The organism is Mesorhizobium sp. M6A.T.Ce.TU.016.01.1.1 (genome assembly GCF_003997065.1).
Taxonomy (GTDB): domain Bacteria; phylum Pseudomonadota; class Alphaproteobacteria; order Rhizobiales; family Rhizobiaceae; genus Mesorhizobium; species Mesorhizobium mediterraneum.
This window is the reverse complement of record NZ_RZTJ01000013.1, coordinates 42,779-97,667: the sequence shown is the minus strand read 5'-3', so window position 1 is coordinate 97,667 and position 54,889 is coordinate 42,779. Positions and strand designations below refer to the sequence as shown.

At 63.7% G+C, this 54,889-nt stretch carries 60 protein-coding genes (1 of these 60 only partly in view); 19 read left to right on the top strand and 41 right to left on the bottom strand.

The window, feature by feature from the left end; all coding sequences use genetic code 11:
- Positions 1-228: the 5' portion of a sugar-binding protein gene (locus EOC94_RS22215; RefSeq protein WP_095482939.1), read on the bottom strand. Its footprint begins 762 nt before the window's first position; the window shows 228 of its 990 coding nt (coding positions 1-228); the start codon lies at positions 226-228; the stop codon falls past the left edge of the window.
- A gap of 430 nt (positions 229-658) precedes the next feature.
- Between EOC94_RS22215 and EOC94_RS22210 the strand changes: the two genes are divergently transcribed.
- The 12 genes from EOC94_RS22210 to EOC94_RS22155 all read left to right on the top strand — a co-directional run bounded on the left by EOC94_RS22210 (position 659) and on the right by EOC94_RS22155 (position 11,673).
- Positions 659-1,399: an ATP-binding cassette domain-containing protein gene (locus tag EOC94_RS22210; protein WP_095482940.1), complete on the top strand. Its 741-nt coding sequence runs from the start codon at positions 659-661 to the stop codon at positions 1,397-1,399.
- Positions 1,400-1,439: 40 nt separating this feature from the next.
- Positions 1,440-2,438, top strand: coding sequence for an ABC transporter permease (locus EOC94_RS22205; RefSeq protein WP_126105818.1), 999 nt, complete (start codon positions 1,440-1,442; stop codon positions 2,436-2,438).
- Positions 2,439-2,543: 105 nt separating this feature from the next.
- Complete coding sequence (locus tag EOC94_RS22200) at positions 2,544-3,311, top strand: SDR family oxidoreductase (RefSeq protein ID WP_127293476.1); 768 nt, start codon at positions 2,544-2,546, stop codon at positions 3,309-3,311.
- A gap of 326 nt (positions 3,312-3,637) precedes the next feature.
- Positions 3,638-4,465 (top strand): AraC family transcriptional regulator, encoded by an 828-nt coding sequence (locus EOC94_RS22195; protein WP_127293474.1) that lies wholly within the window; start codon positions 3,638-3,640, stop codon positions 4,463-4,465.
- A 103-nt stretch (positions 4,466-4,568) separates the two neighbouring features.
- Entirely contained in the window at positions 4,569-5,012 is a 444-nt protein-coding gene (locus EOC94_RS22190; RefSeq protein ID WP_127293472.1) for an SRPBCC family protein, read from the top strand.
- Positions 5,013-5,043: 31 nt separating this feature from the next.
- Positions 5,044-5,838, top strand: a complete 795-nt coding sequence (locus EOC94_RS22185; protein ID WP_127293470.1) for an FAD binding domain-containing protein — start codon at positions 5,044-5,046, stop codon at positions 5,836-5,838.
- Positions 5,839-5,888: 50 nt separating this feature from the next.
- On the top strand, positions 5,889-6,371 hold the full coding sequence (locus EOC94_RS22180) for a (2Fe-2S)-binding protein (protein ID WP_127293468.1): 483 nt from the start codon (positions 5,889-5,891) through the stop codon (positions 6,369-6,371).
- 14 nt (positions 6,372-6,385) lie between these two features.
- Complete coding sequence (locus tag EOC94_RS35105; RefSeq protein WP_127293466.1) at positions 6,386-7,753, top strand: xanthine dehydrogenase family protein molybdopterin-binding subunit; 1,368 nt, start codon at positions 6,386-6,388, stop codon at positions 7,751-7,753.
- Position 7,754: 1 nt separating this feature from the next.
- Positions 7,755-8,765, top strand: a complete 1,011-nt coding sequence (locus EOC94_RS35100; protein ID WP_127293464.1) for a molybdopterin cofactor-binding domain-containing protein — start codon at positions 7,755-7,757, stop codon at positions 8,763-8,765.
- Between the two features lie 9 nt (positions 8,766-8,774).
- The gene (locus EOC94_RS22165) at positions 8,775-9,656 is read left to right on the top strand and encodes a MoxR family ATPase (protein WP_095482628.1); all 882 of its coding nucleotides are present in this window, start codon (positions 8,775-8,777) and stop codon (positions 9,654-9,656) included.
- A gap of 53 nt (positions 9,657-9,709) precedes the next feature.
- Positions 9,710-10,786, top strand: coding sequence for a VWA domain-containing protein (locus tag EOC94_RS22160; protein WP_185928307.1), 1,077 nt, complete (start codon positions 9,710-9,712; stop codon positions 10,784-10,786).
- Complete coding sequence (locus tag EOC94_RS22155; RefSeq protein ID WP_185928306.1) at positions 10,786-11,673, top strand: amidohydrolase; 888 nt, start codon at positions 10,786-10,788, stop codon at positions 11,671-11,673. Before EOC94_RS22160 ends, EOC94_RS22155 begins: the two co-directional genes overlap by 1 nt.
- A gap of 249 nt (positions 11,674-11,922) precedes the next feature.
- On the opposite strand, the gene EOC94_RS22150 is transcribed toward EOC94_RS22155, so the two are convergent.
- Positions 11,923-13,356: a DHA2 family efflux MFS transporter permease subunit gene (locus tag EOC94_RS22150; RefSeq protein ID WP_127293458.1), complete on the bottom strand. Its 1,434-nt coding sequence runs from the start codon at positions 13,354-13,356 to the stop codon at positions 11,923-11,925.
- Positions 13,357-13,556: 200 nt separating this feature from the next.
- Between EOC94_RS22150 and EOC94_RS22145 the strand changes: the two genes are divergently transcribed.
- Both EOC94_RS22145 and hutH read left to right on the top strand, forming a co-directional pair.
- The gene (locus tag EOC94_RS22145; RefSeq protein ID WP_127293456.1) at positions 13,557-14,558 is read left to right on the top strand and encodes an ornithine cyclodeaminase family protein; all 1,002 of its coding nucleotides are present in this window, start codon (positions 13,557-13,559) and stop codon (positions 14,556-14,558) included.
- On the top strand, positions 14,555-16,036 hold the full coding sequence (gene hutH / locus EOC94_RS22140; RefSeq protein ID WP_127293454.1) for a histidine ammonia-lyase: 1,482 nt from the start codon (positions 14,555-14,557) through the stop codon (positions 16,034-16,036). The genes EOC94_RS22145 and hutH overlap by 4 nt, the downstream gene beginning before the upstream one ends.
- Positions 16,037-16,053: 17 nt before the next feature.
- On the opposite strand, the gene purU is transcribed toward hutH, so the two are convergent.
- The 15 genes from purU to EOC94_RS22065 all read right to left on the bottom strand — a co-directional run bounded on the left by purU (position 16,054) and on the right by EOC94_RS22065 (position 31,112).
- Positions 16,054-16,902: a formyltetrahydrofolate deformylase gene (gene purU, locus EOC94_RS22135; protein ID WP_127293554.1), complete on the bottom strand. Its 849-nt coding sequence runs from the start codon at positions 16,900-16,902 to the stop codon at positions 16,054-16,056.
- A gap of 29 nt (positions 16,903-16,931) precedes the next feature.
- Positions 16,932-17,732: a 3-methyl-2-oxobutanoate hydroxymethyltransferase gene (locus tag EOC94_RS22130; protein ID WP_095482635.1), complete on the bottom strand. Its 801-nt coding sequence runs from the start codon at positions 17,730-17,732 to the stop codon at positions 16,932-16,934.
- A 37-nt stretch (positions 17,733-17,769) separates the two neighbouring features.
- Complete coding sequence (locus EOC94_RS22125; RefSeq protein ID WP_095482636.1) at positions 17,770-18,084, bottom strand: MocE family 2Fe-2S type ferredoxin; 315 nt, start codon at positions 18,082-18,084, stop codon at positions 17,770-17,772.
- A 45-nt stretch (positions 18,085-18,129) separates the two neighbouring features.
- On the bottom strand, positions 18,130-19,218 hold the full coding sequence (locus EOC94_RS22120) for a fatty acid desaturase family protein (protein WP_127293452.1): 1,089 nt from the start codon (positions 19,216-19,218) through the stop codon (positions 18,130-18,132).
- 91 nt (positions 19,219-19,309) lie between these two features.
- A complete protein-coding gene (locus EOC94_RS22115; protein ID WP_127293450.1) occupies positions 19,310-20,491 on the bottom strand; it encodes an aldose 1-epimerase family protein in 1,182 nt (393 codons plus the stop codon).
- A gap of 16 nt (positions 20,492-20,507) precedes the next feature.
- Positions 20,508-21,290 carry an ATP-binding cassette domain-containing protein gene (locus EOC94_RS22110; RefSeq protein WP_164547311.1) on the bottom strand — a complete coding sequence of 261 codons (783 nt, stop codon included), beginning with the start codon at positions 21,288-21,290 and terminating at the stop codon, positions 20,508-20,510.
- Complete coding sequence (locus EOC94_RS22105) at positions 21,287-22,291, bottom strand: ABC transporter permease (protein ID WP_245457993.1); 1,005 nt, start codon at positions 22,289-22,291, stop codon at positions 21,287-21,289. Before EOC94_RS22105 ends, EOC94_RS22110 begins: the two co-directional genes overlap by 4 nt.
- Positions 22,292-22,352: 61 nt before the next feature.
- Positions 22,353-23,294, bottom strand: a complete 942-nt coding sequence (locus tag EOC94_RS22100; protein ID WP_095482641.1) for a substrate-binding domain-containing protein — start codon at positions 23,292-23,294, stop codon at positions 22,353-22,355.
- Between the two features lie 67 nt (positions 23,295-23,361).
- Complete coding sequence (locus EOC94_RS22095) at positions 23,362-24,276, bottom strand: sugar phosphate isomerase/epimerase (RefSeq protein WP_127293448.1); 915 nt, start codon at positions 24,274-24,276, stop codon at positions 23,362-23,364.
- A 26-nt stretch (positions 24,277-24,302) separates the two neighbouring features.
- The gene (locus EOC94_RS22090; RefSeq protein ID WP_127293446.1) at positions 24,303-25,400 is read right to left on the bottom strand and encodes a Gfo/Idh/MocA family oxidoreductase; all 1,098 of its coding nucleotides are present in this window, start codon (positions 25,398-25,400) and stop codon (positions 24,303-24,305) included.
- Between the two features lie 35 nt (positions 25,401-25,435).
- Complete coding sequence (locus EOC94_RS22085) at positions 25,436-26,512, bottom strand: ABC transporter ATP-binding protein (protein ID WP_127293444.1); 1,077 nt, start codon at positions 26,510-26,512, stop codon at positions 25,436-25,438.
- Positions 26,513-26,516: 4 nt separating this feature from the next.
- Positions 26,517-27,608, bottom strand: a complete 1,092-nt coding sequence (locus tag EOC94_RS22080) for an ABC transporter ATP-binding protein (protein ID WP_127293442.1) — start codon at positions 27,606-27,608, stop codon at positions 26,517-26,519.
- Positions 27,605-28,564 carry a sugar ABC transporter permease gene (locus EOC94_RS22075; RefSeq protein ID WP_127293440.1) on the bottom strand — a complete coding sequence of 320 codons (960 nt, stop codon included), beginning with the start codon at positions 28,562-28,564 and terminating at the stop codon, positions 27,605-27,607. The genes EOC94_RS22080 and EOC94_RS22075 overlap by 4 nt, the downstream gene beginning before the upstream one ends.
- Complete coding sequence (locus EOC94_RS22070; protein WP_127293438.1) at positions 28,561-29,421, bottom strand: carbohydrate ABC transporter permease; 861 nt, start codon at positions 29,419-29,421, stop codon at positions 28,561-28,563. The genes EOC94_RS22075 and EOC94_RS22070 overlap by 4 nt, the downstream gene beginning before the upstream one ends.
- 77 nt (positions 29,422-29,498) lie before the next feature.
- Positions 29,499-31,112 (bottom strand): extracellular solute-binding protein, encoded by a 1,614-nt coding sequence (locus EOC94_RS22065; RefSeq protein WP_127293436.1) that lies wholly within the window; start codon positions 31,110-31,112, stop codon positions 29,499-29,501.
- Between the two features lie 370 nt (positions 31,113-31,482).
- On the opposite strand from EOC94_RS22065, the gene EOC94_RS22060 reads away from it, so the two are divergent.
- Positions 31,483-32,514, top strand: coding sequence for a LacI family DNA-binding transcriptional regulator (locus EOC94_RS22060; protein WP_095482648.1), 1,032 nt, complete (start codon positions 31,483-31,485; stop codon positions 32,512-32,514).
- A gap of 67 nt (positions 32,515-32,581) precedes the next feature.
- Here EOC94_RS22060 and EOC94_RS22055 read toward each other — a convergent pair whose 3' ends face one another.
- The 7 genes from EOC94_RS22055 to EOC94_RS22025 all read right to left on the bottom strand — a co-directional run bounded on the left by EOC94_RS22055 (position 32,582) and on the right by EOC94_RS22025 (position 39,262).
- Entirely contained in the window at positions 32,582-33,616 is a 1,035-nt protein-coding gene (locus EOC94_RS22055; RefSeq protein WP_127293434.1) for an aliphatic sulfonate ABC transporter substrate-binding protein, read from the bottom strand.
- A gap of 40 nt (positions 33,617-33,656) precedes the next feature.
- The gene (locus tag EOC94_RS22050; RefSeq protein ID WP_127293432.1) at positions 33,657-34,565 is read right to left on the bottom strand and encodes an ABC transporter permease; all 909 of its coding nucleotides are present in this window, start codon (positions 34,563-34,565) and stop codon (positions 33,657-33,659) included.
- A gap of 10 nt (positions 34,566-34,575) precedes the next feature.
- Positions 34,576-35,412: an ABC transporter ATP-binding protein gene (locus EOC94_RS22045; RefSeq protein WP_127293430.1), complete on the bottom strand. Its 837-nt coding sequence runs from the start codon at positions 35,410-35,412 to the stop codon at positions 34,576-34,578.
- 17 nt (positions 35,413-35,429) lie between these two features.
- Positions 35,430-35,753: a ferredoxin family protein gene (locus tag EOC94_RS22040; protein ID WP_126105794.1), complete on the bottom strand. Its 324-nt coding sequence runs from the start codon at positions 35,751-35,753 to the stop codon at positions 35,430-35,432.
- The gene (locus EOC94_RS22035; RefSeq protein WP_127293428.1) at positions 35,750-37,384 is read right to left on the bottom strand and encodes an FAD-binding protein; all 1,635 of its coding nucleotides are present in this window, start codon (positions 37,382-37,384) and stop codon (positions 35,750-35,752) included. The genes EOC94_RS22040 and EOC94_RS22035 overlap by 4 nt, the downstream gene beginning before the upstream one ends.
- Before the next feature lie 51 nt (positions 37,385-37,435).
- Positions 37,436-38,023 (bottom strand): thioredoxin family protein, encoded by a 588-nt coding sequence (locus EOC94_RS22030; RefSeq protein ID WP_127205019.1) that lies wholly within the window; start codon positions 38,021-38,023, stop codon positions 37,436-37,438.
- Positions 38,024-38,311: 288 nt separating this feature from the next.
- Positions 38,312-39,262, bottom strand: a complete 951-nt coding sequence (locus EOC94_RS22025) for an ABC transporter substrate-binding protein (RefSeq protein ID WP_127293426.1) — start codon at positions 39,260-39,262, stop codon at positions 38,312-38,314.
- A gap of 183 nt (positions 39,263-39,445) precedes the next feature.
- Between EOC94_RS22025 and EOC94_RS22020 the strand changes: the two genes are divergently transcribed.
- Complete coding sequence (locus tag EOC94_RS22020; RefSeq protein WP_127293424.1) at positions 39,446-41,575, top strand: TonB-dependent hemoglobin/transferrin/lactoferrin family receptor; 2,130 nt, start codon at positions 39,446-39,448, stop codon at positions 41,573-41,575.
- A 2-nt stretch (positions 41,576-41,577) separates the two neighbouring features.
- Positions 41,578-42,663: a siderophore-interacting protein gene (locus EOC94_RS22015; RefSeq protein WP_127293422.1), complete on the top strand. Its 1,086-nt coding sequence runs from the start codon at positions 41,578-41,580 to the stop codon at positions 42,661-42,663.
- Here EOC94_RS22015 and EOC94_RS22010 read toward each other — a convergent pair.
- The 9 genes from EOC94_RS22010 to EOC94_RS21970 form a co-directional block, all read right to left on the bottom strand.
- Complete coding sequence (locus EOC94_RS22010; RefSeq protein WP_127205015.1) at positions 42,660-43,097, bottom strand: DUF126 domain-containing protein; 438 nt, start codon at positions 43,095-43,097, stop codon at positions 42,660-42,662. The genes EOC94_RS22015 and EOC94_RS22010 overlap by 4 nt on opposite strands.
- Entirely contained in the window at positions 43,090-44,343 is a 1,254-nt protein-coding gene (locus tag EOC94_RS22005; protein ID WP_127293420.1) for an aconitase X, read from the bottom strand. The genes EOC94_RS22010 and EOC94_RS22005 overlap by 8 nt, the downstream gene beginning before the upstream one ends.
- Positions 44,344-44,409: 66 nt before the next feature.
- Positions 44,410-45,474 (bottom strand): ABC transporter ATP-binding protein, encoded by a 1,065-nt coding sequence (locus tag EOC94_RS22000; RefSeq protein ID WP_127293418.1) that lies wholly within the window; start codon positions 45,472-45,474, stop codon positions 44,410-44,412.
- Positions 45,474-46,262, bottom strand: a complete 789-nt coding sequence (locus tag EOC94_RS21995; protein WP_095482660.1) for an ABC transporter permease — start codon at positions 46,260-46,262, stop codon at positions 45,474-45,476. The genes EOC94_RS22000 and EOC94_RS21995 overlap by 1 nt, the downstream gene beginning before the upstream one ends.
- The gene (locus EOC94_RS21990; RefSeq protein WP_127206686.1) at positions 46,262-47,131 is read right to left on the bottom strand and encodes an ABC transporter permease; all 870 of its coding nucleotides are present in this window, start codon (positions 47,129-47,131) and stop codon (positions 46,262-46,264) included. The genes EOC94_RS21995 and EOC94_RS21990 overlap by 1 nt, the downstream gene beginning before the upstream one ends.
- 27 nt (positions 47,132-47,158) lie before the next feature.
- Positions 47,159-48,220: an ABC transporter substrate-binding protein gene (locus EOC94_RS21985; protein WP_127206687.1), complete on the bottom strand. Its 1,062-nt coding sequence runs from the start codon at positions 48,218-48,220 to the stop codon at positions 47,159-47,161.
- Between the two features lie 55 nt (positions 48,221-48,275).
- Positions 48,276-49,244 carry a PfkB family carbohydrate kinase gene (locus EOC94_RS21980; RefSeq protein WP_126107421.1) on the bottom strand — a complete coding sequence of 323 codons (969 nt, stop codon included), beginning with the start codon at positions 49,242-49,244 and terminating at the stop codon, positions 48,276-48,278.
- The gene (locus tag EOC94_RS21975) at positions 49,241-50,275 is read right to left on the bottom strand and encodes an ADP-ribosylglycohydrolase family protein (RefSeq protein ID WP_164547167.1); all 1,035 of its coding nucleotides are present in this window, start codon (positions 50,273-50,275) and stop codon (positions 49,241-49,243) included. The genes EOC94_RS21980 and EOC94_RS21975 overlap by 4 nt, the downstream gene beginning before the upstream one ends.
- 2 nt (positions 50,276-50,277) lie before the next feature.
- The gene (locus EOC94_RS21970; protein WP_095482664.1) at positions 50,278-51,003 is read right to left on the bottom strand and encodes a GntR family transcriptional regulator; all 726 of its coding nucleotides are present in this window, start codon (positions 51,001-51,003) and stop codon (positions 50,278-50,280) included.
- 106 nt (positions 51,004-51,109) lie between these two features.
- Here EOC94_RS21970 and EOC94_RS21965 point away from each other — a divergent pair, with 106 nt between their 5' ends.
- Positions 51,110-51,583: a hypothetical protein gene (locus EOC94_RS21965; protein ID WP_245465626.1), complete on the top strand. Its 474-nt coding sequence runs from the start codon at positions 51,110-51,112 to the stop codon at positions 51,581-51,583.
- An 80-nt stretch (positions 51,584-51,663) separates the two neighbouring features.
- Here the strand turns inward: EOC94_RS21965 and EOC94_RS21960 are convergent, their stop codons facing one another.
- From EOC94_RS21960 to EOC94_RS21945, 4 genes are all read right to left on the bottom strand, one after another.
- A complete protein-coding gene (locus EOC94_RS21960) occupies positions 51,664-51,924 on the bottom strand; it encodes a DUF2934 domain-containing protein (protein WP_127293416.1) in 261 nt (86 codons plus the stop codon).
- Between the two features lie 80 nt (positions 51,925-52,004).
- Complete coding sequence (locus EOC94_RS21955) at positions 52,005-52,211, bottom strand: hypothetical protein (RefSeq protein ID WP_095482666.1); 207 nt, start codon at positions 52,209-52,211, stop codon at positions 52,005-52,007.
- A gap of 100 nt (positions 52,212-52,311) precedes the next feature.
- A complete protein-coding gene (locus tag EOC94_RS21950) occupies positions 52,312-52,617 on the bottom strand; it encodes a DUF1236 domain-containing protein (RefSeq protein WP_095482667.1) in 306 nt (101 codons plus the stop codon).
- Positions 52,618-52,941: 324 nt separating this feature from the next.
- A complete protein-coding gene (locus tag EOC94_RS21945) occupies positions 52,942-53,256 on the bottom strand; it encodes a hypothetical protein (protein ID WP_095482668.1) in 315 nt (104 codons plus the stop codon).
- Positions 53,257-53,520: 264 nt separating this feature from the next.
- On the opposite strand from EOC94_RS21945, the gene EOC94_RS34155 reads away from it, so the two are divergent.
- Positions 53,521-53,667: a hypothetical protein gene (locus tag EOC94_RS34155; RefSeq protein ID WP_164547166.1), complete on the top strand. Its 147-nt coding sequence runs from the start codon at positions 53,521-53,523 to the stop codon at positions 53,665-53,667.
- Positions 53,668-53,723: 56 nt separating this feature from the next.
- On the opposite strand, the gene EOC94_RS21940 is transcribed toward EOC94_RS34155, so the two are convergent.
- The 4 genes from EOC94_RS21940 to EOC94_RS21925 all read right to left on the bottom strand — a co-directional run.
- Entirely contained in the window at positions 53,724-54,017 is a 294-nt protein-coding gene (locus EOC94_RS21940) for a hypothetical protein (RefSeq protein WP_095482670.1), read from the bottom strand.
- Positions 54,018-54,137: 120 nt separating this feature from the next.
- Positions 54,138-54,464 (bottom strand): hypothetical protein, encoded by a 327-nt coding sequence (locus EOC94_RS21935; RefSeq protein WP_245329720.1) that lies wholly within the window; start codon positions 54,462-54,464, stop codon positions 54,138-54,140.
- A complete protein-coding gene (locus tag EOC94_RS21930) occupies positions 54,461-54,658 on the bottom strand; it encodes a hypothetical protein (RefSeq protein ID WP_126105781.1) in 198 nt (65 codons plus the stop codon). Before EOC94_RS21930 ends, EOC94_RS21935 begins: the two co-directional genes overlap by 4 nt.
- Positions 54,643-54,889, bottom strand: a 247-nt coding sequence (locus tag EOC94_RS21925; protein WP_127293552.1) for a hypothetical protein, incomplete at its 5' end; no start/stop codon positions are given. The genes EOC94_RS21925 and EOC94_RS21930, both read right to left, overlap by 16 nt.

Below are 54,889 nucleotides of genomic sequence, written 5' to 3'. Positions count from 1 at the left end.
GATCTGGGCTTCGCCGGCCTCGTCCGAGGTCGATGCCGGGCCGGTGTAGAAGCACTCATACTCCGAGCTGGCATTTTCCTTGTTCCATTTCTGGCAACCCTGGTTGATGGCCTCGAAGAACGGATTGTCGAGCCCCTTCACCACGATGACGAGCTGTTTCTTGGCCAAAGCCGGCCCGGCACCCAACGCCATGACGGCGACGGCGGCGAGCAATAGTGATTTCCTCATGTCAGTCCTCCCTTGAAACAGACGGACACGGCGTGCCCGCCACACAGACCAGCCCGGATCAAGCGATGACAGAGGTTCGTTTCGCGAGCGCTCGTGTCGCCAAGCCGGGCCGATAAGCATTTCCAGATGCGGTAGCAGACCAGCGCGATACGGACGCTGCCAGATCCTCGACCGATAAACCTCCGCCTACTCCGCCCGGCGAGCCGGAACAGGAGATCGGCATAATCTCCTCCGACGCTTAGCTAATATCGGCTTGCGACGAACGTCAATTGCTATTTGTCCTACAAAACGGATTTTTCGAAAGAAGCCACTGTTGACGCCAAGGGGGCATGTGCGTAAATGGGCGAAAGCGCTGTTTCCGGGAGGGGCCGGGAAAGAGCGAGGGCCGCGGCAGAACCGCTGGCCGAAAGCACGGGGAGGAAGCAGTCTGGTGTCGGTTCTCGAACTCACCAATATCTCGAAACATTTCGGCGCCATCCAGGCTGTCAACGACGTTTCGCTCTCGATCGAGGCCGGACAGGTGGTCGGCCTGATGGGCGACAACGGCGCCGGCAAGTCGACGCTGGTCAAGATGATCGCCGGCAATTTCCCCCCGAGCCATGGCACGATGCAGATGGACGGCAAGGATCTGATCCTGCACAAGCCGGTGGAGGCGCGCCAGCACGGCATCGAGATCGTCCATCAGGATCTCGCGCTGTGCAACAATCTGACGGCCGCCGCCAATGTTTATCTCGGACGCGAGCTGCGCCGCGGCATCGGCCCGTTTCGCATCCTCGACTACGCCGCGATGTACAAGCGCGCCGGCCAGATCTTTGCCGAGCTGAAATCCGAGACCCGCCCGCGCGACCTGGTCAAGCAGATGTCGGGCGGCCAGCGGCAAGCGGTGGCGATCGCCCGCACCATGCTTTCGCAAGCCAAGATCGTGCTGATGGACGAGCCGACGGCGGCGATCTCGGTCCGGCAGGTCGCCGAGGTGCTGAACCTGATCCGCCATCTGCGCGACCAGGGCATTGCGGTCGTGCTGATCAGTCACCGCATGCCAGACGTCTTTGATGTTGCCGATCGCGTCATCGTCATGCGGCGCGGCCGCAAGGTCGCCGACAAGACGATCGCGTCGAGTTCGCCCGAGGAAGTCACCGGGCTCATTACCGGCGCCATCGAACAGGTTTGATGTCAGCGGGTTCCACCACGCAAGCAAATAAAGGTCGACGATGGCAGTAACTCTTGACCAGACGATCGCGCAGAAACAGCACACTTTGCTGAGCAGGGTGTTTGCCAGCCAGACTTTCTGGGTGGTGATCGCGGTCATCCTCGCCTGTCTGTTCCTGTCCGTGGCCACGGATTCCTTCGCCACGACCAAGAACCTGTACAACATCACCCGCAACGTCACCTTCGTCGCCATTGTTGCGCTCGGCATGACATTCGTCATCATCACCGGCGGCATCGACCTGTCGGTCGGCTCGGTGCTTTGCCTGTGCTCGATGGTGCTGGCCGTCACCATGCATGCCGGCTACGGCATCGAGGTCGGCATCGCCGCTGCGATCGCGACAGCGCTGATTATCGGCGCCTTCAACGGCATTTTGATCGCCTATCTCGGCTTTCCGCCCTTCGTGGTGACGCTCGGAATGCTGTCGATCGCCCGCAGCCTGGCCATGGTCGCCTCCAACAACACCGTCGTCTTCCAGTTCGGGCCCGATCACGACAAGCTTCTGGCGTTGGGCGGCGGCGCCTGGGTGTTCGGCATCGCCAATCCGGTGCTCTACACCATCTTGCTGGCGCTGATCACCGGCTTCGTGCTGCGCTGGACGAAATTCGGCCGGCACATCTTCGCCATCGGTGGCAACGAGCATGCGGCGACGCTGACCGGCGTTCCGGTGCGCCAGATCAAGGTCGCGGTCTACATGATCTCGGCGCTGGCAGCGGGCGTTGCCGGCATCATCCAGACCGGCTGGCTGGGCGCCGTCACCACCAATCTCGGCAACGGCATGGAGCTTCAGGTTATCGCCGCCACCGTCATCGGCGGCGCCAATTTGGCGGGCGGCATGGGTACTGCCTTTGGCGCCGTCGTCGGCGCAGCGCTGATCGAGGTGATCCGCAACAGTCTCGGCCTGCTCGGCATCAATGCGTTCTGGCAAGGTACCTTTATTGGCGGCGCTATTCTGATGGCGGTCCTGTTCGACCGGTTACGCAATTTCAGGCGCAACGAATAGGACCATGATCCCGAACCGAAGGTCCGCGCCAGCGAAAGCAAAAGTCGGTTTTGCGGCGCTGACCTTCGGTTCGGATAAGACCATGGTCAAACAAAAGACAGTCTGATGGTGAAATCCCTCTTCAGCCTCGACGGGCGGCTGGTGCTGATCACCGGTTCCGGCCAAGGAATCGGCTTTGCCCTGGCGCGGGGCCTTGCCGAGCATGGCGCGAGCGTGGTGCTGAACGGCCGCGATCCGGGCAAGGTCGCTGGTGCGGTGGCAAGGCTGGACGGCGCCGGATTCAAGGCGCATGCCTCGATCTTCGACGTGACCGATTTTCATGCAGTCGATGAGGATATTGCCCGGATCGAGGCCCAGATCGGTGCCATCGACATCCTCGTCAACAATGCCGGCGTGCAGTTCCGCGCCCCGCTCGAGGATTTTCCCGAGGAGCAGTGGGAGCGCCTGTTCAAGACCAATGTCTCGGGCGCCTTCCACGCCGGCAAGGCGGTGGCCCGGCACATGATCCCGCGCGGCAAAGGCAAGATCATCAACATCGGTTCGGTGCAAAGCGAGCTCGCCAGAACCGGCATCGCCCCCTACACGGCGACCAAGGGCGCGATCAGGAACCTGACCAGGGGCATGTGCGCCGACTGGGCGAAACACGGCCTGCAGATCAATGCCATCGCGCCCGGTTATTTCCGCACCGAGATGAACCAGGCGCTGGTCGACAACCCGGAATTTTCTGCCTGGCTGGAGAAGCGCACGCCGGCCGGACGCTGGGGCAATGTCGATGAACTGATCGGCGCCGCGGTCTTCCTGGCGTCGGATGCATCGTCCTTCGTCAACGGCCATACGCTTTATGTCGACGGCGGCCTGACCGCGTCGGTTTGAGAGGTGGCGCCTTCACCTTCTCCCCTTGTGGGAGAAGGTGGCTTCGCGAAGCGAGGTCGGATGAGGGGTGTTCCAGCTTGGCAATAGCAACGATCCACCGCCTCATTTCTTCCAACACCCCTCATCCGTCTCGGTGCTAACGCGCCGATCCACCTTCTCCCACAAGGGGAGAAGGGGCGCTAAGCTATCGCTCAGTCTGAAAATCCGCTGCTATAGCTTATCGCAGGCGCCAGGCGTGCGCATGCGCCTTGACGCGGACATGAAGCGCGCCGCACTATCCCCATTGCAGGCGAAGGGAGGCCAGTCGCCTGCGGGAGGATATACCCATGACGGAAGCGATCAGGCTCTACTGGGGCCGGTTCGGACATGTTTCTGTCCTGAACGTCGCCAGCGACTTCGTCACCCATGCCCATGTCGAGGCGCACATCATCATCTGGCTGGAAGGTACGGCCGGCGAGATGACAATCGGCCGCGAGACGGTGCGGCTTGGGCCGGGCACCGCCGCCGGCATCAATTCCTTTCAGCCGCACAGCCACGCTCTGTCTCGCGACGGCCGGCCCGGCCTATTCCTCGCCTTCTACATCGATCCGGACTGGGCGCGCCGCCGCCGCGATTTGCCGTCCGCCGCGCCGCTGTTCTCGACGCCGGCGATCACACTGGAGCCCTGGCTGCACAAGGCGGCAGCCAACCTTCTCGACCATCTCAGCGACAATGAGAGCATCGACGACATCGCCAATTACGAGATCGAACGCTTCATCGACAGCGTGCTCGATGCTGCCGACGCTTCGGCTCCGCCGGTGACGCGCGCCCGCGTCCATACCATGCAGGACTTCCGCGTCCGCAAGGCGATCCAGCTGATGAAGGCCAATGTCTGCGAGCGCATCTGCTTCGATGACGTGGCGCGCAGCGTCGGCCTGTCGCGGCCACATTTCTTCGCGCTGTTCAAGGAGCAGACCAATCTGACGCCCAACGTCTATTGGAACACGCTGCGCATGGAAGAAGCGGTGCGGCAGTTGCAGTGGTCGCAGGAGCCGCTGATCTCAGTGGCCTGCAATCTAGGCTTCACCACGCAGGGCAATTTCTCGCGCTTCTTCCGCGACCATGTCGGCGTTCCGCCGACACTCTATCGCGAGGCGGCGCGGGCCATTTCCTGAACCATTTTCAGACTATTTGATAGGCGTTCAAGACGCATTGATAAGCGCCGCCGGGCTCGCCGCCCTACCCTCGCGACATACATATTCGCAAGGGAACGATCATATGGCGAAAGTCACCATCTCCAGCGTCATCGACGCACCGGTCGAAAAGGTCTGGGCGCGCATACGCGACTTCAACGGCCTGCCGAGCTGGCACCCGCGCATGGTCGAGAGCCATATCGAGGACGGCAAGGATGCCGGCACGATCGGCTGCGTGCGCAATTTCGAGCTCGCCAGCGGCGCCCGTATCCGCGAAAAGCTGCTCGACTTCTCCGACGACAATTTCCTTGTCAGCTATTCCATCCTGGAGACGCCGCAGCCGCTCACCAATCACAAGGCGACACTGCAATTGCGGCGGGTGACCGACGGCGACCGCACCTATGCCGAATGGACCGCCAGCTTCGACGCTGCTCCGGAAGAGGCCGACAAATTGGCCGAGGGCATGGGCGCCAACGTTTTCCAGGGCGGCTTCAACGCCCTGAAGAATCATTTCACCGGTCAAGGTTGAACTGAATTGGGCTGACAAACAGGAGCGTTCCATGGCGCTTGCATTGCAGACTTTTTCGACGGTCAAGGACGCGAATGCGGCGCTGAAAGCCGCCGGCACCCGCTATCTCGGCGGCGGCACGCTGGTCGTGCGCGCCGCCAATGAAGGCGATGTCTCGGTCTCCAGCCTTATCAGGTCGACCGAACCGGTGCTGTCGGCCATCACCGTTTCCGGCAGCGAGGTCCGCATCGGCGCTTCGGTGACCATGGCGGCGATCGCCCGTCACCCGGATCTCGCTGCGCTTAGCGGCGCGGCGCGCGCCGTCGGCGGCCCGGCGATCCGCAACATGGCGACAGTCGGCGGCAATCTCTTCGCCCCGGCGCCCTATGGCGATTTCACCGTCGCGCTGCTGGCACTGGATGCCACCGTCAGCACCGATGGGGGCGACCTACCGATCGAAACCTTCCTGGCAAAACGCGAAAGCAACCACGCCATCATCACCGCGGTCGGCTTCACCCTTCCGGCAGATGGCGGCCTTCGTTTCCTGAAAGTGTCGAGGGTCAAGCCGAAGGGCGTCTCGGTGCTGAGCATCGCCGCCGTGCTGGAGCAGGCTCCGGACGGCACCGTGTCTTCGGCGCGGATCGCGCTTGGCTGCATGGCCGACCGTCCGATGCGTGCGAAGGCGGCGGAGAAGGCATTGGTAGGCCGGACGCTGACCAGCGACGGCATCGCGCCGGCACTGACTGTCGCGAGCGATGGCACCTCGCCCGTCACCGATCCGATCGCCAGTGCCTGGTATCGCAATGAAGTCCTGCCAGTCCATCTCGGCCGGCTGCTGCTCGGCTGAAATTGCTCATTGGGGCGCGCGCTTGCTTGGCTGAGCGCAAGGAGGAAAACATGGCAAAGGTCCCGGTTCAGTTCACGCTCAACGGCGCGGAAAAGGCCGAATTCATCGACAGCGGAACGACGCTGCTCAACGCATTGCGCGACAAGATCAACGACACCTCGCCGAAAGGCGGCTGCCACCAAGGCACATGCGGCGCCTGCTCGGTCATCATCGACGGCGAACTCAGGCTATCCTGCCTGACGCTGGCCGAGACCTGCAACGGCGCGACCATCACCACGACGTCGGGGCTTTCGGAGAGCGGCGTGCTGCATCCTTTGCAGCGCGCCTTCCTCGACGCCTTCGCCACGCAATGCGGCTTCTGCACGCCGGGCATGATCATGGCGGCCAAGGTGCTGCTCGACCACACGCCGAACCCCAGCCGCGAGGATGTTGTCGAGGCGCTGTCGGGCAATATCTGCCGCTGCACGGGCTACGAGCCGATCATCCAGGCGGTGCTGACCGCCGCACGGTCCAATTCGCAGCACGCGGCTTGAGGGGAGTCAAAAAGATGGAACTCCGCAAGAGCTATTTCGCCGACCAGCGCAAGGATGATCTCCACGAGATCGGCCAGCCCCGGCCGCGCTCCGATTCACCCGGTCATGTCACCGGCAGGACCGCCTATTTCGCCGACCGCAATTTTCCCGGCATGCTGCATCTGAAGATGGTGCGCAGCCCGCACCACCACGCCCGCATCCGCAGCATCGACATATCAGAGGCCGAGAAGCACCCGGGCGTGGTGAAAATCCTGACCGCCAAGGATGTGCCGCACAATGTCTACACCATCCTGATCCTGATCCAGATCGGGCCGGAAGACGAGACGGTGCTGGCCGACGGCAAGGTGCGCTGGAAGGGCGAGGCGGTGGTGGCGGTGCTGGCTGAGACGGAGCGTGCCGCACAGGAAGCGGCGGCCAAGGTCAAGGTCGACTACGAGGTGCTGCCGGCCGTCTTCGACATGGAGGAAGCGCTGAAGCCCGGCGCACCGATAGTGAACGAATATCACGGCCAGAATTATTACCTCTATGACAGCGGCGAATGCCGCAAGGTGCGCTTCGGCGATGTCGAGGCCGGTTTCGCCGGGGCCGACCATATCCTGGAACAAACCTACCAGTCGTCGCCGATCGAGCACGCGCCGACCGAGACGACCGGCTGCATCGTCGCCCCAGAGGGCAATGACCGCTTCACCTGCTACACCAACACGCAGGCGATGTTCTTCACCCTCGACAATGCCTCGATCATCCTGCAGATGCCCGGCAACAAGCTGCATTTCGTCGGCGGCACCGTCGGTGGCGGTTTCGGCGGCAAGGTCGACGTCATCGTCGAGCCAATCGCCATCCTCGGCGCCAAGCTGACCGGGCGTCCGGTCTCCTTCATCTACAGCCGCGAGGAGGAGATGCAGATCTCCTCGCCGCGCGCAGCGGAAAAGGTCGTCATCAAGGACGGCGTCATGAAGGACGGCCGCATCGTCGCCCGCAAGGTCACCGGCTATACCGATGCCGGCGCCTATTCGCGCCACTCACCCTATGGCGCGCAGAAGGGCGCTGGCCACTATCCTGGTCCCTACACCATCCCGAACGTCTGGATCGATACCTACTGCGTCTACACCAACCGCACCCCCTCCTCCGCCATGCGCGGCTTCGGCGTCACCATCGGCGATTTCGCGCTGGAAGTGCAGATGGACAAGCTCGCCCGGCTGATCGGCATGGACCCGCTCGAATTCCGCTTCATCAATGCCTACCGCGACGGCGACATGAAGGCGCATCGCCAGCCGACCGAAGGCGCTGCGCTGATCGAGTGCATGCAGGAAGCCTCGCGTGCCGCCAACTGGCCGGTGGCGGAAAAGTACCTCTCCATGTCGTCCTACACGAAGGGAGCTTGAGATGGCGATCAGGCGCGGACGCGGCGTTGCCGCGATCAACTATCCGACCGGCATGAACCTCGGCGGCGACCCGACCCAGGCGCTAGTGCATTCGACGCCGACCGGCAATTTCATGGTGACGCTGTCATCAGTCGATCTCGGCCAGGGCATGAAACAGATCATGGCGCAGATTTGCGCCGAGACGATCGGCGTGCCGACCGAACGCGTCGTCGTCGACACCGCCGACACCGACACCGGCCCGCACTGCATGGGCACCTTCGCCTCGCGCGGCACGCATCGCGCCGGCAACGCCGTCATCCAGGCGGCCAGGGAAGCCCGCCAGGTGATGCTGGAAGTGGCGGCCGAGGAGCTGGAAGTGAATGCCTCGGACCTCGAGACCGACGGCTTGGGCAATATCCTGGTCAAGGGTGCGCCGCAGAAATCGATCTCGATCTTCGATGTCGCGCTGTCGGCGCATTTCAAGCGCGGCCGCTCGATTTCCGGCCGTGGCATGTTCCTCATCCCGCGCTCGTACCCCGAAAAAGAGACCGGCGCGATGAAGCCGTCGACCTGCTATGCGCATGCCTGCACGGTGGCGGAGGTCGAGGTTGATGACGAGACCGGCGAGGTCACCGTGCTGACGGTCAAGAACGTTTTTGAGATCGGCCGCGCGCTGAACCCGAAAATGGTCGAGCAGCAGCTTGTCGGCGGCTCGTGGATGGGCATCAGCCACGCGCTCTACGAGACGACGGAACCCTATTATCCCAATCGCGATCATGGCGGCACCGACTTCAACCAATATCTTATGCCGGGCCCGGGTGATCTCGCGCAAACCGAGATCATCGTGCTGGAACGGCCCTCGGCCGATGGGCCGTACGGCGCCAAGGGGCCGGGCGAGATGTGCGCCAACCCGCAAATCCCGGCGGTCGCCAACGCCGTCTTCGACGCCGTCGGCGTGCGCATCGACACGCTGCCGATCACACCGGAGCGCATCCTACGGGCGCTGAAGGCGCAAGCCGGCGCGCCAAACTGAGTGTTGGAAATGCCCAAGAGAAGCGCCGAAACTGTCGCGACCTCGCCGGAGGCGGTGGCATCGCGCCTCGCCGCTTCGCGCTATCTGGCGGACGAGAGCCTGGCGACCGCCATCTTCCTGGCGATCAGGCTGGGCAAGCCGCTGCTGCTCGAAGGCGCGCCCGGCGTCGGCAAGACGGAAGCGGCGAAGGCGATAGCCGAGCTGCTCGGGCGCGATCTGGTGCGGCTGCAATGCTATGAGGGCATCGATGCCGCGCATGCGCTCTACGAATGGAACTACCAGCGCCAGTTGCTCGCAATCCGCCATGCCGGCGAGCATGAGGTCGACATCTATGACGACCGTTTTCTGATCGCGCGACCGCTGCTGCAGGTGCTGAAGGCGCCGGAAAAACGCGTGCTGCTGGTCGACGAGATCGATCGCTCGGACCATGAGTTCGAAGCGCTGCTCCTGGAATTCCTTTCCGATTTCCAGATCAGCATTCCCGAGCGCGGCACCATCCGCGCGACGGCGCAGCCGATCGTCATCCTGACCTCGAACCGCACCCGCGAGCTGGCGGAAGCGCTGCGGCGGCGCTGCGTCTACCACTGGATCACCTATCCCGGCGCCGAGCGCGAGGCCGAGATCATCATGCTGCGCGCCGGTGAAGTCGCCGAGGCGACCGCACGTGCCGTGGCTTCTGCCGTGCGCGACATCCGCGCCCGCCCGCTGGCCAAGCCGCCGGGCATCGCCGAAGCGGTCGAATGGGCGAACGCCGCGACGATCCTCGAAAAAGGCGGCAGCCCGTGGCCGGAAGCGTTCCGCCGCGCCATCGGCGTGCTGATCAAGGACGAGGAGGATCTGTCCTACATCGCGCCTGAGCTTGGCCGGATCGTCGAGGAGGCACTGGCGTGAGCGCCACAGCCTTGCCCCGGGCGGCTGCGCCCTTGCTCGGCTTCGGACGGCTGCTGCGCCGCTATGGCTTTCCGGTGGCGCCCGAGCAGGTGTCCGGCTTCATGCAGGCGGTGGCGCTGCTTGGCCCGCGCTCGATGAATGACATCCACGAGGCCGCCCTTGCCACGTTGGCGCCACCGCCCGACCGCCGCGACGAATTCGAGGCGCATTTCCAAAGCCATTTCTACGGCAACCCCGCGGCCGCGGTCGAAGGCGAGGCCGACGAAGAAACCCGCATCAAGGACGACGGCGGCTCCAGCGACGAAGAGAGCGAGGTGGCGCGCCAGGAGGAAGGTGGCGAGCTATCGTCTGGCGCCGAACAGTTGAGCGCCCGCGACTTTCAGCGCGACGGCGACGGGCTGGCCGCCTTCCGCCGCAAGCTTTCCGCCGCCCTGCCCGCCCGCCGCTCCTTCCGCACCGTGCGCGCGCACGCGCGCGGCAAGCTCGATCTGCGCCGGTCGCTGCGGGAAATCGTCAGCGCCGACGGCGACGTGCCATCGCCGCTGCTGCGCCGCAGGCAGACCGTGCCGCGCAAGCTGCTGATCCTGATCGACGTGTCGGGCTCGATGAAGCTGCATACATCGGACTATATCAAACTGGCGCATGCGGCGGTGCAGGGCGCAGACCGGGCTGAAATTTTCACCTTCGGCACGCGGCTGACCCGCATCACCGGGGCGTTGCGCATCCGCGACCGCGACCAGGCGCTGGCCCGCGTGGCAGCGCTGGTCGACGACTGGGACGGCGGCACCCGGATGGGACCGACGCTGCTCGCCTTCCTGTCGGTGCCGCGCTTTTCCGCTTTCGCGCGCGGGGCAGCGATTGTCATCCTGTCGGACGCGCTGGAGCGCGGCGATCATGCCGAGCTGGAAACGGCGATGCGTCGGCTGAGCGCCCGCGCCTTCCGGCTTTCGCTGGCGACGCCGCTGGCCGGCGATCCGCGTTTCCAGCCGGCGACGGCAGCACTTCGCGCCATCCTGCCGGTGCTCGACGATCTGGTCGACGGCTCGTCGATCTCGGGTCTCTCCGATTTCATCCTGTCGCTCGCCCGCCCCGCTCCGGCGGCCGCAGCAATCTGGAAAAGGGCTTCATGATGCAAAAGGCGATCGACGCGCATTTCCACATCTGGCGCCAAGAGGATCAGCCCTGGCTGCGCGGGCCGATGGTGCCGCGCATCTTCGGACCTTATGAACCGATCCGCCGCGACTATCCGATCGAGGAATTCCTGGCCGATCAGAAAGGCTCCGGCGTCGAGAAGGCGGTCTATGTCCAGACCAACTGGGCGAAGGAGGATTTCGAGACCGAAGTCGCCTTCCTGCAGAAGACAGCTGACGAAACCGGCTGGCCGCATGCCATCGTCGGCTATGCCGATATGACGGTGGACGATGTCCGCCCCCAGATCGATCGCTTGAAAAAATATCCGCTGCTGCGCGGCGTGCGCATGCAGCTGCACTGGCACGAAACGCCGGCCTTCCGCTTCGCCGCCGCGCCCGATCAGGTCGTCGACCCGAAGGTGCGGGCCAATGTGGCGCGGCTGAAGGACTATGGCCTGTCCTTCGACCTGCAGCTTTTCCCGGCCCAGATGAAGGACGGGCTGACGCTTGTCGCAGAGAACCCGGAAACGAATTTCATCCTCACCCATGCCGGCATGCTGACCGGCATGGACCCGGAGACCACGGAGGCCTGGAAGACCGGAGTGCGCACGCTTTCAGCCGCGCCCAACCTCTATGCCAAGCTCTCCGGCCTCGGCACCTTCGTCCACCGCAACGACCCGGCGCTGATCGCTTACATCGTCGACAACGCGATCGACATGCTCGGCAGCGATCATCTGATGTTCGGCTCGAACTTCCCAATCGAGAAACTTTGGACCAGCCACGCCGAACTGATCAAGGCGCACCGGGAGGCGGTGGCCAAGCACGGCGCGGCCGCCGAGGCGAACATCTTTTGGAACACTGCGGAGAAGGTATATCGGCCGGGGTAGCGCAGCCCCCCTTTCCTTCTCCCCTTGTGGGAGAAGGTGGCCGAGCGAAGCTCGGTCGGATGAGGGGTGCTGGAAGGATCGCTATCTTGAAGAACTAAGCACTTAAAATCCCTCGATCTTTTTACGCTGCATTTCTTCCAACACCCCCTCATCCGTCTCGGCGCCACGCGCCGATCCACCTTCTCCCACAAGGGGAGAAGGAAAAGCTCCCCGCCTCCGCCGACACAGGACGGACAACTGCCGCCGGTCTCAATTCTGCGGATGATGACCCGAGACCTCGGCGCCCGCGGCCGGTGGCAGCGCCAGGAAGCGGAACGAGGCCGCGAGCCCGATAGCGCCGATCGCCAGGAAGGCGAGGCGGAAGTCTGTGAGGTCGAGCGCCGGCCCGCCCCTCGCGATCTGCGACAAGTTGAGCAGCGCCGCGGCGATCGCCACGCCGAACAGCATCGCCACCTGCTGCAGCATGCTGGACAGCGTCGCCGCCGAGCTGCGCTGCGGCGGGGCCACATCAGCGAAGGCCAGCGTGTTGAGCGCAGTGAACTGCATCGAACGCGACAGTCCGGCGATCAGCATCAGCGCCACCACCAGCGCTTGCGGGGTCTGCGGCGAGATCGCCGCGCAGGCCATGATCGACAGCGATGCGATCACGCCGTTGATGACCAGCACAGAACGGAAGCCGAAGCGCTTCAGCGTCGGTGTCGTCACCGCCTTCATGCCGAGATTACCTAGGAAATAGGCGAGGATCAGCATGCCGGCATCCACCGGGCTCAGCCCGAAGCCGACCTGGAACAAAAGCGGCAGCAGGAACGGCGTGGCGTTGATGGCGATCCGGAAAATGGTCCCAGCCGACAGCGTCGATAGGGCGAAAGTCTGCACCTTGAACGCTGTGAGATCGAGCAGCGGATTTTTTGTGCGCGCGAGATGCCGCACCGCCAGCCAGCCGATCAAGGTGCCGGCCACAAGCAGCGCCACGGTCGGCAAGGTGCCGTCTTCCGCATGCGCGATGCGCTCGAGACCGTAAAGCAGACAAGCAAGCCCGACCGAGGTCAAAAAGAAACCTGGCCAATCGAGCGGTTTGGTCTCGGACTCGCGGTCGCCGGGGATGAAGCGGGCGACCAGCGCCAGGCCGGCCACGCCGAGCGGAATGTTGATGAAGAAATTCCAGTGCCAGGACAGATAGGTGGTGATGAAGCCGCCGAGCACCGGCCCGATCACCGGCGCGAACAGCGCCGGCCAGGTGATCAGCGCCGTGGCATTGAGCAGCTCGGACTTCGGTGCGTTGCGCAGCACCAGGATTCGCCCGACCGGCGTCATCAACGCACTGCCCAGGCCTTGCACCGCACGCGCGGCGACGAACTGGGTCAGGTTCTGCGAGATGCCGCAGGCGATCGAGGCCAGCGCGAACAGCGCGATCGCCACGAGGAAGATGTTGCGCGCGCCGAAGCGGTCGGCGAGCCAGCCCGACAGCGGCACGAACACCGCCATGGTCAGCATATAGACGGTGATGCCGATGCTCATCGCCACCGCCGGCACGCCGAAAGATTCTCCCATCTGCGGCAGCGATGTCGAGATGATCGTCGAATCCAGAAGCTGCATGAAGAAGGCAACGGCGACGATCAGCGCCACGCGACGCGCCTGTGTCGCGCTTTCGGGCAAGGCTTCGTTTTCGGGAATGGCGGTCATGCGCAGAACTGTACGAGAGTTTTTCCCGCGACACTGGGAACCATGCAATTATCCGGCAAATCGATGACGCACCGGTTTGAACAGCATTTGGGCGGCGCCGTCCAGACATGGCCCAACAAACTTTCGTGTCGTATCGCGACCTGTTATGCGATGACTGAACCTCGCCATCGAACCTCTTCTGACTTAGGAATTGTGTGCGCATGAAGCCCATCTACATCGATTATCTCAACGCCCTCGATATCGAAGCGCTTGATATGACCGATGCAGAAATCATCGGAGCGGTCGAGGCCGGGCTGGTGGCGCAGGGCAACGGCCAGGCGGTGATCGAGCCGCGCGTCCATCTCGAGCCGGACCCGTCCTTCAACGGCCATTTCAACGTCCTGCGCGGCTACGTCGCGCCGCTCGATTCGGCGGGCGTCAAGATCGTCGGCGACTATGTCGACAATTACCTGCACGGCCTGCCGTCGGAATTCGGCATCCTCAACCTGTTCGATCCGCGCACCGGCACGCCGCGTGCCATCCTCGATGCCACCGTGATCACCGACATGCGCACCGGCGCCGTCACCGCCATCGGCGCAAAACATCTGGCGAAAAAGACATCGAAGATCCTCGGCCATGTCGGCGCCCGCGGCACCGCCTACTGGAACGTGCGCCTGCTCGACCATCTCTTCGACTTCGACGAGATTCGCGTTCATTCGCGCCGGCCCGAAAGCCGCGACGGCTTTGCCGCAAAGCTATCCGCCGATCTCGGCAAGAAGGTCACGGCGGTCGCCGACTGGCGCACTTGCGTCGAAGGCGCCGACATCGTCGTCGAGGCCTCGCGGCTGCTGGAACCGCAGGCGTTGCTGAAGACGCAATGGATCAAGCCCGGCGCGCTGGTGATGCCCTACGGCACGATGAGCGCGGTGGAATTGTCGCTGACCGACATCATGGCCAAGATCGTCGTCGACGACTGGGGCCAGTGCAAGGGCGGCAAATTCGGCTCGCTGCGCGCCCATGTCGAGGCCGGACGCCTCAGCGAAAGAACGCTGCACGCCGAACTTGGCCAGATCGCTGCCGGCCTCAAGCCCGGGCGTGAGAGCGACGACGAGACGATCCTGTTCTGGCATCGCGGCCTGTCGCTCTCCGACATCGCGCTGGGCGAAGCGATGCTGGCCAAGGCGCAGGCGCAGAACATCGGCCAGCGGCTGCGCTTCGCATGAGCGCGCTCATCCTCACCGGGGTCGGCATCAGGGTCGAGGATGTCGCGGCGGTTGCCCGTGACGGACGCAAGGTCGAGGTGGCATCCATTGTCATCGATAGGCTGGAAAGAGCGCGCAAGGTGCTCGATCGCGTCGCCGCTTCGGGCCAGCCGATCTATGGGCTCAACACCGGTCTCGGCGCTAATCTCGGCGCGTCAATCAGCGGCGACGCCAGCGCCTTCCAGCGCCAATTGCTGGAAGGGCGTAGTGGTGCGGTGGGTGACGCGCTGCCGCAAGACATCGTGCGGGCGACGATGCTTGCCCGCGCGGCGATGTTTTCGGCCGGCGGTTCAGGCATTTCATCGGAGGTTTTCGTCGCACTCATCGACGCGCTCAATGCCGGCGTGCATCCCGTGATGCCGTCACTGGGCTCGATCGGCGACAGCGACCTTGTGCTGATGGCAACGCTCGGCCGCATGCTGACCGGCGACGGCGAAGCCGACTTTCAGGGCCGGCGCATGCCGGCGGCCAAGGCGCTGGCAATGGCGCGCCTCGCCCCCGCCAGCCTCGCCCCCAAGGACGGGCTGTCGCTGATAAGCGCCTCGGCGGTGTCCGCCGGCAGCGGCGCGCTGGCGGTGGCCGACGCACTGTCCGCCTTCGCACAACAACAGCAGGCGGGCGCGTTGACCGTGGAAGGCATCGGCGCCAACCAGACGATCCTCGATCCGCGCTTGCAGGCGGCGCGACCGGCCGCTGGCCAGCAGCGGGCCGCGCAAGGCTTGCGCGATCTGCTGGCCCGCGACAAGGCGCCGATGCCGACGACCTTGCAGGACCCGCTGTCGATCCGCTGCATGCCATCGATCCATGGCGCACTGTTGCAGGCAATCGATCAGGCCAGGCAAGCCGTCGAGATCGAGCTCAACGCCGCCGCCGACAACCCGCTGGTACTGGGCGATGACGACATGGTGCTGTCGACCGGCAATTTCCACACCCCGTCGCTGTCACTGGCCTTCGAGACGCTTGGCCTAGCCATCGCTCAATGTGCGGCTGCCTGTGCTGCTCGCTTCGTCCAACTCACCAGTTCAGGCCGCAACGGCCTGCCCAAATATCTGTCGCCGGTCGGCGGTGCTTCGGCCGGTTTCGTGCCGCTGCAAAAGACGGTGAGCGCGATCCTCGCCGCCATCCGCCACAAGGCCAATCCGGTGATGCTCGATTTCCTCTCGGTCTCGGAAGGCGTCGAGGACCATGCGACGCAAGCACCGCTGGCCGTCTCCAAATGCGCCGAGATGATCGTGCTGTGGCAGCGGCTGATCGCCTTCGAGCTGATGGCCGCCGCACAGGCCGTAGACCTGCGCAACGGGCTGAACCTGGCGCCAGCGACCGCCGCGATTCATGCGGCAGTCCGCACGCTCGTCCTGCCGCTCAACGAGGACAGGCCCCAAGGTATCGATGCCGAGGCGATTTACGCAGCGCTCACCAGTGGATCGTGGCAGGCGTAGCGCCGAACGACCGCTCGTCAAAAGACGATTGTCTTGTGGCCGTTGAGCATGACGCGGGCCTCAAGATGCAATTTGACGGCCCGCGCCAGCACGCGGCTTTCAATGTCGCGGCCGACGGCCACGAAATCCTCCGCGCTCATCGCATGGGTGACGCGCTCGGTTTCCTGTTCAATGATCGGGCCTTCGTCGAGATCGGATGTCACGTAATGCGCTGTCGCGCCGATCAGCTTGACGCCGCGGTCGAAGGCCTGGTGATACGGCTTTGCGCCCTTGAAGCTTGGCAGGAAGGAATGGTGGATGTTGATCGCCCGCCCGTAAAGCCGGTCGGATAGTCCCTTCGAAAACACCTGCATGTAGCGCGCCAGGACGACGAGCTCGGACCCCGTCTCCTGCACCAGGTCCAGCAGCTTCTGCTCCTGTTCGGCCTTGTTTTCCCTGGTCGTGGGCCAATGGTGGTAGGGGATGCCTTCCATCTCGGCGAAGCGCCGGGCGTCTTCATGATTGGAGACGACGGCGGCGACCTGTGCATTCAGCCAGCCGACCCTGATCTGGTAAAGCAGATGGAGAAGCGCATGGTCGAACTTCGAAACCATGACGATGATCTTCGGGCGACGAGCCTGATCGACCAGCGCGGTCTTCATCCCGAACCGGTCGACGGACGATTTCAGGGCTCGCTCCAGATCGTCCTTCGTCGAGCCTGCCGGGCTGGTGAAGGCGATCCGCATGAAAAAGCGATTGCTCTGCCGGTCCCAGAACTGGCTGCTTTCGGCGATGTTGGCGCCGTTCGCGGCAAGCTCGGTGGTGACGGCGGCAACGACCCCCGGCCGGTCTTCACACGAAAGAGTGAGAATATGAACCGGCTTCATATCGCCAGTTGCAGCATTGCCGTCAGGTTTCACGCGCCGTCGACCCTTTTCATGAACAGACCGAGTTGGTCCGGGTCCATATGCACCACATGCTTGTCTTCGGGATAGGCCAAGCTGTTCACGTCGGCGACATATTCGGAAAAAGCGGCGATGCGTTCCGCCTGCAGGCGGTCATATTCAGCGGCGAAATTGCGGTAGACCTTGGAATGGCGGGGCATGTGGCCGCGGTTCTGGCCAAGGATGTCGTCGGCGAACAGATACTGCGCGTCGCAGCCGGTGCCCGCTCCCATCGACAGCATGATCAGCGACGTCCGTTCCGAAATCGCCTTGGCCACCTCGACCGGCACCACTTCGATCTCGGCGCCGACAGCACCTGCGGCCTCATACTGCTTGACTGCCTCGAAAATCTGCATGGCGCTGTCGGCGGTCTTGCCGACGGCCTTGAAGCCACCGGTCCAGGTCGCGCGGGATGGAATGAGTCCGACATGGCCGATCACCGGTATATTGTCATCGGCCAGCCGTTTGACGGTGGCATAACCAGCGCTGCAATAGACCGCGTCGGCGCTCGCCTTGTAGAGCCGGAACGCCCAGCGCACGAAATCGTCGGCTGTGCCGATCTCGTAGAAATTGTCGCCCGGCATGGTGAACAGGCTGGGTGCGGCATCGCGGTATTGCGGGTTGAGCACCAGCTCCGGCGGCACCGAGACGATATCGATCCCAGCCCTTTCGGCGGCCTCGGCCTCATCCATCGTCAACACGCGCAGCATGGTCAGTTGCCGCTTGCCCTTCATGGCGCGCAGATCGGCGATCGTGGGTCTTTTACGGCTCATCGAGTTTGGTCCCTTTGTTGCGTGAATGGAAGGCCGGTCAGGCGATCTGGATCATCACCTTACCGGCCTCGACCTTGACCGGGTAGGTCACAAGATTGACGCAGACGGGAGCCCCCTTGGCCTGGCCGGTCTTGTAATTGAAGCGGCCATTGTGCTTGGGGCATTCGATGATGTCGTCCATGACAAGCCCGTCGGCCAGATGGGCCTTCTCATGCGTGCAAAACCCGTCGGTGGCGAAGAATTCGTCGTCAGGGGAACGGTAGATCGCGAAGGTGCGGCCGCCATGGTCGAAGCGGATGACATCCTCTTCTTCGACATCGTCCACGGCGCACGCTTCGACCCAATCGGCCATCTCTACTTCTCCTGAATTTTCTGTAATGCGGCGGGTGTGCAGTGCCTATTCCGCCGCCGCTGACATGTTCACCTCGTGGAACTCGCCACGATAGGGCCGCGCCGTCGGCGGCAACTCACGCTTGAGGAAATAATCCTCATATCTGAGCTGCCTGAGGAGGACCGGCCAAACCTCGCGATAGGCATGCCACATCGACGGGTTCGGCTCCGGCAAATCGTGCTTGATCAACTCATGCAGCCTGGGCAGCGCATGATAGGGCACCATCGGGAACATGTGATGCTCCACATGGTAGTTCATGTTCCAGTAGATGAAGCGGCTAATCGGATTCATGTATACGGTACGGGTGTTGAGCCGGTGGTCGATCACATTGTCGGCCAGGCCGATGTGCTGCAGCAGGCCGGTCAGCACCATGTGCCAGGTGCCGTAGAGGCGCGGCACGCCGATGAGCACCAACGGCAGCCACGACCGCATAGTGACGGCGAGCGCAATCGTGGCGATGTAGATGGCGACATGCCAGCGCGCAGCGATGACGGCCTTGTGCTGCTCCATCTCGGGAACGTAGCTTTTCTCGTCGGGCGTGAGCCTGCCGAACGCTTGGCGCACCAGCGCCGGAAGCGAATAGCGAAAATCGAGGATACCGGTGAAGGCGAGCGCTGCGCGCAAAAGGTCCGGCGGGCGCATCACGGCGATCTCGGCATCGCGTCCGACGATGATGGTATCGGTGTGGTGTCTGGCATGGCTCCAGCGCCAGGTCACGGGATTGCGCATCAGCATGAAGCTGGCGATCTGGTAGACCACATCATTCATCCAGCGCGTGCGGAAGGCAGTGCCATGGCCGCATTCATGCCAGCGCGAGTCGCTGGAGGAGCCGTACAGCACGCCGTAGACGAAGAAGAACGGCACACACCACCAGGTGCCCCAGAAATAGACGCCACCGGCCGCCGAGCCCAGGATAGCGACGATCCAGATGATCGTGTCGCGGATCGCCGGGCCATCCGACCGTTGCATCAACTCCTTGATTGCCTTGCGGGAGACGTCGGTGTGATACCATTCGGCCGAAGCCAGCCCTGTCTCGATCGCCCTGCGTGTGCTCTCGCCGACCAGGCTGTAGTCGCGCTTCACTGTGCCAGCCATTGTGACCTCCAAATCCTGATGGGCCGCGAGCCCTCCCCGCTCCGACCGGACCCAGCCTCCCAACTGGTGCTTCGCATCGTCCTCGTCATCATCACGACCTGTCTCCGAGCACCGGAAAATTGCCTGACGGCTGCGGATAATCCTGCTGCGGCTGCCTGGCGATGTCAGCAATTCGGCTTTCGGCCGCCGCAATCTCGTCGGCACCGTCAAGGACCCGGAACACCGCATTGTAGGAGCGGCTCTCGCCATGCTCCAGCCAGATCATCTCGCCGCGTTCGCGCGCGGCCAGATTGCCGAGCACATGATGCGTCGACGGCTCTATGCCCAGCGCATACTGCCCTGCCTGGAAATTCTGCCACTCATAGGCGCAAGGCAACTGGTCCTTGCGGGTGACGACTTCAAGGCCGAGGCCAAGACGGTCGTTGACCACGGCAACCGGCACCTCCCCTTTGGCGTCGGCGCCGAGCTCGTGCTGCCAGACCTGTTCCTGGAAACCCAATTGCGGTGCCGGCATCGTGCGGTAACCGACGTTCTGCGCCTCGTAGCGCTCGCCGGCATGGCCGGCCCAGACAACATCACGGATCGGCGCCAGATAGCGGGAACCCTCGTCGAGCACCGGGTGGCTGACATTGATGTGGTAGAAATACATATGCGGCGTCCGGTTGAAGCCGTGATTGACGACCCGGTCCGACAGCCGGATCTCGTTGCCGCCGACATCGGCCTCGATCCGCCGCAGCAGATGCAGGTCCTCGCCGAACACCGTCGACTGCTGGACGATGGCCTCGGCCCACAGCACGCAGCGGTCGCCGTCCCATGTCTCGCCATAACCGGTCAGCCGCGCCGGAATGGTGCTGACGCGGCCATGCAGAGAATGGCGCACCGTCTTCTTCGGCGGATAATTGTAACTGTCGGCCGGCACTTCATTCATGAACAGAATATGGTCAAGACCGCAGGTGAGCAGCAGGCCGGAAAACGACCGCGCCCAGGCGAGCCCCTCCTCGCCTTCATACTCGTGCAGGCCGGGATGGCGAAAGCCGCTCGGCGAATGCCAGCCGATCGCCTGTCCCCTAAAGTCGCAGTCGGCGACATCGAGCGCCCGGTCGACGAGCGCGGTGAAGCGCAATCCCGAGCCGGTGCGAAATTCGAGCATGCGGATGCCTCGCTCCACGCCGTCGCCGAGCGTCATCAGCCGCACGCCGGCGAATTGCGACAGCATGCCGGAGCGTTCCGAGACCTGCCGGCGCGAAAGCGTCTTGCCGTAAAGCTCTACCATTTGACGGCCAATTCCTTCACTTCGCTCTCGTCTCCTTGAGCAGGGCCGACATGTCGGCGCCGGTGATGATGCTCTCCACCGTCAACAGGTCGGTATCGGCGACCGTCTGCTCGGCGACAATCTCGCCGCGGCGCATGACGATGATGCGGTCGGCGACCTGGAAGACATGGTGGATATTGTGGGTGATCAAAAGCACCGAATGACCGGCTGCGCGGACCTCCTTGACGAAGCGCAGCACGCCATGTGTTTCCTCGACACCGAGATTATTGGTCGGCTCGTCGAGGATGATGACCTTGGCGGCGAACTGCATGGCCCGCGAAATGGCGATCGACTGGCGCTCGCCACCCGACAGCGTGCTGACCAGCGCATCGGCGTCGAGCTTTTTCGAGATGCCGACGCGCTTCAAAAGTGCCGAGGCGGCGTCGCGCAACTTGGCGAGGTCGAGCGGCGCGAACACGCCCAACCATTTGAGATTGACCGGCTCGCGACCGAGAAACAGATTGCGCGCGATGCTGAGATCCGGCGCCAGCGACGTATCCTGGTGGATGGTCTCGATGCCGAGATCCATCGCGTCGCGCGTCGAGCGGATGGAGACCTTCTGGCTGCGCACATAGATCTCGCCGCGGTCAACAGGGAACACGCCGGAGATCGCCTTGATCAGGGTGGATTTGCCGGCGCCATTGTCGCCGAGGAGAGCCACCACCTCGCCCTCGTTGAGTGTGAAGGAGGCGCTCTTCAGGGCGCGGACGCTACCGAAGGACTTTTGCAGGTTCTGCAGCCGAAGCACTTCCATGATCAGCTCCTGGCGGCGTTCTTCTGCAGCAAAGCGTGCAGGATGAGCATGGCGAGGATGATGACGCCGACGAAGATGTTGTAGGCGAGCCCCGGCACGCCGATCAGCACGATGCCGTTGCGGATGCTGCGCAGCATCAGCGCGCCGACGATCGTGCCCAGGATCGTGCCGCGCCCGCCGGTCAGCGCCGTGCCGCCGACCACCACCATGGCGATCACTTCGAGTTCGTAGCCGGTGCCGGCCACCGGCGAGGCAGCCGAGATGCGGAAGGCGCTGATCATGCCGGCCAGACCCGCCAGCACCGAGGTCAGGATGAACAGCCAGATCTTGACCGCATCGGCCGGCACGCCGCGCGCCACCGCCGCATTCCGATTGGAGCCGACGGCGCTGATCCAGTTGCCGAGCTTGGCGTAGTGCAGCACGTAGATTGCCAGCAGCGACAGGCCGACGAACCACCACAACGAGGTGTAGAACCGGAATGAGCCGATGTTGAAGCTCCCAGCCAGCAGCGTCACGAAAAAGCCGGGCTGGTCCCAGGATTTCAGCGGGAAGCCTTGTGTGATGTAGAGCGCCGCCCCTCGCACCACAAGCAGCATCGACAGCGTCACCAGGAAGGAGGAGATACCGATCTTGGTGACGATCAATCCGTTGATGGCCCCGATCGCCACGCATAACAACAGCCCGGCAAGCAGCGCCACACCGATATCAACCTGGCCGCTCTGCACCAGAAGCATGACCACGACCGGCGCGAGCCCGAACACGGCACCGACCGAAAGGTCGAATTCGCCCGCCGTCAGAAGCAGCGTCATGCCGAGGGCGATGATGCCGAGCTCGGGCAGGAACGCCATCATGTTGGAGATGTTGAGCGGCGACAGGAAGTTGGCGTCGGCGATAGCGAACGCCGCCAACAGCACGACGAGGATGACGAGCGAGGAGAATTGCGGCGAGCGGATCAGGCTCGACCTGCGCTTGACGCCCGGCATTTCCTCTTCTGCGGCAATTGTCATAACGGTTTGAACCATATCGTGGAGCGACGTCCGCCGCCTGCGCGGTGGACGTCAATTTCCATCACTTGTTGTAGAGTTTCAGGATCGGCTCGACGCTTGTCGCGTCGTAGAGGCTAAAGGTGTGGATGTCGTAGCCGATCGGTTCGCCCGAGGCGGCGAGACCGAGCAGCGCGACCGGCATAAAGCCTTGCGCCGACGGGAACTGCCAGGCGGCCGCGTTGACGAAGCCGGCCTTGACGGCTTCAGCGGTTTCCTTGGAATTGCCCCAGCCGACGACCGGGATCTTGCCGGCCGGCACGCCGGCGCCGTCGAACACCCGCTTGATGCTGGCCGCCACGGAATCGCCGAGTGCGATGATCGCCGGCGGATTGTTGGCCACCATATAGTCGGTCATCTTGGCGATGATGCCGGCTGGATCGGTGCCGCAATCGACCACGTCATATTTGATGCCAAGCGGATCGAAGACGCTGGCGATGCCTTCGGTCTCGAGCTGCTGATAGCTGGCGCCCGGCACCTCCACCGGCAGGAACACCTTGTCGCCCTGCTTCACCATCTTGTTGTCGACCAGATACTTGGCCCAGATGACGCCGGCCTCCTTGAGGTCGGCGCCGACATACGCCTGCCGCCCGGTTGCCGGATCATCGGTGTTGAAGAACACGATCGGGATGCCCGCAGCCTTCGCCGCCTTGACCTCCTCGGTCCACAGGCCGGGCTGCGCCGATGTGGTGCCGATACCGTCGGGCTTGGCGGCCAGTGCCGAGTTGAAGGCCTCCTTCTGCGCCGCCATGTCGCCGCCGCTGAAGGAGATCTTGCAGGTCACCTTGAGCTGGTCGCAGGCCTTGGTGGCGCCGGCATTCCAGTCGAGCCAGAATGCATCCGATGGGCCGCCATGCGACAGGAGATAGAACGTCTTCTGGCCGTCCTGTGCGAATGCCGGCGAGCCCAACCCTATCCCTGCCAACAAAGTCGCGGCCGTCGCCAGTTTCAATCCGAATTTCAACATTTCGCTTCCTCCATTATATTCCTCCCGGTGGAAAGCGCCGCCGCATAGCGGCGACGCAGGACTCCTATCAGAGGCCGTTGGCGCGGAACTTGCCGTCGAGGAATTTCTTGGCGCGCGGCACGTCGTCTTCCGAGAGATGCTCGATGATGACCGGAATGTTCGGGTGCTTTTCGGCAAGCCGCTTGAGATAGAGGTCGTAGTTGAGCGAACCGAGGCCGGGCGCCGGCAGCTCGATCTCGCCGACACCACGGAAAGTGTGGCTCTCCAGCGCGTCCTCGTCGCCGATATCGGCGTGCTTCTCCGACTTATCGCCGCCCGAACGCTTGACGTCCTTGGCGTGGGCTATTCTGATCTTGTCGGTCAGGGTGTCGAACACCTGGTTCAGGATCTGGTCCATCCTATCGATGTTGTGCGTCTCGAAATAGTTGGTCGGATCCATCAGCAGGCCGAGACCAGGATGGTCGACCTGTGCGAACATCTTCACCGTCTCCTCGACCGAACCGACGACATTGTTGACATAGGTTTCGAGCAGGAACACCGCGCCGTGATCATAGGCCGTCTGGGCAAGGTCGGCGATGACCTTGCGACATTCCTCGAAGCCTTCCTCGGTCTTGTTCTTGGGATGGTGCACCCAATCGGACTCGGTGTTGTAAGTGCCGGTTTCCGAGATCACGTAGGGCGAGCCGAAATCACGGGCGCTGCGGATGATCTCCTTGAGATAGCCGACTCGCTTCTCGCGCTCCGCTCTGTCCGGATGGATAATGTTGGTGTAGCCCGACACGCAGCACACCGGCAGATTGTGGTCGCGGAAGGTGTCGCGAACAGCCCGGGCCTTGTCCTTGGTGATCTGCCCGGCCGACAGGTCAACGTCCTTGAAATGCAGGTCGAGCTGCACCGTGTTGAAATCGAGGGCGCGGATCTTCTGCGCGGTTTCCTTGAGGCTGTACGGGAAATAGCCCGTGAAAATACCTGCCTGCATCATGATATGAAGTCCTCCCTGTAAGTGATTCAGCTGATTGGGTTTGTCGAGATTTCGGAAAGCTTGACCGTGCGGCCCTCGTTGATCGAGCGGTAGCCGGCTTCGATCAGCGCCATGGTCTTGACGTTGTCGGCGACGGAAAGTGCCGGCGGCTCACCCGTCTTCACCGCGTGCTGGAGCTGCTCCATCACGCCGATGAAGGCATGCGGGAACCACATCGTGTCCCAGCTTGGCGTCACCCATTCGCCGCCAGTGGTTTCGGTCGAAGCATAGGTCAGCGTCGAGGCGGAACCAGTCGGCCAGCCGATCGTGCCCTTGGCGACGCCCTTGGTGCCGTCGACGCGCCAGTTGATGTGCTGGTCGTCCTTGTAGCCCTCCTGGCGCGGGCCGGACCAGACATCCTCCAGCGACACGGCGAGCACGCCGGACGGGAACCGCAGCGTCGAAACGGTGATGCCGTCCGAATGATCGAAGCGGGTGCGCGGATCCTTACGGGTCAGCGTGGTGATCTCCAGGGGATCGCCGAACAGGAAGCGCAGCACGTCGAGGTGGTGGACGCTCATATTGGCGAGCGTCAGCCGATCGTAGTCCTCGAGGAAGCTCTGCCAGTGCGGGATCGCGTGCATGTCGATCTGCGCGAACACGATGTCGCCAAGCGCGCCGCTGTCCATGATCTGCTTCAGCACGCGCATCGACTGGTCATAGCGCATGTTCTGATTGACCGAGAGGATCTTGCCGGCCTTGGCCGCCTCGTCGCGCAGCTCGATTGCATCCTTGAGCGACAACGCCAGCGGCTTCTGCGCCAGGATCGCCTTGATGTGCTTCTGCTTCAGCGCATGCCGGATTAGCGCCGGCTGCTGGTCCGGCGGAAAGGCAAGGTCGATGATCTCGACATTTTCGTCCTCGATCAGTTGTTCAGGCGTGCTGTGGACGGTCGGGATCTCCCAGCGCCTTGCGACCTTCTCGGCGCTGGCTTTGGTCCGCGAGGCGATCGCCACCACCGGAAAGCCGGCATCGTGATAGGCAGCAAGATGGCATTCGGCCATGATCATGCCGGCGCCGACGCAGCCGATTCTATACTCTTTCGTGCGGACCTTCACGTCCGGCTCGAACCCGTTGTTTGCCATCTGATCCTCCCGAAGCTCGTTTCTTGCAGCCGCCGTCATCGTGCCAGCGCTCCGCCGCTTTGCCCGAAATAATGCACTCTGGCCGGCTCACAGGATATCGCCACCATGGCGTCCGGCCTTATGTCCGGCTGGCCACGCAGCAGCGCCCTCAGGCGCGCCTGCCCGGCAGCGAGCGTCACCACGGTGTAGCCGCCAAGCGGCTCGACCTCGAACACCCGCGCCGGGCGGCCCGCGCGCCCATCCGATATTTCCCCATCCAGCCATGGCCGGACCTTGATATCTTCCGGCCTGAGCCCGATCTCGACGGCATCGGCCGGAGCAGCCTTGTCCGCGATACGGATCGCGCCTTCCGCCGCCTCGACGCCGCCCTCGCCGCGCACCGATTTCAAGATATTCATCATCGGCGAGCCGAGCAGCTGCGCCACATAGGTGCTGGCCGGGCGATCATAGATCTCGGCCGGCGCGCCGATCTGCCTGATCTTGCCATCCTCCAGGATGGCAATGCGGTCGGCGACCGACATCGCCTCTTCCTGGTCGTGGGTGACATAGATCAGCGTCTTGCCGAGCTCGCGCTGGATGCGCTTCAGCTCGACGCGCGTCTCCTCGCGCAGCCTGGCATCGAGCGCCGAGATTGGATCGTCCATCAGATAGGCATTGGGATCGCGCACCAGCGCGCGGGCGATCGCCACGCGCTGCCGCTCGCCGCCCGAAAGCTGCGCCGGCGGCTTGTGCAGGATGTGGCCGATATGCAGCTTGGCCGCGACATCGGCGACACGCCTTTCTATATCGGCCTCGGCGACCCGGCGTTCGACCAGGGGAAAACGGACATTGTCGCGCGCGCTCATATGCGGAAACAGCGCCAGGTTCTGGAACACCATGGCGATGTTGCGCTCGGCCGGCGACACGGTGTTGACTGGCCTGCCGCCGATCAGGATTTCACCCGCGTCAGGCGTTTCAAGCCCGAGCACCAGGCGCAGCACCGTCGACTTGCCCGACAGCGGCGGGCCGAAGAAGCAGAAGAACTCATTGTCGTTGACCGTGAACGAGGCGTCATCGACGGCGAGCGTGTTGCCGTAGCGTTTCGTCACATTGCGGAAGACTATATCGGCCATGGTCTTAGCCCACTTTCATGGCAAGGCCGGTGGCGGCGTCGAAGACGCGCACCGACTGCGCGGCAGGCGCGACGACCGCTGTCTGCCCGATCGCCAGCCCGACATCATTGTCGAACACCGCCTTCACTGCGCTCTCGCCCAGGCCGAGATGCACGATGGTGCGCGCGCCGATGCGCTCGACGAAGGTTACCGGCAAGGAGAGCCCCTGGCCGCGTTTGACCAGCGCCGCCTGTTCCGGGCGGAAGCCGTAGAGCACATCGCCCCGCGCGCCCCGCACCGCGGCGGCGATTTTGGCCGGCAGCGGCGGCGTCGCACCGAATGGCCCGAGGTCGACGACCAGGCCCCGGTCGCTTTCCGCTGGCCTGCCCTTGAGCAGGTTCATGCCCGGCGCACCGATGAAGCGGGCGACGAAGACATTGGCCGGATTGTTGTAGACCTCGAGCGGTGTGCCGACCTGCTGAAGCACGCCATGGTCCATCACCGCGATACGGTCGGCCATGGTCATCGCCTCGAGCTGGTCGTGGGTGACATAGACCATAGTCTGCCGGAACTGACGCTGCAGCTGCTTCAGTTCGGTCCGCATCACCGCGCGGAAGGCTGCATCGACATTCGACAGCGGCTCGTCGAGCAGGAAGATCGCCGGCTCCATGATCGCCGAACGGCCGATCGCCACACGCTGCAAGATGTTGACCGACAGCCGGTCGGCCTTGCGGTCGAGCAACGGCGTCAGCTGCAGCATCTCGGCAATGGCGCCGACGCGGCGATCGATCTCGGCCTTTGGCGCGCCGCGCATTTTTGGGCCGTAGGCGAGGTTCTGGCGCACCGTCATATGGGTGAAGATCGCGTAGTTCTGAAAGACGAAGCCGACCCCGCGGCGTCCCATCGGCACGCCGGCCATGTCGCGCTCGCCAAACAGGATCTTGCCACCCGTCGGCTCTTCCATGCCGGCGATCATGTTCATCGTTGTCGACTTGCCGCAGCCGGACGGCCCGAGCAGCGCCATGAACTCGCCATCAGCGATGGCCAAGTCCATCGTCTTCAGCGCGGTGAAGTCGCCGAATTTCTTGACCAGGTTCTGCAGATGGATGGCGCTCATGCCGTCACCTCGCGTGCCCGGGCCATGCGCTTCATGGCAAAGACCGCGGCGATGGACAACACGATCAAGATCGCCAGCGCGATCGCCGCGACATAGCCCCAGATCAGGTCCTGCGTGGTGAGCTTGTAGATGTAGACGGAGATCGTCTCGGTGGCGACACCGGGGCCGCCGCCGGTCATGATGTAGAGCGTGTCGAATATCTTGAAGTTCTCGATCATCCTGATCGCCAGCGCGATGATTATGATAGTCTTCATCTTCGGCAGCACGATGGTGACGAAGCGCTGCCAGGGATTGGCGCCGAGCAGCGTCGCCGCCTTGATCTGGTCCTCGGGCACGCCGACCAGGCCGGCAAGCAGGATGAGGAACATCAGCGGCGTCCACTGCCAGATGTCGGCAACCATGACGGCGATGAGCGCCAGCGTCGGGTCCGAAAGCCAGGCGATGGTGACGGGAAAGCCTGATATCGCCGACAGGATGTCGTTCACCGGACCGCCCGACTGGAACAGCATGAAGAACATGTAGCCGGCCACCGCCGGCACCACCATCATCGGCATCAACAGGATCGAGTAGAAGATCCGTTTGCCCGGAAACTCGTCGGCAAACAGCGTGGCGAGCGCCAAGCCCAGCAGGAATTCCGCCGGCACGCAGATGATCATGACAACGGCCGTGCGCTTCAGCGCGCTCCAGAAGCGCGCATCGGCAGCAAGGTCGGTGTAATTGGCGAAATTGTTCCATAGCGACCAGGCGCTCCACCAGCCGAGGCCCGAAAGCGGTGACCAGTCGGTCAGGCTGATGTACAGCTGCATCAACAGCGGGAAGACCGCGATGAACAGCACCAGGATCTGCGCCGGCAATGTCAGCCGGAAGCCGAGCTTTGCGCCTTCGTCCCGCAAGGCTGGCTTTGCCTGGACGGTCTTCATCACGTCCTCCGAAATCGTCGCAGTCACCGCGCTCATTGCTTGAGCGCCCCGAACGTCAGCCCGCGCACCAGATGACGCTGGATGGCGATGCCCATGATGACCGGCGGCACCGCGGCGATCAGACCGAGCGCGGCCTTGGCGCCATAGAGCTGTCCGGTCATCGAGGAGGAGAGCGACGCCATGTAGACGGGAACCGTCACCCATTCGCGCGTCGTCAGAAGCAGCGCGATCAGATAGTCCGACCAGTTGAGGATGAAGACAAACAGCGCGGCGCTGGCCAGCGGCGCGCGCATCATCGGTAGTGTGATGCGGGTGAAGACTCGCAACCGCGAACAGCCCTCGACCAGTGCTGCCTCCTCGATCTCGCGCGGCATGTCGTCGAAGAAGGTCTTCATCAGCCAGAAGGCAAAAGGCAGCGTGACGATGCCGTAGATCAGCGACAGCCCCCACCAGCTGTCGGTGAAGTTGAGGAAGGCCCACATGATCATCACCGGGGTCATGACCGCCATGGGCGGAAACAGGCGAAGCTGGATCAGTGCCAGCGGCAGGTTCTGGCCCGAGCCGAAGCGCGATAGCCCGTAGGCCGCCGCAGTGCCCGCTGACATGGCGATCGCCGTCCCGAATACCGCCGACAGCAGCGACGACAGGATCGGCTTCAGGGCGGTGCGGTCGAGCGCGACGATCAGATTGTTGGTCGATTCACCAAAGACGAAGCGGAAATTGCTGAGTGTCGGGTTCTTCGGCCACCAAGTCAGGTCAGCGCCGGTCGCCGACCATTCGGCGATCGGCTTGAAGGCCATCGACACCATCCACAGGATCGGAACCAGCGTCACCGCCATTGCCGCTGATATTGCGGCATAGCGGAATATCGCGAAGGGAATTGAACGCTTCATCTTGCAGCTTTGCTGGTACCATCGTTTGCGGAGGGGAAGAGCAACTCCTCCCCTCCCTTGGCGCGATCCTGGGAGGATCAGCTGATCGGATCGAGAACGGTGGGCCATGCCTCCTTGTTGGTCTTGATGGCTTCGAGAAGCTTCTCCTCGCCGGTCCGGCGCGCGATCTTCTTCCACTCGGCCTCGGTGTCGGCCATCGCCTGCTCGGCGGTCTTTGCCTTGGTCAACGCGGCGACGAGGTTCTCGTCCAGCGCATTGTGGAAGGCGGTGGCACCGGGGTAGTTGATGGTCGGCACGGTGCGGGCGACCGTCTCGCGCACCACATCCATGTGGTAGGCGTGGTAGGTCTGGCGGACCAGCGGGTCGGAGAAATCCGACAGGCGGAACGGATCGAAATAGCCACCCGGATTGGCGGTCATCCAGGCGTAGATGCGGCTCGATCCGAGCCATTGCAGGAACAGGTAGCAGGCCTCCGGATTCTTGGCCTGCGAGGAGACCGAAGCCGACAGATTGAGCCAAAGCACCGAACGGCTGATCAGCTTGCCGTCGATCTCGCGGCCCGGCGGCAGCATCGAGCCGATCTTGCCGGTGACAGCTGAATCCTTGTTGCCGGCATTGTCGAGGAATTTCGGCAGGTTGGAGAAGGCGCAGGTCATGGCGGCACCGCCCTTGGCAAAATTGCCGTACTGTTCCGGCCAGCCCCACGAGATCGCATCCGGCGAGTGATGGGCCAGCGATGCAATGTACTCGTTGGTCGCAGCAATGCCTTGCTCGGAATTGATCAGCGGATTACCGGTGTCGTCGAACAGGAACTGGTCGGGCGAAGCCATTGAGACATAACGCTGATACCAGTTGGTGTAGCCCCAGCCCTGGTTGCGCAGATCGGTCGAGCCGAACAGGCCCTTGTCCGGGCGCTGGAAGAAGGCCGCGACCTCGTCATGCTGCTTCCAGGTCTTCGGCGGCGCCAACTCGTAGCCATGCTTGTCGGAGAAGGCTTTCTTCTCGGCCGTGTCGCCGAACAGATCGGTGCGGTAGACCCAGGTCTGGAAATCGCCATCCAGCGAAACGCCATAGGTCGAGCCGCGATACTGGTTGAGCAGCGACACGCCCTTAGCGCCGTTAACATAGCCGCGCTCGGGGTCGTCCCATTCGGGCTTATGCTGGGCGACGAAGTCGTCGAGCTTCAGGATGCCGCCGGTTTCGGCGAGGTCGCCGAGGCGGTTCCACTCGACCGCATAGATGTCATAGGCCCCACCCTTGGTGGAGATGTCCTGCATCGTCTTGGTGAATTCCTGGCCATTCGGCACGCCGACGATTTCGAGCGGAATGCCGGTTTCCTTTTCCCACAGATCCTTGATCGACGGCGCGCCGGCGGGAAACGGCTGCGTCAGCTGGCCGATCGAGCCGTCGGACAGGCCGAGCACAATCTTGGCCGGCGCCTTGCCGGCACCCTTCATCGCCTTGGCCGCCTCGATGGCGCGGCCTTCCGGCGTATCTGGGCCATACTGATAGCGCTCCGAGCCGTCGAAGCCCGTGGGGCCGCCGATCATGCCCGGCGCGAGTGCGTCGGCGGCGTAGGCGCGGCTGGGACGGATGAATTTTGGCGCGATACCTGCTGCGGCAACAAGCACTGCCGCCTTTCCACCGGACGCCAGCAAACGGCGCCGCGACATGCGGATCAAATTCGACATTGGAAATCCTCCCTCGGGCCTTGTTCCTCCATGGCCCTCGTGATGGATATTGACGGCACTGGGATAAGGCTGTCAACATCATAAATAATCAAAACACGTCATAACATCGCAATCGAGGAGGAAAAATGCATTCTGCTGAGATCACCATACAGCATCCGATGCTTGCATTTGAGGGAATCATGCACCACGCCAGCAAGTTGTGGTCCGCCCAGGCGATTTGGTGTAGCGCGCCGGCTTGCGCATCGGCTAAGGCCGGATACATCATTTCCCATCAGAATCGCGGATGGCAATGAAATCATCGTCCGGCATCCGTCCGTTAAAATCCGTGATTTTGATGCGCCCGTAGCGCCCTAGCATGAGGTGATCGACTGTGCGGTCCACGCTGACAGACATAGCCCGGGAAGCCGGTGTTTCCGCCGCCACGGTCGACCGTGTGCTCAACAACCGCGCCGGCGTCAGGGCGCGCACCCGCGAAGTCGTGCTCGAAACGGCGCAGCGGTTAGGCTACATCGCCGAAAATTCGAACAGCCCGAACTCACGTACGGCGCTGCCCGGCGATGTCATGCGGCTCGACTTCGCGCTGCCCGCCGGCACCAATTCCTTCATCAAGATGCTGCACCGGCATATCGAGGCGCAGGCGCAGGCGCGGCCCGATCTCGACGTGCGCGTCGCCACGATTGAAGGCTTCAATCCCGACCGGCTCGCCCGCCTGCTGCAGGACCTGCATGGCCAGACGCAAGGCGTCGGCGTCATTGCGCTCGACCATCCGACCGTCCGCGAAGCGATCCGCTCGCTGTCGGCCAGCGGCGTCAAGGTCGTCACCATCGCGTCCGACATCCTGCACGTGCCGAGGGTTGCCTATATCGGCATCGACAATCGTGCCGCCGGCCGCCTCGCCGGCTATCTGCTCAACCGCTTCATGGGCACTGATCGTCCGGGCAAGGTCGCGTTGTTCGCCGGCTCGCTCTCCTATCGCGGCCACGAGGAGCGCGAGATGGGCTTCCGCCACATCCTGACGGAGGAATCGCCCAATTTGCAGATCGTCGAGATGCGCGAAATGCTCGACGACCGGGAAAAGGCCTATTCAGAGGCCTCCGCGCTGCTGGACCGGCATCCGGATCTGGCCGCGATCTACAATGTCGGCGCCGGCAACACCGGCATCGCCAGGGCGCTGAAGGAGCGCGGGCGCGCGCTATCGACCGTGTTTCTCGGCCACGAGGTGACGGAAGGCACCAAAGAGCTTCTACTCGACGGAACGCTCGACGCGGTCATCGACCAGAACCCGCGCGTCGAGGCCCGCGAAGCACTGAACACTTTGAGCCACGCGGTCAGGGGCTTGCCTTACGAACTGCACCAGCCGCGCTTGCAGGTGATCTTCAGGGAAAGCATCCCGGAGATCTGAACGGAACCTCAGGGATGAGAGAGAGGCCGCGCGGGCTGGCGCAGCCCCGCAGCATTTTCAACTAAGTCTACTGGACGGCGGCGACTTCCGTATAAGCACCATCGACAAAGCTCTTGTCGACCCATTTGCTATAATCGATCGAGCCTTTCAAAAGCCCGGCGCCGGCCATGAACTTCTCCTCGCCCTTGAGCGCCGCGATCGCATCGTCGGTGAGCTTCGGATCCTGGTAGAACAGGCCCTGGCTGTAGGTCTTGCGGACGGATTTTTCCGACGATTTGGTCGCCTCGACGAAGGTCTTGATCGTCTCGTCGGGATGCGCGTCGGCCCAGCGCGAAATCTCGATATCGACCTTCAGCAGCCGCTTGACGAGATCGGGGTATTTCGCCGCGAAGGCGCCGTTGACGGAGATGACGTTCGGCACGTTCCATTCCGGATGCGTGCTGGTGTCGTAGAGCACGCGGGCCTCGCCGGTGTCGACCAGCTTGGCCGCCGTCGAGTCAGTCTCGACAATGGCATCGATGTCATCGCGCAGCAGTGAGGGCCCTGACGCCTCGAAGGGTAGGTTCAGCCCTTCGATGTCGCTGGTCGTCAGGCCGACGCTGTTCAGCGCCTTGCTGAAATTCGAATGCCGTACCGTGCCGGTGAGATAAGCGACCTTCTTGCCCTTCAGATCCTGCAGCGTCTTTAGCGGCGAGTCGGTCTTGACGATGATGGAGGAGCCGCCTGCCTTCACATAGCTCGACACGCCGATGAGCTTGACGTCGGCGCCGGACGCGGCGACGCGCAGCGCTGGATTGTTGCCGGTATAGGTGACCTCGATCGCTCCGGTCGCCAATGCGGTGGTCGCCTCCGAGCCGCCGTTGAAGGTAACCAGTTCGACCTTGATGCCGTCCTTGGCGAATTCCTTTTCCCACCAGCCATGCTGCTGGGCGAGGATGAATTTGAGATGCCCCGGTGCGGTGCTGCCGATGCGGATGACCTCGGGCTTGTCCTGCGCGAAGCCAGGCACGACAAAGATAGAGGCGCCGACGAGGCCGACGGCCGCGGCTATGGCGCCCTGCAAGAGCAATCGGCGTAATGCACTGAAAGATATCCTGGACATCTGAAATTCCTTCCTGATTGGCATGAACTGCTTGGTTGGTTCAAATCATTGAGGCTTCCGACTGGCCCTTCCAGGCAGTTGCCCAGCGCTCGAACCAGACGAGCAGATAGTTGACGACAAGGCCGATGACGGTGAGCGTCAGAATGCCGGCATACATGTCGGCCGTTTCCATCATCAGTTGCGAGTTCTGGATGAGAAAGCCGAGACCGGATTTGGCGGCCAGCATCTCGGCGCCGATCACCGCGAACAGCGAAGATTTCACGCCGAGCCGCGCGCCGGCGACGATCGAGGGAATGCTGGCCGGCAGGATGATCTTCCGGAACAGGTCGAAGTCGGACGTGCCCATCGAGCGCGCCGCCTTGATCAGCAGCGGATCGACCGACTTGACGCCGCTGATCGTGTTGACCAGCAGGAAAAACACCGAGGAGTAGAAGGTGATCGCCACCTTCGATTCCTCGCCGATGCCGAGCAGAAGGATGAACACCGGCAGCAGCGCGAATTGCGAGGTGTTGCGCAGCGTCTGCACCAAAAGATCGGAGACCTTTTCGAACAGCGAATAGCGCCCCATCAGCAGGCCGAGCGGGATGGCAACGACCACGCCCAGCGCGAAACCGATCGCCGCGCGCTGCAGGCTGATGCCGATATGCTCGACCAGCACGCCGGAGGCGAGCAGATCCCACCACGCGACCAGCACCTCGCTCAGCGGCGGGAAAAAGATGCGGTTCAGCCAGCCGAGCCGTGGCGCGATTTCCCAGGTGAGAAAGAACAGGCCAAGCAGCGGCAGGCCGTAGATGAACGTGCCGAAGCCGGCTCCTCTCCTGCGCCTGACGGCCGGGGTAGCGCTGCGGGCCTTGATTGCCGGGACCCTGGCGGCGGCCACCGCTTCACCGGCTCCGGCAAACGATTGAAAGCCGCCGGCAGGGCCGAACTTTTCGGTCAGATAGGCCATGCCAAACTCCTCAGTGGCTGAACGCCGGCGACAGCGTCCAGTCCTTTTGCGCCTTGTTGACTTCGTCGCGCAGCACTTCCCAGACGCGGGCGCGGTGATTGTTGAAGGCCGCACTTGCGCGGATATCGCCGTCGCGCGGCCGCGGCAGGTCGATGTCGATGATCTCCTTCACCGTGCCCGGGCGTGCTGTCATGACGACGACCCGATCGGCCAGGAAAATCGCCTCGTCGATCGAATGGGTGACGAAGATCACGGTGGTCTTGATCTTGCCCCAGATCCTGAGCAGCTCGCCTTGCAATATCTCGCGCGTCTGCTGGTCGAGGGCGGCGAACGGCTCGTCCATCAACAGCACTTCCGGATTGCTGGCGAGTGCCCGGGCGATCGCCACGCGCTGCTGCATGCCGCCGGAAAGCTGGTTGGGGAAGCGGTCCTCGAAACCGGCAAGGCCGAACAGCGACAGAAGATGGCGGGCCGTGGCGGTGCGCTCTGATTTGGGCACGCCGCGCACTTCCAGCGCATATTCGATATTGGCCAGCGCCGTGCGCCACGGAAACAGCGCATATTGCTGGAACACATAGCCGGTCTTCGGGTCCGGCCTGGTGATCCGCCTGCCATCGAGCTGGACACCGCCACTGGTCGCCGACGTAAGCCCGCCGATGATATCGAGCAGCACCGATTTGCCCGACCCGCTCGGCCCGACCAGCGTGATGAACTCGCCCTTGCGTATGGCGAGATCGACGCCGTCGAGCACGGTGACGCGGTCGGTCGCCTCGCCATCGACGGTGATGGATTGTCCCGGCTTGAGCTGAAAAGTCTTCTTGATGTCGCTGACGACGATGCGATCCATGTCTGTCTCCGATCGTTTCACTGCGCCACGCGGATGCGGTGCGTCGGGTCGAGCTGCGAGCCGCCGGCCTTGCCGCGCTTCCAGCCGAGCGCACGGGCATAGCCGCCGAACAAATGACGTGCCTCGACCTCCGCCTCGCTGATGCCGGTCGGACCTTCGGCGACCTCGGCCACGTAGAGCGCATCGGTCGGGCAGTAGATTTCGCAGAGAAAGCAGGTCTGGCAGTCTTCCTGCCGCGCGACCACCGGCACGCCGCCCGTCGCGTCGAAGACATTGGCCGGGCAGACCTTGACGCAGATGTCGCATTCGACGCACCGCGTGGCCGAGACGATCTCGATCATGACGCCAGCTCCGCCAACCGTTCGGGCGCCCCACCGATACGGAAATCATCGACGCCGGTGATTACCAGCCGGTGCGCGAAGGCGGGGTTCTTGCCCGGCAGATCGGTGCGGCGATGCATGCCGCGGCTCTCGTTGCGATAACGTGCGGCAGCGATCGACCAGCGCCCGGCGGCAGCAATCGACGCGGCTTCGCGCGTGCGGATCCGCTCCAGTCCCTCGCCTTGCAGGTGATCACGCACGTCGCGCCACAGCGTCTCAAGCCGCTCGCCGCTCTTTTCCAGGCCGGTGTCGCTGCGGAAGAAATTCTTGTCGAGCGGTGTGACCTCATTGCGCACGGCTTCTATCACCTCGCCTGCGAAAACATCGGCACGCGGCGAAGCCGCCGGCCGCAGACCGGCCTGGCCGAGCGGCTGCACCTCGCTGCGGAACGCCTTGCCGCCGCGGCGCCTGGCGTGGGTCGAGGCACCCTTGCCCGCCCACCAGCCGCTGGCCAGCGCCCAAGACGAGTTGACAGCACCGCCGCCCGACACCGCACCGGTCATGATCTCGCGGCTGGCCGCATCGCCGGCAGCGTACAGGCCGGGCACGCCGGTGGCGCAGTCGTCGGAGACGATGTCGATGCCGCCGGTGCCGCGCACCGTGCCTTCGGCGCGCAGCGTGATGCGGAACAGGTCTCTGAAGGGATCGATGCCGGCGCGGTCATAGGGCACGAAGCAATTCGGCTGTCCCTGGCGCAGCCAACCCTGCAGCGCGGGTTCGGCCTGATCGAGCCGTGCATAGAGCGGCCCCTCGATCAGCGCACGCGCCACTTCCTCCTCACGGTCGCCGATGCCGTTGCGGAGCGGCTCGCCGGTCGGGCCGAGGATCGCGGATCCGTCCTCGCGGTGGAACGAGGCCCAGCGGAACGGCAAGCCCTTGTTCAGCGACGAGCCTTGCGGCGCCAGCGTGTACTTGCCGGTGAATTCCATGCCCGAAAGGCTGGCGCCGGCTTCCGCCGCCATCAGATAGCCGTCACCGGTCAGCCCGGTCGAACCGAGGATGCGTTCGCGGAAGGCGCAGCCGCCGGTTGCCAGCACGACCGCCCTGGCATCGACGCGCCAGTCGCGCTCGACCTGGCGGCCGACCCCGGCCGCACCGACGATCGCATCGCCGTCGGACAGGAGTTCGAGCGCCGGATGATGATCGAGCACGGTGACGCCGGCCAGAAGCACCCGGCGGCGCATGAAGCGCATATAGTCCGGCCCGCGCAGATTGGCGATGTAGAGCCGCCCGTCATCCTCGCTCGGAAACGGATAGCCCCACTCAGAAAGTTGCAGCAGGTTGCGGTAGGCGGTGTCGACGCAGCGCAGCATCCAGCGCTGGTCGGCAAGCTCGCCGGTGCGCTGCCAGCGCCGCTCGACCACCGCATGCCTGTTGTCGCCCGGCGGCACGCACCAGGTGCCGGTGTTCGACGGCGCCGTGGCGCCGCTGGTGCCGAGATAACCCTTGTCGGCCAACACCACGGTCGCACCGTTCTCAGCCGCGGCGACCGCCGCCCAGGCGGCCGACGGACCACCGCCCAGCACCAGCACATCGGCTGCGAGGTGCAGCCTTTCGGGAGCGGATCGGACGGCTCTGGCAGTCTTCGGCATGATCACTCACGGAAAGGGGAATTGGTGGCCGGCCGAGGGCGGCAGGTTCGGTCAGGCCGCCCTGGAGAACCACACCGGCTCGTTGCCGGCGCTCCATTTGATATTGCAGCCGATCGACGGCACCTGCTCAGCGGCCGGCGTTTCGCCCTTCAGCACCGTGTCGACCGCGGCGCGCAGATCGGCACCCGTCACCGGCTTGCCGTTGCCCGGCCGCGCTTCGTCGAACTGGCCGTGATAGGCGAGCCGCCGATCGGCGCCGAACAGGAAGAAATCGGGCGTGCAAGCCGCTCCATAGGCTTTCGCCGTCTGCTGTGAAGCGTCCTTGAGATAGGGGAAGCCATAGCCGAATTTGTCGGCCTCCTCGCCGATCCGGGCCAGCGCCTCCTCGGGATGCGCCTCATGGTCGTTGGCGTTGATCGCCACCACCTGCAGGCCCTTGCCGGCATAGTCGTTGGCGAACGCCGCGAGAGCCTCGCGGATCAGCACGACGAACGGGCAGCGGTTGGAGATGAAGGCAACGAGCAGCGCCGGCTTGGCGTCGAAATCGGCCAACCTGTGAAGCACGCCTTGCGCGTCCGGCAGCAGGAAATCGGCAGCCTTCGTACCAAGGTCGATAGGATTGGATTCTGTCTTCGGCATCGATGCGCTCCCTTTGTGTCTCGCAGTCCAGCCGCGAACGCCCATGCCGTTCGCAGTTAGTCTATGAATTTAGTAGAATTATAGGCTGGAGATGCCGTTCGCGGTCAAGCTGGCGGGATGGAATATCATCCCAATGTTTGTTCCGGACCTGCAACTTTGTTCGGCCCGCAAGCGTCCTGGAGAAAACGGCGCTCCGGACCGGCGTCCGACCACGACGGCCGGCGCCTCCACATTTCGCGTTAAATGGCCGTCTCGCACAGGGGCAAAGCGGGCCTGCCGATATTGGCCTTAGTCTGCGTCCGCGACCTCTGGATACAGCGCCTGCGCCAGGTCGCGGATCGCGTCGGCGGTGCGTGGGCCGAAACCGATCATGTAGGCGCCGTCCAGCACGATCAGCGCCTTTGTCTTCGCCGCCGGCGTGGCGCTCAGCGCGCGTGTGCCGAACACCTGCTCGGCGGTCGGCCCGCCCTTGCCGTCGCTCATCATCAGGATGACATCGGGCGCCATTTCGATCAGCTTCTCCTCCGACGCCGGCTTGTAGCCCTTCACGACAGCCATCGGATTGATGCCGCCGGCATAACGGATGATCGCATCGGCCGCCGTGCCGGCGCCGGCCGCGCTGAGCCGCACGAGGCCGTGGAAGAACACCACCTTCTTGCGGCGCTCGGCCGGTATTTTTGCGGTGAGATCGGCGGCTGCCCGGAAGGCATCGAGCACGCGCCTTGAAACCTCCCTGCCCTTGTCCTCAAGGCGAAGCGCTGCGGCGATCAGGGTAATCTTGCGCTCGATGCCTTGTGGACTGTTGTCTTCCGGCACGAAGACGACGGGGATCGCCAGCGACTTCAGCACCTCGATCGCCTCCGGCGGCCCGCTGTCCTGCGCCGCCAGGATCAGATCGGGGCGAAGCGCGACCAAGCCTTCGACGGACAACTGACGCCGATAGCCGACATTGGGCTTTTGCGCGACGGCAGCGGGATATTTGCTGCCACGATCGACGGCGATGATCCGCTCGCCGGCGCCCAGCGCATCGACGATTTCGGTAACGTCGGAACCGAGCGTCAGGATCCTGGTTGCCGGACCGGTCGCGACTGTCCGCCCTGATGCATCGACGACCGTCTCGGCGGCCAGCGCTTTGAACCCGCAAGACGGCGCAAGAACAGAAAGCGCCAGCAGCAGCACCGCCATATTGCTCGATCGAAACCAGCGCACTTGTCCGCACCCGCTATCACTGCCGACCATGCCATTCGCTCCTGTGTTTAAGAATCCTGGAAGATGGTCGTGGCCTATAAAATTAAAGTTGACTAATGTCATCATGTTTCAATAAGTAGCCCTGCCCGACCGCCGGTCGAGGCTTCTCCATCATGCCAGCCAGGGCCGACGGCCGCCGCCAGCAATCTTGCTTTTCCCGGGGGCGGCATCGCTATGAGACTGACAAGCAACAAGACCTTGATGGCGAGCACCGCGCTCGCCTTCGCGCTCGGCCTGTGTGTCGCGCCGCCCGCCGCCGCGCAGGAGGAGCAGAAGCAAGGCGCCGCCGCCAAGGCCGACAGGCCGGTCAAGGTCCCCCAACAGACTGAAGCGAACGAGCCAACCGTGCTCGACCTGATCACCATTTCGGCGACGATGATCAAGACGGCTGTCATCGACTCGATGGCAGCAATCAGTGCCGTCGATCAGGAAGAGCTCGAGCGCATCCAGCCTGACACCGCCGCCGACATCTTTCGCACCACCCCCGGCGTTGCCGCCTCGATGAACGGCGACGATCCGGCGACCGCCATAAACATTCGCGGACTGCAGCAGTATGGCCGCGTGGTGGTGACGCTCGACGGCGCCCGCCAGGACTACTGGCGCGTCGGCCACGGCTCGGGCTCGTTCTATGTCGAGCCCGAATTGATCAAGGATGCGACAGTCATTCGCGGCCCGGTCTCGAATGCCTATGGCTCGGGCGGCATCGGCGGCGTCGTCTCCTTCGAAACCAAGGATGCCGGCGATTTCCTCAAGCAGGAGGAACGCTGGGCGCTGAGCGAGAAGCTCGGTTATGAGAGCAATGGCGACGGCTTCACCACCAGCACCACCGGTGCCTACCGCTTCAGCGACGACGCCGACATCATCGGCAATCTCATCTATCGCGACCGCGACAGCTACACCGACGGCAATGGCGACACTGTGCCGTGGACCGGCGAGCGCATCACCAGTGGCTATATGAAGGCAACGCTGCGGCCGGCCGACGGTCACGAGCTGAAGCTTGGCACCATCCTGCAGCGCTACAGCGACCAGATCACCGGATCGAGCGGCTCGACCTCGCCGACGCTCAGCCGTTACGACACCGACACAACCAATCAGACCTACACGGCCGCCTACACCTGGAAGCCGGACGACAACGAGCTGATCGACTTCAGTGCCAATGCCTACCACAACCGCACGCGCGCCGAGCAGACACAGGTCTGGCCGACTTCCGCGATCGGAAACTTCCGCTACTATGACGTCGCCACGACGGGCTTCAACGTGAAGAACTCCTCGCGTTTCGACGCCTGGAAGATGGCCCACACGCTCACCTACGGGCTCGACTACTACTATCTGGAAGCATCATCGGAGGCCGCGCATTTCGGCGCCGGCGAACAACAGGGCTATGGCGGCTTCCTGCAATGGCAGGGCGACTATGATAACTGGCTGCAGCTCATCGCCGCCATGCGCTATGACGGCTACCAGCTCGACGGTGAGACAAAGACCGTGCCGCCGGAGGAAGCCTCGATGTCGGGCGACCGCTGGTCGCCGCGCCTCACCGTAGGCGTCACGCCGCTCGAAGGCTTCCAGCTCTACGGCACCTATTCCGAAGGCTACCGGGCACCGGGCCTGCAGGACGTCTATCGCGGCGGCGGTGCGCACGGCTCTGGCGACACCTACGTGCCCAATTTGCTTCTTCAGCCCGAAACGGCGAGGAACTGGGAAGCCGGCGTCAATTTGAAATATGACGACATACTGGCCGCTGGCGACCTGTTTCGTGCCAAGGTCAACGTCTTCCACACCGATGTCGAGGATTACATCGAAGTCGACCTGCGCCCCGACGTAACGCGCACGGCGATCAATATCGGCGACGCGCGGCTGAAAGGCATCGAGGCTGAGGCGGTCTATGACTATGGCTGGGGTTTCGTGAACCTTGCCGGCGCCCTCATCGACGCCAAGGTCGTCAGCGGCGTTTACTCCGGCCAGGCGCTGAGCAACACGCCGCTCGACCGCTTCTCGGCAACACTCGGCTTCAGGATCCTCGAAGACCAGCTCACCGTCGGCGCGCAATATCTCAGCGTCGGCAAGATCACGCGCACCAACCGCACCCAGCCGAACGAGCCGACAGTCGTCGATGACGGCTTCGATCTGGTCAACGTCTTTGCCAACTGGCGGATCAACGACCACGCCAAGCTCGATTTCGCTGTCGATAACGTCTTTGACACCGCCTACACCGACCCGCAAAGCGCATGGTCGACGTCGGCGGCGACGGAACAGGGCAAGGGCCGCACTTTCAAGGTGGCGCTGACCGGCAGGATCGGAGGTTGAGAGTGAGCGAAGCATCGGCAAGCGGACTGGTCTGCGAAGCGCGTTTGAACCTACGCAACCTGCCGCTTTACATCGACCGCATCGCCGAAAGGCTGCAGAGCTTCGATGCCGATGCCTCGCAAGAGGGGCAGCGCCTCGACTTTCGCTTCGCCTTCGGCGGCGCTTCCTTCGACATGGAGCGACTGGTGATGCGGGCCAATGCAGCCGACCGCGACGGCCTGGCCCGGCTCAAGGACCTTTTGGCCACCGCGGTCGAGGTCTATGCCAAGGATGAGAATCCCGAGATCGTCTGGACCGGCGATCTCGCCGGGGAAACCCGCCTCGCCCAGTTCCGCGAGATGGTCGTCACCCAAGTTGGCGACCTCACCCCGCATATGCGTCGCATCCGCTTTGCGGGCGAGGATCTGGAACGTTTCGCGAAATTCGGCGGCATGCATATCCGCATGCTGTTCCCGACCAGGGAGGTGCCGGATCCGCTCTGGCCCATGCTCGGCGGCAATGGTCTGCCGGTCTGGCCTTCGGACGACAGGCGCCCGGTGGCGCGCGTTTACACGATCCGTGCGCTCGACGTGGCCAAAGACGTCATCGATGTCGATTTCCTGATCCATCCGGGCGAAAGCGTCGGTGCCGCATGGGCCATGCAAGCGGCACCCGGCATGAAGGTCGGCATCATGGGGCCGGTAGGCCGTCCGGTGCGGCCAGCATCATGGTATGTGCTGGGTGCCGACGAAACCGGCCTGCCGGCGCTGGCGCGGCTGTTGGAGACGCTGCCCGCCGAGACCAAGGGCGTGGCTTTCGTTGAGATCGCCGACGATGGCGAGCGACAGGAGATCGACAACGCCACCGGCATCGAGCTGCATTGGCTGGCCAGAAATGGCGTGCCAGCCGGCGAAGACAGACGGCTGGCTGACGCCGTCTGCGCGGTGGCGTGGCCACAACACGATTCGGCATTCGGCTGGTTCGCGGCGGAAGCGGCGGCGGCGAAAATCGTTCGCGAATACTGGCGCGACACGCTCGGGTTCGGCCGCGACCAGACTTTGGCCGCAGCCTATTGGCGGCGCGGTGCTGCCGGGCTGATGGCCGGCTAAGTCAGGTTGACGATCGCCTGGGCATCCTCGCCGATGCCGATGGCGATCCTATCGCCGGAGACAATGCCTGATATGTCGCAGACGACCAGCGGCATGCTGATGTCGTAGAGGAATTCGGCGATAATGGCGCCGACGGGAAGGATCGGGTCCGGCCGCTCCAGGATGATGCCGGCCGGCGCCGTGCCTCTGCGGATCGCCTCGGCCAGGACCGAAGACGAAGACGACGAGCCGCGCCCGCTCGGCATCACGAGGATTTTGCCGGCGATGTTGCCGCCCAGGTCCGAATGCGAATGGTCTATGATCTCGCCTGTTTCGACATCGATCCCGCCCCAGAAGCTGAGCGCTTGCGACAGAACCAGCGCCGAGCCTCGCGCTTCGCCGGCAAGCTGGAAGGTGCCAAACCTGTTCAGGGCTCGACTTTCCTGTTCACTCATTGCGTACCCGTATGACATGGCCGGCCGCGGCGGAACGAATGCAATCCGCCATCTCAGCAAAGGCGACTGAGACGCCGATATTTCCGGGCGCGTAATGCGCCCATTTGCCGGAATTGGTCATCACCACGCCATCCAGCCGCTTGATGATCGCGGTGACATAGGTGCAAGTATCGGCGACTGGAATAAGCCCGAACGCCTCCGTGCCGTCCAGCGCCCCCTCATCGTGCAAACGCGTCAACGTCGCGCGCCCGGTGTTGACGTAGATCGGAATGCCTCTGCCCGGCGCCACCTTTCGCAACAATGGCAATAGCCGCATCCATTCGTCGTGCGAGAAATGCGGCGTGCCCAGAGACACGGCTGCCAAAGGCGCGCCGTCGGGGACGCTCGACAGCTTGGCCAGCGCTTGGTCGATGTGGGCGCGAGAAATCCGGATCGTCTCCTCCGGCGCCAGGCCATGAAGGGCTTCTTCGAGCGTGTTCGCTTCCGGCGTGATGCCAGCCGCATGGAACAGCGCCACGGCGCCCGTCGTTGCGGCGGCTGCGCCTAGCGCCTTCAGCTGGTCCTCATCGCGTGGTTTTGGCAGGCCCGAGATCACCGGGATGCGATCGCCACTCGCTTGCCCGATGATCAGCCCGACGGCGACGAACAGGCTGTCGCTCGGTTCCAGGTCAGAACCGATCAACTCGAACAGAACCCGGCCACGTCGGTTTTCGCTCAGATGCAGTCCCCAAGCCGGCGCGCGCCCGGTCATCGCGCAGCACAAATCGATGAAATCGCCATAGCGGTTGGTCCGCGCTCCGATTACCGAATTGGCAAAGACGATGGCGTTGGACTCACCCCAGGCGATCTGCTCGCCAAAGCTTGGCCGGAACCGCGTCTGATAGGGCGCGCAGGTGAAGGTCGCCTGGCAGCCGAGCTCCAGATGCGCCTTCATCAGCCGGCGTGCCGGCGCCTCTTGCGACAGCGGCATCTTCACCAGTCCGGGATGGATGAGGTCGAACGAGCCGACATTCAGCGTCGTCGGGACCCGAACGTGGCCGCCGCCCTCGATCAGCCTTTCGACGAAATCGAGGCTGGCCTGGCCGTGATACAGGCAGCCATCGATATGAGCACCGGCAATGTCTAACAGCTCGCGCGCACCGACCGCCTTCGAAAAGGCGACTAGGATCTTCATCGCGGCGGCCACGGCCGGGCCCTGCTCGCCCTGCAGCATCGACTGGTCGCCCGCATTCAGCTCAAGCATCATCAGGTATTTCGCTTTTCCGCATTGTGCCCGACCATGCTCTCACTGATTGCGGTCCGCCTGGCAAGATCAGTTCGCGGCGATCAGCACCGTACTCTCCGGCGACCAGCGCAGCACCACCTCTTGTCCTTCCGCCAACCTTTCAATGCCTGTGTTCTGCACGATGACCTTGAGCGTTTGCCCGTCGCGATCGACAAAATAGGTGCTGTTGTTGCCGGCGAAGATGCGCTTGGAGATTTGGCCACGGAGCACATTGGCGTTCGGATCAGACGTTCCGGAATCGGTGGCAATGCGGATGCGTTCGGGCCGCACCGCGCAGCTAGCTTTGGCGCCGGCGGCAAGCGTCGCGCCTGCCCCGGCGGCAATCGCGGTGCCATCGACCAAGCGGATACCGGTTCCGGTGCTGTCGCCGCGCAAGATATTGGCATCGCCGAGGAAGGTGGCGGCGAACTCGCTCTTCGGGCTGTCGTAGATCTCCTCCGGCGGCCCCTCCTGCACCAGCCGGCCGTCGCGCAGGATACCGATGCGGTCGCTCATCGTCAGCGCTTCTTCCTGGTCGTGGGTGACGAAGATGGTGGTGATGCCGATCTCGCGCTGGATACGCTTCAGTTCTATCTGCATATCGACCCGCAGCGCCTTGTCGAGCGCGCCGAGCGGCTCGTCGAGCAAAAGCACACGCGGCTTGGTGACGATGGCGCGGGCCAGCGCGACCCGCTGGCGCTGGCCGCCGGACAGCTGATGCGGCCGGCGGCCACCGAGCTTGCCGAGCTGCACCAGGTCGAGCGCGCGCTGCACCTCGCTGGCGATAATAGCCTTGGCCTCGCCACGCACCGACAGGCCGAAGGCGACATTGTCGGCAACGCTCATATTGGGAAACAGCGCATAGTTCTGGAACACCATGCCGATGCGCCGCTTCTCGACCGGCACCCGCTCGACGCTCTCGCCGCCAATGGCGATGCGGCCGGAGTCGGGAAAATCGAAGCCGGCGATCTGGCGCAAGAGCGTGGTCTTGCCGCTGCCCGACGGCCCGAGCAGCGCATAGAAGCCGCCGTCGGCGAAGTCGATGGAGACGTCATCCAGCGCCTTGTGCGCGCCGAAACTGCGCGACAAATTCGATACCTGCACGCCGGCCATTATTTTTCTCCGCCGAATTTGAAGAACCGTGCCGTGAGCAGCATCAGCGCCATCGAGACGACGATGATGATCGTCGAGACCGCGTTGATCTCGGGCGTGAAACCCTTGCGGATCGCGGCGTAGATTTCGACCGGCAGCGTCGTCTGGCCCGGCGTCGACAGGAAATAGGACACCACGAACTGGTCGAACGACACGGCGAAGGCGAACAGCCCGCCGGCGATGACCCCCGGCATGATCCACGGCAGCGTCACGCGCGAAGTTACCTGCCATTGGTTGGCGCCGAGCGACCGCGCCGCCTCTTCGAGTTCCGGCGCAAACGTCTGCAGCCGGGCCGAGACGACGACGATCACATAGGGCAGCGCCAGCGCCACATGGCCGAGCAGGATTGCAAACAGACCTCGCCCGATACCAACGCCGAAGAAGAAGATCAGCATCGCCGTGCCGGTGATCAGCCACGGAATGGCGATCGGCGGAAACAGCAGCGCTTGCAGGAATTTCTTGCCGCGAAATTCGTAGCGGAAAAGCGCTAGCGACGCCGCCGAGCCGAGCACGACGCAGATGATGGTGGTGATGATCGCAATTTCGAGGCTGTTCCAGGTGGCCGAGATCAACTGATCATTCTGCCACAACGAGGCGTACCACTCTTTCGTCCATTCGAACGGCAGTTGATAGAAGGGCGAGACGTTGAACGACATCAGCGCCATGATGATGATCGGGAGGTAGAGGAAGGCGAGCAGCACCCAGATGTAGAGCCGGCCGAGCCATTCCAGGATACGGGTCGTTGCCATCACGCAGCCCTCCGCAGCACCGGCGACGCCAATGCCAGGATGACCAGCACGACGGCCAACAGGATGAAGGAGAGTGCTGCACCCAGCGGCCAGTTGAAGACGGCAACGAACTGGTCCTCGATGACCGTGCCGTAGAAGGTGCCGGTGCGCCCGCCTAGGATACGCGGCTCCATGAACGAGCCGACGACGGGCACGAAGATCAGCGCCGCTCCGGCGACCAGCCCCGGCATGGACAGCGGGATGATCACCCGTCTCAGCATTTGCAGCCGCGAGGCGCCGAGCGAGCGCCCTGCCTCGATCAGCGAGTCATCGATGGCCTGCAGCGTGAGGTAACAGGTCAGCACCATGTAGGGCACGTAGGAGTGCACCAGGCCGATGATGACGGCCGGATAGGAATACATCAGGTCGATGTTGATCTTGAACGGCAGCACGGCGTTGAGCGCGGTGTCGAGAATGCCGCCTTCGCGCAGCACCATCGCCCATGAGAAGATGCGCACCAGCCCGTTCGACCAGAACGGCAGGATGACAAGCAGGAAGATCGCCTCGCGGCTGCGTCCCTTCAGCACCTTGGCCAGCACATAGGCCGCGGGATAGCCGATGAAGACGCACCACAGCGTCACCTCGAGCCCGAGCCGGAGCGAGGCCAGCAGCAGCGTCCAGTAGAGCCCTTGCGAGAAGAAGGTGGTGTAGTTCTCCAGCGTGAACGCCCACGCCTTGCCCGACAGCGGCAGCTCGGTCATGAAGGAAAAGAAGACCATGGCCGACAGCGGCAGGAAAATCGCCACCGTCAGCCAGAGATAGGCAGGCAGGAGCAGGGGCAAAGCCGATCGCAATCCGCCCCTCGAACCGCTCGCGACCTGTCCAGCCATATGCCCTCCTCCCCGAAAAGCCGGCCGCTACTTCACATTCACCTTCAGTTCCTGCCATAGCGCCAGATAGGCTTCGCGCTGCGCATCGGTGATCGGCGCCTGGAACTGGATGCGCTTGGCCACATCGGGATCCCCCATCACCTTGCGGTTGAAAGCATCTTCCGGAAGGGCTGCGACCGCCTTGGTATTGGCCGAGACCGGCGCGCCGACCTTGGTGACCCATTCGACATAGAAGGACGGATCGATCATGTAGTTGATGAAGGCCTCGGCGCCGGCGACGTTCTTGGAGCCGACTGGAATGGAAAAGGCGTCGAGCCAGGCGACGGCGCCTTCCTGCGGGATGACCAACGCGACCGGCAGCTTGAAATGCGTCTTGGCGCGGTCGGCCGAGCCGCTCCAATAGGTGCCGATGTCGATTTGGTTGGAGGCGACCATCTGGTTCCAGTCGTTCTCAGAACTCCAGAATGTCTTGATCTGCGGCATCAGCGAGGTCAGCTTCGCCTTGACCGCTTCCATGTCCTTGATGTCGTTGATGTTCTGGCCGGTGGCGATGGCGCCGAATTGGACCGCTTCGACAGCGTCGTCGCGAATGACCACGCGACCCTTATGGGCCTCGTTCCACATTTCGGTAATGCTGGTCGGCGGCGTCTCGAAGGCCTTTTCGTTGATGGCGAGCGCGGTCAAGCCCCACACCCATGGCACGCCATAGACCTTGCCGTCGCGGGCGAGCATGGGCGAGCCTGCCTTGTCCGGGCTGATGTCGGCATAGTTGGGGATCTTCGAAACATCGATCGGCTGGATCAGTTTTTCCGCCATGGCCTGGTCGTTGAAGGCGGCGTTGATCATGACGACGTCGTAGAGGCCGGGATTGGTCCTGAGCTTGGTCAGCATTTCCTGTTCGGAATTGAAGAAGTCGTTGACGACCTTGTTGCCGGTCGCCTTCTCGAAGGCCGCGATGGCCCAGGGCTCATCGGCCCCGTAGCCCTTCCAGTTGAGCACATGCACTTCGGCGGCAGTGGCGGCCAGCGTGTATACGGAGGTGACGACGGCAGTCGCCGTCAGGAAAGCAGTCAGTTTGGGCATGCGCATGTTCGTTCCTCTCATTGTTTGCCCGGTTGGCGGGGCTTGTTACGTCTTTAGGCTGTCAGGCCTCTTGCTCCCGGCCGTGCACGGTCGTCATTCGATCGTCATGGCTGAGGAATGTCTGGATCTCCTGGTCGGTCGGCGCGGACGACCCGCCATGGCGGGTGACCGAGAGCGCCGCCGCCGCATTGGCGTAACTTGCCGCCTCGAAGGGCGGCACGCCGCGCGACAGTGCGCTGACGAAGGCGCCGATATGCGTGTCGCCGGCGCCATTGGTGTCGACGGCGGCGACCTTGAAGCTGGGCACGGCCTGCCTGCTACCGTCTGCCAGCCGCACGAAGCAGCCTTTTGCCCCGGCGCGGATGATGACCCCGTCGGCGCTCGGGCAATGATTAGAAAGAAGCCCGGCGGCAATGGCCTCGACATCGCCGGCACCGGCGATCTGGACCGCTTCGGCGGTGTTGCAGCTCAGCCAGCTCGTGCGCGCAAGCACCCGATCGAGAATGGCGCGCGGAATGTCTGATATGACCGGCGTCGGATCGAAGACGAAGGGAATTTCCGCCGGCAGCGCCTCGATCCAGTCGGCCAGCGCATCGCGGCTGCCGGGATAGCTCAGCGTGTAGCCGGAGGCGAACACCCAGTCCCCCGGCGCAACCCGGACAGACGCCATCATGTCGAGATTGAGCATGCTCTCGGCGCCAGGCCACGACACGAAGGTGCGCTCGGCGTCGCCGCTGATCATGGCGACGCAATTGCCGCTATCCATCACTGGCGATGGTGGCGTCAGCGTTGCGATGTCTTCGGCGGCGAAGGCGGCCCGCAGGAAATCGCCATTCGGCCCGCTGCCGAGCTGGCCGCCGAAGGCGACCTTCATCCCGGTGCGGCTGGCCGCGACCATCATGTTGAAGCCGCCGCCGGCGACCTGGGCATAGCTCGATGCGGTCTTTTCGGTGCCGGGCGCCGGCAAGGCGTCGATGCGGTAGACATAGTCCACCACCGCGCTGCCGACATGGAGGAGACGGCCGCTCATGCCGCCGCATCCTTGCCGGAGCTGCTTTTCGCCATCCGCATAGCGACCAAGTCGGCGGCAAGAGCGCGCACCTGAGCAATATCGAGGCCTTTCAGCCGGGCGATGTTTTCCTGTGGCAATCGGGAAAAACCGGCGCAGGCGCCCGCCATGCCGGCGGCGATGGCCCCGATCGTGTCGGTGTCGCCGCCGAGATTGGCGCTGATGACGGCCGCCTGCCAGGGATCGCCGCCGGCGATTTCCAGCACCGCGAAGGCCGCAGGAACCGATTCCTGGCTGGCGACGCCGGTGCCGACCAGATCGACGATCAGCCGGATTCCGTCAGCGACAGCCTTGCCGCGGACGAGGTCCCTCCCCCAGTCGATGCGTGCGGCAATATCACCGCCGGTGACCCAGTGTCCGAGCACTGCGCCGCGCCTAGCCGCCGCGATAGCTCGGTCCGAAGCTGCGCGCCAGCCGCCGCCGGCAACGCCGCAACTGACAGCGGCGGCGACGGCAGCGGCCGAGGCGATGGCGATCGAGGTGTTGTGCGTGGCGCGGCAGGTTTCGGCGACCTTGGCGACCAGCGCGTCGAGCGGCTCGGCTGGCATCATGATGCCGACCGGCGCGATGCGCATGGCCGCGCCATTGGTGTCACCGCCGCTTCCGGCCTCCTCAGCCGGCACGCCGTCATTGATGGCATCGATGGCGCGCTTGGTCGAAGGTCCGAGCAGATCGTAGCTGCCGCGCGCCTTCACGTCGCGCTCCCAGTCGAGCAGTGCGTTGACCCAGCGCGTATGGTCGAAGCTATCGCCTGAAACAACCAGGATACGGCCGAGCAGCAGCGCCTGTTCGGTGTCGTCGGTGACAGTGCCGGCGACCAAGCCTTTCGATACCGGATGGTCGACGACGGGCGCAACGAAATCCTCGACATTGCCGTAGAGCTCGGCGATGCGGGCCGGCGACAGCAGCTGCGTCGGCATGCCGAGCGCATCGCCCAGCGCACCGCCGATAAGCGCCCCCATCGCTCGGTCGATCGCCTCGGCGGCGTCCATGCTCAGAACTCCAGGTGAAGGGCGAAATGCGCCGGATTGAGCAGGCTGGTGACATATTCGATGGCGCGGCCATCGGCGGCGCGCGTCAACCGCCGCGTGCGCAGGAACGGCGCGCCGGGCGCGCAGTCGAGAATGGCCGCGTCCTCGGCGCTCAGCATCTCGATATCGACCCATTCCTCGCCATGGTCGGGGACAAGCCCCGCCCCGCGCAGTGTCTGGTGCAGCGAGCCCTCGCGCAGGCCGCGCAACGGCACGTCCTCCAGTTCGGGTGACAGCGGCAGGCGGCTGCGCTCGATCGAGATGGCGTGGCCGTCATCGGCGTTGGAGCGCACCCGGTCGACGGCGATGAAGAACGGGCTTTCGACGCCCAGCCTGGCGGCGAGCTCGGCATCCTGCATGACTTCGAGCCTGAGCGTGCGCGTCTCGGCATTGGCGCCGGCATTGGCCAGCGCGCGCGACCAGCCAACGGCGTCGTCGACCGGCATGCCGTCGAAGGTGACGAACGAGCCGATGCCGACCTTGGTGGTGATCAGCCCACGGCTCGACAACTCCTCAAGACCTTTGCGGATGGTGTTGCGGCTGACGGAGAAGCGCTGGACGAGTTCGTTCTCGCTCTGCAGGCGGTCGCCGAAACCGAGCACGCCGGAGCGGATCTCGTGCTCGAGGACGGTGGCGATCCGTTCGGGCTTGCCCGTTCCGGGAGATGACAGAGCCGTGCGACGCGCCATGGAATACCTGTTCAGTGGACCTGTATAGTCCTGTTCAATACTGTGACGTGGCCGTCATGTCAACGGCTCATGGCCGGCACGCTTGTTGAGTTCCCTGGCGTCCTCCATGCCGGGCAAGATCGCCCTGCTGATCACGAACGGTTCGTCGCAGGCCGGAATTTTATGGGAACCTTCACCACCCCCGAGCGGTTTTTTCCATAGTCGCAAATGCGGCGACAATCGAAAAAATGGAGACAAATGGAGACAAGCTATGCTTACGAAAATTCTCGCAGCGTCCTTACTCGCCGCTGGTCTGGCGACCTCTGCGATGGCCCAGAATGCCAGCGACCCAGACGCTGACATGGGTACCGGCAGCGACAGAAGCGTCGTCACCGACCCGGCCCCGATTGATCCGAACCTGGCCGAACCGGATACTGTCGATCCCGGGATTACTGGTAGCATTATTGCGGGCCCTGATGGCTTGAATTCCAATGCCGATCAGAACTGCCCTATAGGCCCGCAGGGCGCGATGCCCGATGCAACGAACAAGGCTCCCGGCACGGTTTCACCGACCGTCAACGACAATCACTGCGGCAAGTAACCGAGATCGATTTCGGGAACTCACGCTTTTCGGCCGCGGCACGGACAGAGCTTCGTCTCGCGGCCGAAGCGCTATATGTTCTAGCTCGCTGAAGCCTTGCGCGGCCGGGCAGCCTTTGGCTTAGTGCCCTTGGGCTTGCTATCCTTGGCCGTGCTATCCTTGGGCTTGGCGGCCGCCGGTCCCTTCGGCCGAGCCGCCTTCGCTTTCGGCTTGCTGTCCTCACCGTCCATCTCGGCTGTGGCCTGGTCCCAGTGCTGCTGATGCGCACCGTCGGGCCGGCCGGCTTGTTCCCAGATCGCGTGGGCCCGCTGACGAATGCGTTCTTGCCTGTCGTCCGTCACTGTTGCCTCCATCGGCTCGAATCCGTGAGCGACAACTGTTTTAGCTGAAATTTCGATCGGCGTCTTGAGCGGCTTCAGCCCTAGTCGGATAGAACCGCGACACCGAGGAGTGCTGCCTTCTTGGTGATCAGCCCCGCCAGATCCGCGTCCGAGCGCTCCGTTCCAGTTCGCTCACGCACCGCTGCAATCAACTCCTTCATCGACAACAGGGCAGTGCCCCGTTCAGCAAGCAATTTGTCGACAGATGCGGCCACATTGACATTGGAAGACTCGACATGCGGCAACATGGAAATGGCTCCTTCCCGCGACAAGACGATCAACAGCCGGCTGCCTGCCGGCGAGCCGCCGCTCCCTCTTGCGTCTTCCCGAGAGAGCGGCGGGTGAAGGTCAGTCGATGACCTGCACGATCCTGCGGGTGCCGGGATCGACCAGCACGGTGCGATCGTCGACGACCACGTATCTGTATTCCATGTCGGGAACGTCGATCGGATGAAGCTCAACCGTGTCGGGCAAGGTGGAACCGACATTGAGCTCCACTCCCAGAAGGCTGATCGACGCCAGCGGGTGCCTCTGCACGTATTCGCGGACGACCGTCTGCTGCTCGGGCGTGATAATCACCTGGTCTGCGGTGGCCACGCCGACACCGGCGAGCAGAACCAGCCCGGCGGCGGCAGGAACAAGGTGGATTTTCATCGTCTTCTCCTGTCTGGTTTGCGGACTCCGCCTTCCACAGTCAGGAACGGCAAGCCCAGATTGCAAAACGCCCACGCAACCTTCTTGTTCCGTGAGCGGCCGCTAATCGATCGCCGCATTGGCGCAGCCTTGATGCGTTGCTGCGAGAAATCGCAGTGGCCCGCGTTCCTGTCCGCAGGCACGCGGGCCGATCGGATCTCCCGATCAGCAGCGATACCGGAGGGGGGTGATATCGACTGCTTCGACAAGAACAATTAGCAAGAACTAATGTTCCGGGCCGCAAGCGAAAAAGCCTGCGAACCGCCGCGAGACGGCGAGCGCGGCCTATTGTTTCGGCGGCTGCGCCGGCACCTCGCCGGGCTTGATCACCGGCGTCCTGCCTTCGTCCGGCGGCGGTGCGGCCATGCCCTGATCGCCCGTCGGCGGCGGCTGCAGCACGCCGTTGCAGGGATCAAGCATCTCAGTCAGGCTGTTGTTGATGGCCGGCGGCTTCTGCTGCTGACCGTTCTGCGGTTCGGCCTGGCAAGGGCCGGCGGGCGCCTGGTCGGGTGTCTGGTTATCCGTCTGGGCGGCAACCGGCGCCGCCAACGCCAGTGCGCCCAGCATCAACATGCTCGGCAAGAGTGCGAAAGGTTTCATATCGAACTCCTTTCCTGCGAAGGACCATCTCCTAGCCAAAGCAGTGGGCGGCGATTGGTTCCCGCATGCGGCAACGCGCCCAGCCCCATGCTGGTTCAGGAAACGCCCGCAAATTCATGAGCTCCGTGCTATTCGACCGACACGATAGTTTTGAGCGGCAATGCGGATGACATCCGTTGAAGACGCAAAAAAACCGCCCCGTTTCCGGGGCGGGCGCGGCATGTTGAGGAATCGTTAATCAGCGATTGCTACTATAGCGAGATCATGACCAAGAACCTCGGAAACGCCGTCAGGAACGCCCCAAAGGAACCGGCAAGGAACTCCGTGCTCAGCCGGCTGGCGCCGGCCTTGTTTCCCCTGGCGGTCGTCGCGCTGGGGTATCTGGTCGGCCGGCAATTCTTCGGCTTCTAGGGCATCCGGTCCCGCGGCTTCACACGAAAAACCTTGGATCGAGCGCCGGCTGCTTCTCAGTCCGGGAAATCGAAGACCGGTTCCTCGCATCGATGGACACGACATTGACCGTCACGCGTCCGGATATAGGAGGTGACAGGCACTTCGGGCCAGTCGCATTCATTGCCGAATTGGCGGACATATCGATCATAGGTGTTGCGGCCGGTGGTCAGGACGACTGCACGCCGGCTCTGGATCAGAAGTTGCGTCTGTTCGCATGTCATGGTGCGCGCATCCGGCCGGGCGTAAGCCATGCTTGTGGCGGCGAGCAGGATCGCTGCGGCTGTCGAGACGATTGGGCGAGCTGGCATGGGTACATCCTCACAAGGGTCGTGCCTAACGCGCACCTTCGCCCGTGGTTCCGCAATCTTCACCCCGAGCGGTATCTCCCGCGGGAGACTGTTTACCGCGGCGCAATAAGACAGGCGCAATCACTCCTCCTTCCCCGGCTTGAACCGCCTCACCACCACCTCGAAGACGATGTCCGAGATCCACATCGCCGAGACGCCGATGAGGAACGCCGCGGCCAGCGTCGTGGTGTCGTCGTCAGGCGACGGAATCGGCAGGCCGGTGGCGCGGAAGTAGTGCACCACTGGCAATGTCAGGTAGGCCGCCGCCAGCGCGCCGCAGATCGGCGACGCCACCATCTCGCGAACCTTGTAGCGGTGGCGTGACAAGGCTCGCAAGATGCCGCCGGAAAGGCCGGCGACCACCACCGGCGCCTTGATGCCGAGAGCATCGAGAAGCTCCTGTATCATGGCTTCCACCCGCACCATCTGGCGCCCTTCCCGTTGTAGGCATTCACCTCGTCGAGCTCGGGTCGCGTCATGGCTGCGACGACCGCCACCGACGGACGGCGCTGCTGGTTGTGTTCGCACCAGACCTGACGCGCCGGCGAAACCGGCGTTGTGCATCCGGCGAGCAACAGGCAGAGGATCAGTGCTTTGCCCATCGCATCGCCTCCCGCCGTGCCGCTTCGTCCGGCAGGTCGCGCGCCGCGCGTTCGGCATCGGTCGCCTCGCGGCCCATTTCGAGGCGATCCTGCGCGGCGGCGAGCTCTTCCGCCACTCGCCTGGCCGCATCCTTCTTGGCCTGGCTGACGCCTCCGGCGACATAGAGCCCGACGCCGCCGACCAGCGCGGCGAAGATCGCCATGATCGCGTTGTTGCCGGCGAGCGCGCTC

Bases quoted from the DNA above. Each gene is read 5' to 3' on its own strand.
- EOC94_RS22205 (WP_126105818.1), top strand. From the start codon at position 1,440: ATGGCAGTAACTCTTGACCAGACGATCGCGCAGAAACAGCACACTTTG.
- EOC94_RS22200 (WP_127293476.1), top strand. From the start codon at position 2,544: ATGGTGAAATCCCTCTTCAGCCTCGACGGGCGGCTGGTGCTGATCACC.
- EOC94_RS22195 (WP_127293474.1), top strand. From the start codon at position 3,638: ATGACGGAAGCGATCAGGCTCTACTGGGGCCGGTTCGGACATGTTTCT.
- EOC94_RS22190 (WP_127293472.1), top strand. From the start codon at position 4,569: ATGGCGAAAGTCACCATCTCCAGCGTCATCGACGCACCGGTCGAAAAG.
- EOC94_RS22185 (WP_127293470.1), top strand. From the start codon at position 5,044: ATGGCGCTTGCATTGCAGACTTTTTCGACGGTCAAGGACGCGAATGCG.
- EOC94_RS22180 (WP_127293468.1), top strand. From the start codon at position 5,889: ATGGCAAAGGTCCCGGTTCAGTTCACGCTCAACGGCGCGGAAAAGGCC.
- EOC94_RS35105 (WP_127293466.1), top strand. From the start codon at position 6,386: ATGGAACTCCGCAAGAGCTATTTCGCCGACCAGCGCAAGGATGATCTC.
- EOC94_RS35100 (WP_127293464.1), top strand. From the start codon at position 7,755: ATGGCGATCAGGCGCGGACGCGGCGTTGCCGCGATCAACTATCCGACC.
- EOC94_RS22165 (WP_095482628.1), top strand. From the start codon at position 8,775: ATGCCCAAGAGAAGCGCCGAAACTGTCGCGACCTCGCCGGAGGCGGTG.
- EOC94_RS22155 (WP_185928306.1), top strand. From the start codon at position 10,786: ATGCAAAAGGCGATCGACGCGCATTTCCACATCTGGCGCCAAGAGGAT.
- EOC94_RS22150 (WP_127293458.1), bottom strand. From the start codon at position 13,356: ATGACCGCCATTCCCGAAAACGAAGCCTTGCCCGAAAGCGCGACACAG.
- EOC94_RS22145 (WP_127293456.1), top strand. From the start codon at position 13,557: ATGAAGCCCATCTACATCGATTATCTCAACGCCCTCGATATCGAAGCG.
- hutH (WP_127293454.1), top strand. From the start codon at position 14,555: ATGAGCGCGCTCATCCTCACCGGGGTCGGCATCAGGGTCGAGGATGTC.
- purU (WP_127293554.1), bottom strand. From the start codon at position 16,902: ATGAAGCCGGTTCATATTCTCACTCTTTCGTGTGAAGACCGGCCGGGG.
- EOC94_RS22130 (WP_095482635.1), bottom strand. From the start codon at position 17,732: ATGAGCCGTAAAAGACCCACGATCGCCGATCTGCGCGCCATGAAGGGC.
- EOC94_RS22125 (WP_095482636.1), bottom strand. From the start codon at position 18,084: ATGGCCGATTGGGTCGAAGCGTGCGCCGTGGACGATGTCGAAGAAGAG.
- EOC94_RS22120 (WP_127293452.1), bottom strand. From the start codon at position 19,218: ATGGCTGGCACAGTGAAGCGCGACTACAGCCTGGTCGGCGAGAGCACA.
- EOC94_RS22115 (WP_127293450.1), bottom strand. From the start codon at position 20,491: ATGGTAGAGCTTTACGGCAAGACGCTTTCGCGCCGGCAGGTCTCGGAA.
- EOC94_RS22105 (WP_245457993.1), bottom strand. From the start codon at position 22,291: ATGACAATTGCCGCAGAAGAGGAAATGCCGGGCGTCAAGCGCAGGTCG.
- EOC94_RS22100 (WP_095482641.1), bottom strand. From the start codon at position 23,294: ATGTTGAAATTCGGATTGAAACTGGCGACGGCCGCGACTTTGTTGGCA.
- EOC94_RS22095 (WP_127293448.1), bottom strand. From the start codon at position 24,276: ATGATGCAGGCAGGTATTTTCACGGGCTATTTCCCGTACAGCCTCAAG.
- EOC94_RS22090 (WP_127293446.1), bottom strand. From the start codon at position 25,400: ATGGCAAACAACGGGTTCGAGCCGGACGTGAAGGTCCGCACGAAAGAG.
- EOC94_RS22085 (WP_127293444.1), bottom strand. From the start codon at position 26,512: ATGGCCGATATAGTCTTCCGCAATGTGACGAAACGCTACGGCAACACG.
- EOC94_RS22080 (WP_127293442.1), bottom strand. From the start codon at position 27,608: ATGAGCGCCATCCATCTGCAGAACCTGGTCAAGAAATTCGGCGACTTC.
- EOC94_RS22075 (WP_127293440.1), bottom strand. From the start codon at position 28,564: ATGAGCGCGGTGACTGCGACGATTTCGGAGGACGTGATGAAGACCGTC.
- EOC94_RS22070 (WP_127293438.1), bottom strand. From the start codon at position 29,421: ATGAAGCGTTCAATTCCCTTCGCGATATTCCGCTATGCCGCAATATCA.
- EOC94_RS22065 (WP_127293436.1), bottom strand. From the start codon at position 31,112: ATGTCGAATTTGATCCGCATGTCGCGGCGCCGTTTGCTGGCGTCCGGT.
- EOC94_RS22055 (WP_127293434.1), bottom strand. From the start codon at position 33,616: ATGTCCAGGATATCTTTCAGTGCATTACGCCGATTGCTCTTGCAGGGC.
- EOC94_RS22050 (WP_127293432.1), bottom strand. From the start codon at position 34,565: ATGGCCTATCTGACCGAAAAGTTCGGCCCTGCCGGCGGCTTTCAATCG.
- EOC94_RS22045 (WP_127293430.1), bottom strand. From the start codon at position 35,412: ATGGATCGCATCGTCGTCAGCGACATCAAGAAGACTTTTCAGCTCAAG.
- EOC94_RS22040 (WP_126105794.1), bottom strand. From the start codon at position 35,753: ATGATCGAGATCGTCTCGGCCACGCGGTGCGTCGAATGCGACATCTGC.
- EOC94_RS22035 (WP_127293428.1), bottom strand. From the start codon at position 37,384: ATGCCGAAGACTGCCAGAGCCGTCCGATCCGCTCCCGAAAGGCTGCAC.
- EOC94_RS22030 (WP_127205019.1), bottom strand. From the start codon at position 38,023: ATGCCGAAGACAGAATCCAATCCTATCGACCTTGGTACGAAGGCTGCC.
- EOC94_RS22025 (WP_127293426.1), bottom strand. From the start codon at position 39,262: ATGGTCGGCAGTGATAGCGGGTGCGGACAAGTGCGCTGGTTTCGATCG.
- EOC94_RS22020 (WP_127293424.1), top strand. From the start codon at position 39,446: ATGAGACTGACAAGCAACAAGACCTTGATGGCGAGCACCGCGCTCGCC.
- EOC94_RS22010 (WP_127205015.1), bottom strand. From the start codon at position 43,097: ATGAGTGAACAGGAAAGTCGAGCCCTGAACAGGTTTGGCACCTTCCAG.
- EOC94_RS22005 (WP_127293420.1), bottom strand. From the start codon at position 44,343: ATGATGCTTGAGCTGAATGCGGGCGACCAGTCGATGCTGCAGGGCGAG.
- EOC94_RS22000 (WP_127293418.1), bottom strand. From the start codon at position 45,474: ATGGCCGGCGTGCAGGTATCGAATTTGTCGCGCAGTTTCGGCGCGCAC.
- EOC94_RS21995 (WP_095482660.1), bottom strand. From the start codon at position 46,262: ATGGCAACGACCCGTATCCTGGAATGGCTCGGCCGGCTCTACATCTGG.
- EOC94_RS21990 (WP_127206686.1), bottom strand. From the start codon at position 47,131: ATGGCTGGACAGGTCGCGAGCGGTTCGAGGGGCGGATTGCGATCGGCT.
- EOC94_RS21985 (WP_127206687.1), bottom strand. From the start codon at position 48,220: ATGCGCATGCCCAAACTGACTGCTTTCCTGACGGCGACTGCCGTCGTC.
- EOC94_RS21980 (WP_126107421.1), bottom strand. From the start codon at position 49,244: ATGAGCGGCCGTCTCCTCCATGTCGGCAGCGCGGTGGTGGACTATGTC.
- EOC94_RS21975 (WP_164547167.1), bottom strand. From the start codon at position 50,275: ATGGACGCCGCCGAGGCGATCGACCGAGCGATGGGGGCGCTTATCGGC.
- EOC94_RS21970 (WP_095482664.1), bottom strand. From the start codon at position 51,003: ATGGCGCGTCGCACGGCTCTGTCATCTCCCGGAACGGGCAAGCCCGAA.
- EOC94_RS21965 (WP_245465626.1), top strand. From the start codon at position 51,110: ATGCCGGGCAAGATCGCCCTGCTGATCACGAACGGTTCGTCGCAGGCC.
- EOC94_RS21955 (WP_095482666.1), bottom strand. From the start codon at position 52,211: ATGTTGCCGCATGTCGAGTCTTCCAATGTCAATGTGGCCGCATCTGTC.
- EOC94_RS21950 (WP_095482667.1), bottom strand. From the start codon at position 52,617: ATGAAAATCCACCTTGTTCCTGCCGCCGCCGGGCTGGTTCTGCTCGCC.
- EOC94_RS21945 (WP_095482668.1), bottom strand. From the start codon at position 53,256: ATGAAACCTTTCGCACTCTTGCCGAGCATGTTGATGCTGGGCGCACTG.
- EOC94_RS34155 (WP_164547166.1), top strand. From the start codon at position 53,521: ATGACCAAGAACCTCGGAAACGCCGTCAGGAACGCCCCAAAGGAACCG.
- EOC94_RS21940 (WP_095482670.1), bottom strand. From the start codon at position 54,017: ATGCCAGCTCGCCCAATCGTCTCGACAGCCGCAGCGATCCTGCTCGCC.
- EOC94_RS21935 (WP_245329720.1), bottom strand. From the start codon at position 54,464: ATGATACAGGAGCTTCTCGATGCTCTCGGCATCAAGGCGCCGGTGGTG.
- EOC94_RS21930 (WP_126105781.1), bottom strand. From the start codon at position 54,658: ATGGGCAAAGCACTGATCCTCTGCCTGTTGCTCGCCGGATGCACAACG.